49 protein-coding genes and 3 tRNA genes (1 of these 52 cut by a window edge) are annotated in these 57,671 nt (G+C 62.9%); 35 read left to right on the top strand and 17 right to left on the bottom strand.

Annotation, left to right across the window (positions count from 1 at the left end):
* From HNQ60_RS05185 to HNQ60_RS05165, 5 genes are all read left to right on the top strand, one after another.
* Positions 1 to 172, top strand: the 3' end of a protein-coding gene (locus HNQ60_RS05185; protein ID WP_184329917.1) for a uracil-DNA glycosylase. 566 nt of this gene lie to the left of the window's left edge; the window shows 172 of its 738 coding nt (coding positions 567–738); its start codon lies beyond the left edge, outside the window; the stop codon is at positions 170 to 172.
* 37 nt (positions 173 to 209) lie between these two features.
* Entirely contained in the window at positions 210 to 2,030 is a 1,821-nt protein-coding gene (uvrC, locus tag HNQ60_RS05180; RefSeq protein WP_184329916.1) for an excinuclease ABC subunit UvrC, read from the top strand.
* Positions 2,031 to 2,042: 12 nt separating this feature from the next.
* On the top strand, positions 2,043 to 2,639 hold the full coding sequence (gene pgsA, locus HNQ60_RS05175) for a CDP-diacylglycerol--glycerol-3-phosphate 3-phosphatidyltransferase (protein WP_184329915.1): 597 nt from the start codon (positions 2,043 to 2,045) through the stop codon (positions 2,637 to 2,639).
* A 101-nt stretch (positions 2,640 to 2,740) separates the two neighbouring features.
* A tRNA-Gly gene (locus tag HNQ60_RS05170) sits at positions 2,741 to 2,816 on the top strand.
* 66 nt (positions 2,817 to 2,882) lie between these two features.
* Positions 2,883 to 2,956, top strand: a tRNA-Cys gene (locus tag HNQ60_RS05165).
* 98 nt (positions 2,957 to 3,054) lie between these two features.
* On the opposite strand, the gene HNQ60_RS05160 is transcribed toward HNQ60_RS05165, so the two are convergent.
* Positions 3,055 to 3,140 (bottom strand) — tRNA-Leu (locus tag HNQ60_RS05160).
* A 127-nt stretch (positions 3,141 to 3,267) separates the two neighbouring features.
* Between HNQ60_RS05160 and ccmA the strand changes: the two genes are divergently transcribed.
* The 15 genes from ccmA (at position 3,268) to HNQ60_RS05085 (ending at position 16,711) form a co-directional block, all read left to right on the top strand.
* Complete coding sequence (ccmA, locus tag HNQ60_RS05155; RefSeq protein WP_184329914.1) at positions 3,268 to 3,906, top strand: cytochrome c biogenesis heme-transporting ATPase CcmA; 639 nt, start codon at positions 3,268 to 3,270, stop codon at positions 3,904 to 3,906.
* Entirely contained in the window at positions 3,906 to 4,589 is a 684-nt protein-coding gene (ccmB, locus tag HNQ60_RS05150; RefSeq protein WP_184329913.1) for a heme exporter protein CcmB, read from the top strand. The genes ccmA and ccmB overlap by 1 nt, the downstream gene beginning before the upstream one ends.
* A gap of 114 nt (positions 4,590 to 4,703) precedes the next feature.
* The gene (locus HNQ60_RS05145; RefSeq protein WP_184329912.1) at positions 4,704 to 5,441 is read left to right on the top strand and encodes a heme ABC transporter permease; all 738 of its coding nucleotides are present in this window, start codon (positions 4,704 to 4,706) and stop codon (positions 5,439 to 5,441) included.
* 20 nt (positions 5,442 to 5,461) lie between these two features.
* Positions 5,462 to 5,626: a heme exporter protein CcmD gene (ccmD, locus tag HNQ60_RS05140; protein WP_221304022.1), complete on the top strand. Its 165-nt coding sequence runs from the start codon at positions 5,462 to 5,464 to the stop codon at positions 5,624 to 5,626.
* Positions 5,620 to 6,066 carry a cytochrome c maturation protein CcmE gene (gene ccmE, locus HNQ60_RS05135; RefSeq protein WP_184330199.1) on the top strand — a complete coding sequence of 149 codons (447 nt, stop codon included), beginning with the start codon at positions 5,620 to 5,622 and terminating at the stop codon, positions 6,064 to 6,066. Before ccmD ends, ccmE begins: the two co-directional genes overlap by 7 nt.
* An 81-nt stretch (positions 6,067 to 6,147) precedes the next feature.
* Positions 6,148 to 8,100 (top strand): heme lyase CcmF/NrfE family subunit, encoded by a 1,953-nt coding sequence (locus HNQ60_RS05130; RefSeq protein WP_184329910.1) that lies wholly within the window; start codon positions 6,148 to 6,150, stop codon positions 8,098 to 8,100.
* Positions 8,101 to 8,103: 3 nt separating this feature from the next.
* Entirely contained in the window at positions 8,104 to 8,634 is a 531-nt protein-coding gene (locus tag HNQ60_RS05125) for a DsbE family thiol:disulfide interchange protein (RefSeq protein ID WP_184329909.1), read from the top strand.
* On the top strand, positions 8,631 to 9,074 hold the full coding sequence (locus HNQ60_RS05120; RefSeq protein WP_184329908.1) for a cytochrome c-type biogenesis protein: 444 nt from the start codon (positions 8,631 to 8,633) through the stop codon (positions 9,072 to 9,074). The genes HNQ60_RS05125 and HNQ60_RS05120 overlap by 4 nt, the downstream gene beginning before the upstream one ends.
* Complete coding sequence (locus HNQ60_RS05115; protein WP_184329907.1) at positions 9,071 to 10,132, top strand: tetratricopeptide repeat protein; 1,062 nt, start codon at positions 9,071 to 9,073, stop codon at positions 10,130 to 10,132. Before HNQ60_RS05120 ends, HNQ60_RS05115 begins: the two co-directional genes overlap by 4 nt.
* Before the next feature lie 15 nt (positions 10,133 to 10,147).
* A complete protein-coding gene (locus HNQ60_RS05110) occupies positions 10,148 to 11,038 on the top strand; it encodes a MaoC family dehydratase (protein ID WP_184329906.1) in 891 nt (296 codons plus the stop codon).
* 11 nt (positions 11,039 to 11,049) lie between these two features.
* Positions 11,050 to 11,598, top strand: coding sequence for a nitroreductase family protein (locus tag HNQ60_RS05105; RefSeq protein WP_184329905.1), 549 nt, complete (start codon positions 11,050 to 11,052; stop codon positions 11,596 to 11,598).
* A gap of 191 nt (positions 11,599 to 11,789) precedes the next feature.
* Entirely contained in the window at positions 11,790 to 12,269 is a 480-nt protein-coding gene (locus tag HNQ60_RS05100; protein ID WP_184329904.1) for a hypothetical protein, read from the top strand.
* Positions 12,266 to 12,853, top strand: coding sequence for a DUF4136 domain-containing protein (locus tag HNQ60_RS05095; protein ID WP_184329903.1), 588 nt, complete (start codon positions 12,266 to 12,268; stop codon positions 12,851 to 12,853). The genes HNQ60_RS05100 and HNQ60_RS05095 overlap by 4 nt, the downstream gene beginning before the upstream one ends.
* Before the next feature lie 163 nt (positions 12,854 to 13,016).
* Positions 13,017 to 14,771 carry a redoxin domain-containing protein gene (locus HNQ60_RS05090; protein ID WP_184329902.1) on the top strand — a complete coding sequence of 585 codons (1,755 nt, stop codon included), beginning with the start codon at positions 13,017 to 13,019 and terminating at the stop codon, positions 14,769 to 14,771.
* A gap of 173 nt (positions 14,772 to 14,944) precedes the next feature.
* Complete coding sequence (locus HNQ60_RS05085) at positions 14,945 to 16,711, top strand: DUF885 domain-containing protein (RefSeq protein ID WP_184329901.1); 1,767 nt, start codon at positions 14,945 to 14,947, stop codon at positions 16,709 to 16,711.
* Positions 16,712 to 16,797: 86 nt separating this feature from the next.
* On the opposite strand, the gene HNQ60_RS05080 is transcribed toward HNQ60_RS05085, so the two are convergent.
* The 3 genes from HNQ60_RS05080 to HNQ60_RS05070 form a co-directional block, all read right to left on the bottom strand.
* Entirely contained in the window at positions 16,798 to 18,252 is a 1,455-nt protein-coding gene (locus HNQ60_RS05080) for a CHRD domain-containing protein (protein ID WP_184329900.1), read from the bottom strand.
* 126 nt (positions 18,253 to 18,378) lie between these two features.
* A complete protein-coding gene (locus HNQ60_RS05075) occupies positions 18,379 to 18,993 on the bottom strand; it encodes a hypothetical protein (protein ID WP_184329899.1) in 615 nt (204 codons plus the stop codon).
* A gap of 102 nt (positions 18,994 to 19,095) precedes the next feature.
* Positions 19,096 to 19,581: a GNAT family N-acetyltransferase gene (locus tag HNQ60_RS05070; protein WP_221304021.1), complete on the bottom strand. Its 486-nt coding sequence runs from the start codon at positions 19,579 to 19,581 to the stop codon at positions 19,096 to 19,098.
* Positions 19,582 to 19,889: 308 nt separating this feature from the next.
* Here HNQ60_RS05070 and HNQ60_RS05065 point away from each other — a divergent pair, with 308 nt between their 5' ends.
* The 6 genes from HNQ60_RS05065 (at position 19,890) to HNQ60_RS05040 (ending at position 30,026) form a co-directional block, all read left to right on the top strand.
* Positions 19,890 to 21,905: a tetratricopeptide repeat-containing sulfotransferase family protein gene (locus HNQ60_RS05065; protein ID WP_184329898.1), complete on the top strand. Its 2,016-nt coding sequence runs from the start codon at positions 19,890 to 19,892 to the stop codon at positions 21,903 to 21,905.
* Positions 21,906 to 21,951: 46 nt separating this feature from the next.
* Complete coding sequence (locus HNQ60_RS05060; protein ID WP_221304020.1) at positions 21,952 to 24,330, top strand: TonB-dependent receptor; 2,379 nt, start codon at positions 21,952 to 21,954, stop codon at positions 24,328 to 24,330.
* 128 nt (positions 24,331 to 24,458) lie between these two features.
* Positions 24,459 to 25,688: a sterol desaturase family protein gene (locus HNQ60_RS05055; protein ID WP_184329897.1), complete on the top strand. Its 1,230-nt coding sequence runs from the start codon at positions 24,459 to 24,461 to the stop codon at positions 25,686 to 25,688.
* 114 nt (positions 25,689 to 25,802) lie between these two features.
* Positions 25,803 to 26,336 carry a CHRD domain-containing protein gene (locus tag HNQ60_RS05050; RefSeq protein ID WP_184329896.1) on the top strand — a complete coding sequence of 178 codons (534 nt, stop codon included), beginning with the start codon at positions 25,803 to 25,805 and terminating at the stop codon, positions 26,334 to 26,336.
* Between the two features lie 202 nt (positions 26,337 to 26,538).
* Complete coding sequence (locus HNQ60_RS05045) at positions 26,539 to 27,831, top strand: sugar MFS transporter (RefSeq protein WP_184329895.1); 1,293 nt, start codon at positions 26,539 to 26,541, stop codon at positions 27,829 to 27,831.
* Between the two features lie 161 nt (positions 27,832 to 27,992).
* Entirely contained in the window at positions 27,993 to 30,026 is a 2,034-nt protein-coding gene (locus HNQ60_RS05040) for a TonB-dependent receptor plug domain-containing protein (RefSeq protein ID WP_221304019.1), read from the top strand.
* 54 nt (positions 30,027 to 30,080) lie between these two features.
* Here HNQ60_RS05040 and HNQ60_RS05035 read toward each other — a convergent pair whose 3' ends face one another.
* Positions 30,081 to 30,494 (bottom strand): winged helix-turn-helix domain-containing protein, encoded by a 414-nt coding sequence (locus HNQ60_RS05035; protein WP_184329894.1) that lies wholly within the window; start codon positions 30,492 to 30,494, stop codon positions 30,081 to 30,083.
* Positions 30,495 to 30,582: 88 nt separating this feature from the next.
* Between HNQ60_RS05035 and modA the strand changes: the two genes are divergently transcribed.
* The 5 genes from modA (at position 30,583) to HNQ60_RS05010 (ending at position 40,707) form a co-directional block, all read left to right on the top strand.
* Positions 30,583 to 31,830 carry a molybdate ABC transporter substrate-binding protein gene (modA, locus tag HNQ60_RS05030; RefSeq protein WP_184329893.1) on the top strand — a complete coding sequence of 416 codons (1,248 nt, stop codon included), beginning with the start codon at positions 30,583 to 30,585 and terminating at the stop codon, positions 31,828 to 31,830.
* 190 nt (positions 31,831 to 32,020) lie between these two features.
* Positions 32,021 to 32,587 (top strand): alkyl hydroperoxide reductase subunit C, encoded by a 567-nt coding sequence (gene ahpC / locus HNQ60_RS05025; protein WP_184329892.1) that lies wholly within the window; start codon positions 32,021 to 32,023, stop codon positions 32,585 to 32,587.
* Between the two features lie 154 nt (positions 32,588 to 32,741).
* Positions 32,742 to 34,322, top strand: coding sequence for an alkyl hydroperoxide reductase subunit F (gene ahpF, locus HNQ60_RS05020; RefSeq protein ID WP_184329891.1), 1,581 nt, complete (start codon positions 32,742 to 32,744; stop codon positions 34,320 to 34,322).
* A gap of 439 nt (positions 34,323 to 34,761) precedes the next feature.
* On the top strand, positions 34,762 to 37,530 hold the full coding sequence (locus HNQ60_RS28035; protein ID WP_184329890.1) for a LuxR C-terminal-related transcriptional regulator: 2,769 nt from the start codon (positions 34,762 to 34,764) through the stop codon (positions 37,528 to 37,530).
* A 333-nt stretch (positions 37,531 to 37,863) separates the two neighbouring features.
* On the top strand, positions 37,864 to 40,707 hold the full coding sequence (locus HNQ60_RS05010; protein WP_221304018.1) for a YncE family protein: 2,844 nt from the start codon (positions 37,864 to 37,866) through the stop codon (positions 40,705 to 40,707).
* Positions 40,708 to 40,850: 143 nt separating this feature from the next.
* Here the strand turns inward: HNQ60_RS05010 and HNQ60_RS05005 are convergent, their stop codons facing one another.
* The 10 genes from HNQ60_RS05005 to hemN form a co-directional block, all read right to left on the bottom strand.
* The gene (locus HNQ60_RS05005) at positions 40,851 to 41,570 is read right to left on the bottom strand and encodes a sulfite exporter TauE/SafE family protein (RefSeq protein WP_184329888.1); all 720 of its coding nucleotides are present in this window, start codon (positions 41,568 to 41,570) and stop codon (positions 40,851 to 40,853) included.
* Positions 41,567 to 41,728, bottom strand: coding sequence for a cbb3-type cytochrome oxidase assembly protein CcoS (ccoS, locus tag HNQ60_RS05000; protein WP_184329887.1), 162 nt, complete (start codon positions 41,726 to 41,728; stop codon positions 41,567 to 41,569). The genes HNQ60_RS05005 and ccoS overlap by 4 nt, the downstream gene beginning before the upstream one ends.
* Entirely contained in the window at positions 41,725 to 44,193 is a 2,469-nt protein-coding gene (locus tag HNQ60_RS04995; protein ID WP_184329886.1) for a heavy metal translocating P-type ATPase, read from the bottom strand. The genes ccoS and HNQ60_RS04995 overlap by 4 nt, the downstream gene beginning before the upstream one ends.
* A complete protein-coding gene (ccoG, locus tag HNQ60_RS04990; protein WP_184329885.1) occupies positions 44,190 to 45,569 on the bottom strand; it encodes a cytochrome c oxidase accessory protein CcoG in 1,380 nt (459 codons plus the stop codon). Before ccoG ends, HNQ60_RS04995 begins: the two co-directional genes overlap by 4 nt.
* A gap of 2 nt (positions 45,570 to 45,571) precedes the next feature.
* Positions 45,572 to 45,868, bottom strand: coding sequence for a hypothetical protein (locus HNQ60_RS04985; RefSeq protein WP_184329884.1), 297 nt, complete (start codon positions 45,866 to 45,868; stop codon positions 45,572 to 45,574).
* Positions 45,852 to 46,814 (bottom strand): cytochrome-c oxidase, cbb3-type subunit III, encoded by a 963-nt coding sequence (gene ccoP, locus HNQ60_RS04980; protein WP_221304017.1) that lies wholly within the window; start codon positions 46,812 to 46,814, stop codon positions 45,852 to 45,854. The genes HNQ60_RS04985 and ccoP overlap by 17 nt, the downstream gene beginning before the upstream one ends.
* A complete protein-coding gene (locus HNQ60_RS04975; RefSeq protein WP_184329883.1) occupies positions 46,811 to 46,978 on the bottom strand; it encodes a cbb3-type cytochrome oxidase subunit 3 in 168 nt (55 codons plus the stop codon). Before HNQ60_RS04975 ends, ccoP begins: the two co-directional genes overlap by 4 nt.
* Positions 46,975 to 47,595 carry a cytochrome-c oxidase, cbb3-type subunit II gene (gene ccoO, locus HNQ60_RS04970; RefSeq protein WP_184329882.1) on the bottom strand — a complete coding sequence of 207 codons (621 nt, stop codon included), beginning with the start codon at positions 47,593 to 47,595 and terminating at the stop codon, positions 46,975 to 46,977. Before ccoO ends, HNQ60_RS04975 begins: the two co-directional genes overlap by 4 nt.
* A 19-nt stretch (positions 47,596 to 47,614) precedes the next feature.
* Complete coding sequence (gene ccoN, locus HNQ60_RS04965) at positions 47,615 to 49,045, bottom strand: cytochrome-c oxidase, cbb3-type subunit I (RefSeq protein WP_184329881.1); 1,431 nt, start codon at positions 49,043 to 49,045, stop codon at positions 47,615 to 47,617.
* A gap of 324 nt (positions 49,046 to 49,369) precedes the next feature.
* Entirely contained in the window at positions 49,370 to 50,743 is a 1,374-nt protein-coding gene (hemN, locus tag HNQ60_RS04960) for an oxygen-independent coproporphyrinogen III oxidase (protein ID WP_184329880.1), read from the bottom strand.
* Positions 50,744 to 50,951: 208 nt separating this feature from the next.
* Between hemN and HNQ60_RS04955 the strand changes: the two genes are divergently transcribed.
* On the top strand, positions 50,952 to 52,469 hold the full coding sequence (locus tag HNQ60_RS04955) for an ATP-binding protein (RefSeq protein ID WP_184329879.1): 1,518 nt from the start codon (positions 50,952 to 50,954) through the stop codon (positions 52,467 to 52,469).
* Positions 52,470 to 52,560: 91 nt separating this feature from the next.
* On the opposite strand, the gene HNQ60_RS04950 is transcribed toward HNQ60_RS04955, so the two are convergent.
* The gene (locus HNQ60_RS04950; protein WP_184329878.1) at positions 52,561 to 53,205 is read right to left on the bottom strand and encodes a response regulator transcription factor; all 645 of its coding nucleotides are present in this window, start codon (positions 53,203 to 53,205) and stop codon (positions 52,561 to 52,563) included.
* Positions 53,205 to 53,969, bottom strand: a complete 765-nt coding sequence (locus tag HNQ60_RS04945) for a sensor histidine kinase (RefSeq protein WP_184329877.1) — start codon at positions 53,967 to 53,969, stop codon at positions 53,205 to 53,207. Before HNQ60_RS04945 ends, HNQ60_RS04950 begins: the two co-directional genes overlap by 1 nt.
* 218 nt (positions 53,970 to 54,187) lie before the next feature.
* Here HNQ60_RS04945 and HNQ60_RS04940 point away from each other — a divergent pair, with 218 nt between their 5' ends.
* Genes HNQ60_RS04940 through HNQ60_RS04930 form a run of 3 tightly spaced genes read left to right on the top strand, consistent with a single transcriptional unit; the run spans position 54,188 to position 57,515 of the window.
* Positions 54,188 to 54,904 (top strand): c-type cytochrome, encoded by a 717-nt coding sequence (locus tag HNQ60_RS04940; protein ID WP_184329876.1) that lies wholly within the window; start codon positions 54,188 to 54,190, stop codon positions 54,902 to 54,904.
* Positions 54,905 to 54,914: 10 nt separating this feature from the next.
* Complete coding sequence (locus tag HNQ60_RS04935; RefSeq protein ID WP_184329875.1) at positions 54,915 to 55,847, top strand: universal stress protein; 933 nt, start codon at positions 54,915 to 54,917, stop codon at positions 55,845 to 55,847.
* A gap of 42 nt (positions 55,848 to 55,889) precedes the next feature.
* On the top strand, positions 55,890 to 57,515 hold the full coding sequence (locus tag HNQ60_RS04930) for a family 43 glycosylhydrolase (RefSeq protein ID WP_221304016.1): 1,626 nt from the start codon (positions 55,890 to 55,892) through the stop codon (positions 57,513 to 57,515).
* The last annotated feature ends 156 nt before the right edge of the window (positions 57,516 to 57,671 follow it).

Raw genomic sequence — 57,671 nt, 5'->3', positions numbered from 1 at the left:
GCCATCGGCGTTCAAGTTTGCGCACGCCGCGGAGCACGCCCTGCCGCGCGGCATGACGCTGGTCGACTCTTACCATTGCAGTCGATACAACACCCAGACGCGCCGGCTGACCGAGGAAATGTTCGACGCCGTGTTCGCGCGTGTCGCCGAGCTGATTGCCCGGAAACACTGACAGGGGCCGGCGAGGGCGGTGGGCTAGAATTCCCGCCATGCCCGATTTCGATTCCAAGCCGTTCCTTGCGAATGTCAGCCAGCGTCCCGGCGTGTACCGGATGATCGCGGCCGACGGCGAGGTGCTGTACGTCGGCAAGGCCAGGAACCTGAAGAACCGGCTGACCACGTACTTCGTGGGCAAGGCGCAGACGGCGAAGACCATGGCGATGGTCGCGCAGATCTCCAATGTCGAGGTCACTGTCACGGCGTCCGAGACCGAGGCGCTGCTGCTCGAATACAACCTGATCAAGCGGCACAAGCCCCGGTACAACGTCGCGCTGCGCGACGACAAGAGCTTTCCGTATCTCTACATCTCGACCGATCACGATTATCCGCGAATCAGTTTCTACCGCGGCAGTCGCAGCCGGATGCCGGGCAAGTTCTTCGGTCCGTATCCCAATGCGAAGGCGACGCGCGAGACGCTGTTGCTGCTGCAGAAGCTGTTCCTGCTGCGTCCCTGCAGCGACTCCTTTTTTGCGAATCGCTCGCGCCCGTGCCTGCAGCACCAGATCAAGCGCTGTTCCGGGCCGTGCGTCGAGCTGATCGCCAAGGACGCCTACGCGCAGGATGTCAGCGACGCCATGAAGGTGCTCGAAGGAAGAGGGGCGGAGTTGCTCGACGATCTCGCGCAGCGCATGGAGCAGGCGGCGCAGCAGCTCGAGTTCGAGCGGGCGGCGCGGCTGCGCGACCAGATCCATGGCATCAAGGCCATTCATTCAGTGCAGGCGGTCACCCGCAACACGAGCAACGACATCGATGCGGTCGCGCTCGTGTCGAACGCTGGCGAACATTGCGTCTCGATCGTGTTCGTCCGCGGCGGACGCAATCTCGGCAGCAACAACTTCTTCCCGCGCGCTGGTCTCGCGGAAGCGGGAGAGCTGCTGTCCGGCTTCCTGGTCCAGTACTACATGGGCCGCGAAGCGCCCGATGAGATCGTGATCAGCGAGCCGATCGAAGATGCCGATCTTCTGGAAGCCACGCTGACCGAGCGCATGGGGAAGACGGTGAAGATCCGCAGCAGCGTGCGGGGAGTGCGGGCGCGCTGGCTGGAGATGGCTCACACGAACGCCGACATCGGTCTGCGGATGCGGCAGGCGACGGAGGCGACGACGGCTGAACAGTTGCAGGGCGTTGCGACGGCGCTGTCGCTTCCTTCGATACCGGCACGTATCGAGTGTTTCGACATCAGCCACACGATGGGCGAGCGCGCAGTCGCGTCCTGCGTGGTGTTCGGGCCGGAGGGGCCGATCAAGGCGGACTACCGGCGCTTCAATATCGATGGGATCGAGCCCGGCGATGACTACGGAGCGATGCGACAGGCGCTGACGCGACGATACGCGCGCATCAAGAAAGGTGAAGTGCCGATGCCCGATCTGCTGCTGATCGACGGCGGACCGGGCCAGCTCGCTCAGGCGATCGATGTGCTGCAGGAGCTCGAGATCACCGGTGTCACGATCGCTGGCGTCGCGAAAGGCGCGGATCGCAAGCCGGGCCAGGAGCGGCTGTTCTTGGCGCATCAGGACCTGCCCACTATACTGCCGCCGGATTCCTCCGCTTTGCATCTCATCCAGAGAATTCGTGACGAAGCGCATCGCTTTGCCATCGCCGGTCATCGTCATCGACGCGCCAAAGCGCGCACGCAATCCGTTCTCGAAACCGTGCCGGGTCTCGGGCCGCGCAAGCGTCGCGAGCTGCTGCGGCAGTTCGGTGGCCTGCAGGGCGTTACCCGGGCGGGCATCGAGGACCTCGAGAAGGTGCATGGCATCAGCCGCAAACTCGCAGAGAGCATCTATGAAACGCTGCATGCGGGCGGCTAGAGTGGGCGTGCAGTGAGTTTTCCCATCGCCAACACGCTGACGTTTGCGCGGATCGTCATGATTCCGCTTGTCGTGGTGCTCTTCTATCTGCCCTACGAGTGGTCGAACCCAGCGGCGGCCAGCGTCTTCATCCTGGCTGCGATCACCGATTCGCTCGATGGCTACCTGGCGCGCAAGCTCGGGCAGACGTCCGCGCTGGGAGCATTCCTGGATCCGGTCGCCGACAAGTTGATGGTGGCCGTGGCCCTCATCCTGCTCGTCAGCCACGATCCGCCCGCGCTGAAGTTCATCCATTTCGATCCGCATGTACTGATCACACTGACGGCGGCGGTGATCGTCGGCAGGGAAATCACCATCTCGGCACTGCGTGAATGGATGGCGGAGCTGGGCAAGCGCGGGAAGGTCGCCGTATCGTCATTGGGCAAGTGGAAGACGATCTTCCAGATGACCGGCCTGTCGATGATGCTCTTTCGCAGCGACGTCTGGTTCATTCCGGCGTTCGAGCTGGGGCTGGCCTGCCTCGTCGCGGCCGCAGCACTGACCTTGTGGTCGATGGTCGTCTACCTGCGCGCGGCGTGGCCGGCGCTGAGCGACACGCCCCTTCAGTGAATCATTCCAAGGAAGCGGCGGAACGTATCGCGTGAAGGGCGGTCTTTTACCTTGACAGTGCGGGTTCCGGCTCTAGAATAGCGGCCGCTTTCAAGCGACCTGCGGGAATAGCTCAGTTGGTAGAGCGCAACCTTGCCAAGGTTGAGGTCGAGGGTTCGAGCCCCTTTTCCCGCTCCAGATTTCCAGGCAAACCCCGGGTTCTTCCAGCCCGGGGTTTTGCGCTTCTGGTACCCTGCAATCGTGGGCGCCGTGGCGGAGTGGTTACGCAGCGGTCTGCAAAACCGCGTACGCCGGTTCAATTCCGGCCGGCGCCTCCAAAATCCGCTCCTCATCCTGAATTTTTCTGCTCCCTGCGGTTCGGCACCTGTCGAACCGAATAGGTAGCGCGCTGCGCGCACAAGGCACGTGGCAAGATTGGTGGCGGTGACCGGAATCGAACCGGTACGACTATTCGTCGGCAAATTTTAAGTCTGCTGCGTCTACCAATTCCGCCACACCGCCGTGCCGTCATCGACGCGCACGGAATTCTAACTCGCGGCCTCGGCGTGCTGCATCGCCGGACGAATACGACGCATCTGTTAGACTGAACACCGTTCTTGCGCCGATTCCAACGACGAATCCATCCGGCATGCCTAACGCTTCCGCAAGCGGAGCAAAACTAGAGGTTCGCGGACTGCACCTGTGGCGAGGTGAGCGGCATCTGCTTCGCAACGTTTCCTTCGCCGTGGAGCCGGGCGAATTGCTGCAGGTCGCGGGACCGAACGGAGTGGGCAAGACCAGCCTGTTGCGCTGTGCGGCCGGCCTGCTCCCGGTGGAGTCCGGCGAGATCTTCTGGCGCCACCAGCCGATCGCTGCCCAACGCGACACTTATCACTCAGAGCTTGCGTACCTCGCGCATGTGAATGCGCTCAAGGTCGACCTGACCGCGCGCGAGAACCTGCTGTTCGGTGTCGGGATACGCCGCTCGGTCACCTCCGAGGAAATCGATCAGGCGCTCGCGCGCGTGGAGATCCCGCATTGTCGCGACCTTCCGGTGCGATCGCTGTCAGCTGGGCAGAAGCGCCGCGTCGCGATCGCGCGAATCCTGCTCACTCGCCCGGCACTGTGGATTCTCGATGAGCCGATCACGAACCTGGACGTAGGCGGCATCGCGCTGTTCGAGCGCTGCATGGCGACGCACCTGGAGGAGGGTGGAATGATCCTCACCGCTGCTCATCAATCGTTGCTGGCAGGTCGAAGCGGCGTGCGCACGCTGGAGCTTCATTGATGCAGCCCGGCGTCGGATCGCTCATGGGATTGGTGCTCGCACGCGACCTCAGGCTCGCATTCCGGCATTGGGATCAGGTGATCCAGCCGCTCGTCTTCTTCGTGATCGTCACGACATTGTTCCCGCTCGCCATCAGCCCGTCGCTCGATGAGTTGCGCGGGATCGCACCCGGCATCGTCTGGGTAGCGGCGATGCTTGCCTCGCTGCTCGCGCTGGAATCTTTGTTCCGCCCCGATGTCGACGACGGAACGATGGAGCAGTGGACGTTGTCTGGACAGCCGTTGTCGCTGATGTTGCTGGCGAAGACCCTCGCGCACTGGCTGCTGGCAGGCTTGCCGCTGGTGATCATGGCGCCGCTGGTCGGCTATGCCTTGGGCATGCCCGAGTCGGCGTGGCCTGTTCTGGTGGGTTCGCTGGCGCTCGGCACAGGGTGCCTGAGTGTCCTTGGCGGGATCGGCGCCGCGCTCACCGTGAGCGTGCGCCGGGGCAGCGTATTGCTGGCCCTGCTGGTCCTCCCGCTCGAGATGCCCATCCTCATTTTCGGCGCCCGGGCCGTCGATCTCGCCATGCACGGCGAGTCGGCGACGGGTCCGCTAAACTTGCTGGCAGCAATGCTGCTGCTCTTCATCAGCCTCGGCCCCGTAGCCATGGCCGCGGCAATGCGCATCAGCGTCGAATCATGAGAACAGGATGGCGGTTGGTTCAAAAGGAGATCGCATGAAGATGTGTCACCTCTCGACTGGTTCGTTTCCGGCCTCCCGCCAACCGCTAACCGCTAACCGCTAACCGCTCCTCCTATGTGGCTCTGGTTCTACCAACTCGCCTCCCCACCCCACGCCTACCGTCTGCTCGGACTCTGGCGTCCGTGGTTGCTATGGCCCGCCATCGCGCTGATGGTGATCGGCGTCTACGGTGGCCTGGTCATGGCGCCCGCGGATTACCAGCAGAAGGACGCATTCCGCATCATCTATGTGCACGTGCCAAGCGCATCGCTGTCGTTGATGGTCTACGTGATGATGGCAGTCGCCGCCGCGATCGGGCTCATCTGGCGGATGAAGCTCGCGCATGCGGTTGCAGCGAGCTGCGCGCCGCTCGGTGCCTGGTTCACCGTGCTGGCGCTCGTGACCGGATCGATCTGGGGCAAGCCCATGTGGGGCACCTGGTGGGAGTGGGATCCGCGACTGACTTCCGAGCTGATCCTTCTCTTTCTCTATCTCGGCTACATGGCACTGCGAGCGTCGTTCGACGATATCCAGCGGGCGGATCGGGCCAGCGCGATCCTCGCGATCGTGGGCGTGGTGAACGTGCCGATCGTGAAGTACTCAGTCGAATGGTGGAACAGCCTTCATCAGGGTCCCAGCATTTCCGTGACCAGCAAATCCGCCATCGCAGGGTCGATGGTGTGGCCGCTGTTGGTCCTGCTCCTCGCGTTTGTGCTCTACTTCGGCGCAATCCTGTGCAACCGGGTTCGAGGAGAGATCCTGCTGCGGGAGCGCAATACTGCATGGCTTGCTGAAAGCAGTCTTAAATCATGAACTTGAGCGAGTTTCTTCATATGGGGGGTTATGCTCCCTACGTCTGGTCCTGCTACGGCCTGACAGCCATTGTGCTCGTCGGGATGGAGTGGGCCGGTCGTCGTCAGTTGCAGCTCGCGCAGGAGAAGGCGCGCCGCCGGGCCCAGATGGGCGCACAAATGGCCGTCGCGGAGAACCCATCGTGACGGCTCGTCAGCGTCGCATGCTTCTCGTCGGACTGATGGTGATCGGCGTCGGCACCGCGGCCGCGTTCGCGCTCAACGCATTCCAGGAAAACCTTCTCTATTTCTATTCGCCGTCGGATGTATCGGCGGGCAAGGCACCTGCCGATCGGACTTTCCGGGTCGGCGGCATGGTCACGGAAGGAAGCTTTCAGCGGCCTGCCGGCAGCATGGAAGCCACTTTCATCCTCACGGACTTCGCTCACAACGTCAAAGTGAGATACAGCGGCGTGCTTCCCGATCTGTTCCGCGAGGGGCAGGGCATCGTCGCCCGAGGCAAGCTCGCGCCAGGCGGAGATTTCGTCGCCGAGGAAGTTCTCGCGAAACACGACGAGAACTACATGCCGCCGGACGTCGCGGACACGCTCAAGAAACAGCATCAGAAGGAGGCGGGTGGGCAATGAGCACGCGCGGTCGCCGATCTATCTCCTCACGTCCGGCTTCTTGCCAACCGCCAACCGCTAACCGCTAACCGTTTCTTCTTTATGAGTGTTGAGCTAGGCCATTTCGCACTGATCCTCGCGTTCTGCCTGACGCTGCCGCAGGCGTTCTTCGGGCTCGCGGGCGCCGTCTATCGCAAGCCGCACTGGATTGCGCTGACGCGCAATGCAGTCGTCGGGCACTTCGTTCTCACTGCCGTTTCGTTCGCGTGTCTCATGCACGCGTTCTACGTCAACGATTTCTCCGTGTTGTATGTCGCGCAAAACTCGAACTCCGAGTTGCCGACGATATATCGACTGGCTGCGACCTGGGGTGCGCATGAAGGCTCGCTGCTCCTGTGGCTGCTGGCGCAAGCGACGTGGACACTTGCCGTCTCCATATTCAGCCGCTCGATTCCCGATGTGGTCACGAGCCGCGTCCTCGGTGTGCTTGGCCTGATCAGCGCGGGCTTCGCACTCTTCATTCTCACGACGTCGAGTCCGTTCGAGCGACTCTGGCCAGCCGCGGTGGACGGCCGCGATCTGAATCCGCTGCTGCAGGATCCTGGTCTCATCATTCATCCGCCGATGCAGTACATCGGCTATATCGGCATGTCAGTGCCGTTTGCGTTCGCTGTCGCGGCCATGCTCGAGGGCAAGCTCGATTCAGTATGGGCGCGCTGGGTCAGGCCGTGGACCAACGTGGCGTGGGTCTTCCTCACTTGCGGCATCACCCTGGGCAGTTGGTGGGCGTATTACGAGCTTGGCTGGGGCGGCTGGTGGTTCTGGGACGCTGTCGAGAATGCATCGTTCATGCCCTGGCTGGTCGGCACGGCGCTGATTCACTCGCTTGCGGTCACGGAAAAGCGCGGACTCTTCAAGAGCTGGACGCTGCTGCTGTCGATCACCGCGTTCTCGCTATCGGTGCTCGGAACGTTCCTCGTTCGTTCCGGTGTCGTCGAGTCCGTCCATGCGTTCGCGAGCGATCCGGGTCGAGGCTTGTTCATCCTCACGTTCCTGGGCTTGTGCGCGGGATCGGCACTCGGCTTGTACGCGTGGCGCGCGCCGCTGTTCCGGACGAACACCGGTTTCGCGCCCGTATCGCGCGAGTCGTTCCTGCTCATCAACAACGTCCTGCTCGTCGGAGCGACTCTGCTGATCCTGCTCGGCACGCTGTATCCGATGTTTCTCGATGCGTTGAATCTCGGGAAGATCTCCGTTGGTCCGCCGTACTTCGACATTGCTTTCCTCATTCCGATGCTGCCGATGGTCGTGCTGCTTGCACCCGGCATGCACGCCGGGTGGAAGAAAGCCGATTTCGGGCGCACGAAGGGGCTTCTTCTCGTGCTGCTCGCAGTCTCAGTGGTCGCGGGAATCGCACTCGCGCTCGTTGCGTATGGCTGGCATTCCGTCATGACCGTGATCGGATTCAGCCTCGCATTCTGGGTCGGCCTCTCGGCGCTCGTTGATCCGGTGTCGCGCCTGCGCAAAGGCCATTCGCTGTCGGCAGGCGTCATCGGCATGAGCGTTGCGCACTTCGGTCTGGCTGTCTTCGTGCTCGGCGTCGCGACGACCCAGTCGTATCGCCAGGAGATGGACCTGAGCTTGCGCCCCGGGCAGACGGCAGAGCTTTCCGGATTCCAGTTCACGATGACAAAGCTCAGCGACGTAAAAGGCCCGAACTACGAGGCGACCGAAGCGGAGATCCGGATCACGCGCGATGGCAAGGAGATCGCAGTGCTGCACCCGCAGAAGCGCATCTATCGCGTGCAGAAGAACCCGATGACCGAAGCGGGCATCGATTCCGGTCTGACGCGACACCTGCTCGTGTCCATGGGTGAGCCGCTGGGCGATGGTTCATGGAGCCTGCGCCTGCAGTACAAGCCGATGGTGAGGTTCATCTGGATGGGCGCCTTCACCATGGCACTGGGTGGCCTCATTGCCGCATTCGACCGGCGCTATCGCAAGCGGGTGACGGCCGACGATGCCGTCGCCGCCGCTGACGTAAAGACTGTTTAAACGATGCTTCGATACCTGATTCCAGTCGGACTGCTGGCCGCGCTCGTTGCGTTCTTCTTCGTCGGGCTCGGCCGTGACAAGCAGACGTTGCCGTCGCCGCTACTCGGCAAACCCGCGCCGGCATTCTCGCTGCCGCGTGTCGACGATCCCACGCAAACCGTGTCGAACAAGGATTTCGCCGGCCAGCCCTACGTGCTGAACGTGTGGGCGACCTGGTGCGTCGGCTGCCGTCAGGAGCACGACGCGTTGCTTGCGATTGCCGCCCGCGGTGAAGTCCCGATCGTGGGCCTGAACTGGAAGGACGAGAGGGACCTTGCGCAGCAATGGCTGCGCGAGCTCGGCAACCCCTACGTCGTCACCGCCTTCGACCAGGAAGGGCGCGTCGCCATCGACTGGGGCGTTTACGGCGCTCCGGAGACATTCCTGGTCGATTCAGCAGGCAACGTCATTCACAAGCACGTGGCGCCGCTGACCGTCGAAATCTGGGAGCGTGAGTTCCTTCCTTTGCTGAAGCAGCAGGCGGTGTCGCGATGAGAATCTGTGCGGCCGTGCTCGCGTGCATGCTGCTGGCGTCGTTTGCGCACGCCATCGATACGGCGCCTGCGTTCGCGGATCCAGCGCAGCAAGCACGCTATGAGCGCATTGCCCGCGAGCTGCGCTGCCTGCAATGCCGCAGCGAGACGATTGCCGATTCCAATGCTTCGCTTGCGGAAGATCTGCGCCGGCAGTTGCGCGAACTCATCGCCGCAGGCAAGACCGACGCCGAAATCATGACGTACATGACGGATCGCTACGGCGACTACGTCCTCTATCGGCCACCGGTGAAGTCGAATACATGGCTGCTGTGGGCAGCACCCGCGCTGCTTGTGCTTGGCGGCGGCGTGATCGCGGTCGTCGTGATCCTCCGCAAGTCGAAGCTCCCCGACGACGATCTGCCTGAAGACGATCGCGCTCGCGGCTCGGGTGCTCCATGACGGCGTTCTATATCGTTTGTGGAATCCTGTTGCTGGCGGTGCTCGTGTGGGTGACGTTGCCGCTGTGGCGTCCGCAGCCCGCGGTGGACAAGGTCGCCACGCAGAGGGAGCGCCGCGTTTCCAGTGCAATCGTCGTGCTCGCCGTGGCCGGCCTCGCGACGGCGATGTATGGGCATCTGAGCAACTGGGATTGGAACGCCGTCGAAACCGCGGCACAGGAAAGCGCGAACGTCGATGAAATGCTCGGACGCCTCGAGGCCAAGCTCGCGGCCAATCCGGAGGATGTGCAGGGCTGGCTTCTGCTCGGCCGTTCCTACACGACATTGCAGCGTTTCGGTCGCGCGGTGGATGCCTACCAGCAGGCTTACACGTTGACGAACGGCGAGAACATCGAAGCGGTGATCGGGTTGGGAGAGGCGCTCGCCCTGATGGACCAGGGCTCGCTGTCAGGTCGCGCCGGCGAGTTGATCGACGCGGCACTGCGCAAAGCACCCAACAATCCGAAGGCGCTCTGGTACGGAAGTATTGCGGCGCTGCAAGCCGGCGATCTGAAGCTTGGCCGCGATCGGCTGCAAGCCCTGCTGGCCCAGACCCCCCCTCCGGAGTTGCGCACGGTCCTCGAACGGCAGATTCAGGCATTGAATGAGCAGATGGGCGCACCGGCCGAAGGCGGCTCGTCCGCGTCAGCAGCTGCGCCGGTTGCCGACCATGCGCGAGTGATTCGCGTCGCAGTCAGCATCGCACCCTCGGTTCAGCAGCAGCTGAAGGGGTCCACGCCGTTGTTCATCGTCGCAAGGGATCCAGAAGCCGGCGGACCGCCGCTGGCCGTGGAACGTCACAGCTCCACAGCCGTTCCTCTGACCGTGGAATTGAGCGAAGCGGATGCCATGATGCCTACCCGAACGATTGCAACGGTGCCTCGCGTGCGTGTCGTCGCGCGGCTATCCCTGAGCGGTGCCCCGCAGGAACGCAGCGGCGATTTCTACGGGGAAGCCGACTATGATTTCAGCAAGGACACAGGCACATTGCAGATCGTCATCGATCGCACCGTTCCTTAAGCTCACCCGTTCCTGATGCCAGCCACCGCCAAGATTTCATTCGCCGGTCTGCCCTCGATGGTGCCGGCATACGTCCGGGTTTTGCTCGGCAAGAAGCCGTACATCGCACCCGCGGGCACGACGGTTACGCCGATCGAGCTCGAGGCGCGTACGGTGAAGCTCTCGGAACGCCATCTGCAACAGTATCGCGATGTCTGCGGCGTGCCGGCTGCAGCCCATCTGCCGCCTGCGTATCTGCATGCAGTGGCGATGCCGATGCACATGCAGCTGTTCATCGCACAGGGATTCCCCGTGAAAGTCCTCGGGTTGATTCATCTGAGGAACACGATCCGGGTATTCCGCGCCATCGATGCAAAAGCACCGCTGCGGCTGACGGTCCATTTCGACACCCTGCGGCTCACGGACGCAGGGCAGGAGTACGACTTCACGACGCGCTACGAACGCGACGGGCAAGTCGTATGGGAGGAAATCAGCACGATGTTCGCGCGCGGCAATACGCCGACGAAGACCGAAGGCGGCAAGCGCCCGTCGATCGAGCGCTCGGCGCATCCGCAGGAAGGCACCGATACCCAGACGCTCGAGATCCGGGAGAACACCGGCTGGCGGTATGCGCGCGTCTCGGGTGACTTCAATCCAATTCATCTGACGGCGCGCACCGCGGCGATGTTCGGCTTCAAACAGGCCGTCGCGCACGGGATGTGGTCGTTGGGCCGCTGTCTCGGCGCCGCTGCAGTCCATCTGCCGCCGGACGGCATTCAGATCGACACTCAGTTCAAGCTACCGGTCTATCTGCCTTCGCAAGCGCTGTCGCGCACCTGGGCGGTCGACAATGGCGTCGACATTGCCATGTGCACGATGCGTGGCGACCGCCTGCATCTGGCGATGCAGGTTCGAAAGCTCAAATAGATGGACTCCCAATGGATCTGCTGACCGGCATCGAATCGCGGACCTCCGCATCCAAGCTGACCGCGCCTGGCCCCAAGAGAGAGGATCTGGAGCGCATCATCGCCGCGGGAGTGCGGGCGCCGGATCACGGTCGTTTGCGCCCTTGGCGCTTCGTCGTCCTCGAAGGCGACTCGCGGAAGGTGTTGGCCGATGCCATGGCGAACCTGTTGTTGGCCAAGATGCCGGGCGCGACGCCGGATCAGCTGGAAGCCGAGCGCAACAAGCCGATGCGTGCACCGACGATCGTCGTCGTCGCGGCGCATCCCACGAAGGGCAAGATTCCCGAAATCGAGCAGATCCTGGCCGTCGGTGCGGCGGCCCAGAACATGATGCTTGCTGCCCACGGACTGGGCTACGGCTCGATGTGGAAGACGGGCGGCGCCGCCTATGACCCGTCAGTGAAACAGGCGCTCGGGTTGGCCGCCGAGGATCACATTGTCGCGCTGCTCTATCTCGGGACGCTCGCTGCAGCAGGTCCTCTGATTCCCGCGCCGACGGACGGCGTGGTTCGCTGGCTGTAAGGCAGGCGCCCGGTCCGCGCGGATTCGACCGGCCGATCCGCTGTTCCCAAAGTACTCATTGCTCCGATAGGTCGCTCGCGCGCCTACTAGCGAGCAGGCGGAAATCTGTCATCCCCGCTTTCGCGGGGATGGCGCTGGGCTCCAGGGAACCGGAACGCTGAATGGTCGATTCATGGCCACAGAGGTGTGTCATGACGCGCAAGTTGATCGGTTGGTCGATGGGACTCGTTGTTGCGGCGGGAATCGGTGCGGCTGGCGTACTGAGTGTCGCCGGAGCCCAGGAGAAGGTCGCGTTCGTCCAGGAGAAAGCCAAGGCCGAAGTCAGGATCGCGGAGCTGGCTTTCGATGATGCGAAGCGCGCGCGGGTCCAGGGGCGGCTGGTCGGCCCTGGCAAGCACGAGTACACGTTCGATGCCCGCAAGGGCCAGAAGGTGAAGCTCTCGCTGTCGTCGGAGCTGTCGCCCTGGATCGGGATCGATCTGCTGGCGCCCGTGTTTGCGCCGACAGTGAAGACCGGGCCCGCCGTGTACAGCAATTTCATCGACGGCACCACGAGCTGGGAAGGCGTCGCGCCCGGGAACGGAACCTACACGGTGCGCCTCGTACTGCTGCGCTCGCAGGCGAAACAGGTAGGCAAGGTCGACTACGAACTGGATGTGGATCTCAAGTGACAACGAAAAAAATACTGACCCCGATCGCAACGATCTCACTGCTGCTGGGCGCTTGCGCAAGCGATCCCATAGAAATGGCCGGCGACCCCGGTGCGCTGCCGGCATTCCAGACCTTCAAGGTGCAGGAAGAGCGCTACGTCTTCCCGGAACAGATCACCGATGATCAGCGCGCCAAAGTCAGCAGCGAATTGCGGGCAGCCGCCGTCGGCGCGCTGCAGAGTCGCGGCTATCGCGAAGTGACGGGATCCGAGCCCGCCGATGTGCTGGTCGTTCTGGGCGCCGTGAGTCGCACCACGATGACAGCAGCCGTCGAACAGGACCTGAGCAAACACATCAACCCGGTCGACACGACGGTGTTCGATGGGAGCTCCGGCAACACGCCGGCGCCTGTCGGCGAACAGCGCCCGCCCGGCGTCGGCCGCGAGGGCGATCTGATTCTTTACCTGATCGATCCGGCGACGCAGCGGTCGCTGTGGCGCGCGAGCTCGAGCGGTGCGGCAACGACGCCGGGTGAAGCGCTGCGGAAGGCTCGCTCGACGTATCGCTCGATGGTGCGCAAGCTCCCCGAAGCCAAGCCGGCCTGAGTTCACACAGGCAAAACCCCACTGATCGTGTCGTCCCGATACGCAAGTTGCGCCATGCGGTTTGGCGTGGACGAATCTTTGCGCTCCCTTTCAGTCGGTCGATAGACACCCCTCGAAGCCGGCACGCACACTCCCGCGGTTCGAGATTCGACAGGGGGTATCAATGAACATTCTTTCGCGTGCGCGAACTTTCGCTGGGTTGCTGGGAGCGATGCTCTGCGCCGGTCAGGCATTCGCTTTGAATGCCGGCGACACGGCGGACAACTTCCGGCTGAACGATCAGACGGGCAAGTCGCACGAGCTCTACTATCTTTCCGACATGAAAGCCGTCGTGCTCATGGTGCAGTCCAACGACTGCGCGGCGTCCGATGCGGCGATTCCAAAGCTGAACAAGCTCCGCGATGACTACCAGGCGCGCGGCGTTACGGTATTGATGCTGAACTCGGCGCAGAGCCGTGAAAGCGTGCTCAAGGCAACGCAGGCATCGACGAATGTGCCGATCCTCATCGACGAGCTGCGGCTCATCGGCGAATCGCTCAACGCGACGCAAGCCGGCGAAGCGCTCGTGATCGATCCGCAGGGCTGGAAGGTTGCCTATCGCGGCCCGGTCGAAGCGGAGGGCGCGAGCTATGCCAAAGATGCAGTGGATGCGCTGCTGGCCGGCGCACCGGTCAAGACGAGCAAGGCGGCGATGAAGGGTTGCGCCGTGATGCTGCCTGAGCTCGGCAAACGCAACGCGCACGCGAAGATCTCCTATGTGAAGACCATCGCGCCGATGCTCGAAGAGAAGTGCGTTACCTGTCACCGGGCCGGCGGCATCGGTCCGTGGCAGATGACGAGCTACGAAATGATCCGCGGATTCGCGCCGATGATTCGCGAAGTCGTCCGGACGCAGCGCATGCCGCCCTGGCACGCTGATCCGCATTACGGCGTGTTCAACCACGATCGCTCCCTGAGCGAAGAGCAGGCGAAAGCACTGGTTCACTGGATCGAGGCGGGCGCGCCGCGCGGCGAAGGCGCCGATCCACTCCTCAGCCAGAAGAATGACTGGCCGGAATGGGTGGGTGGCCAGCCGGATCTCATCGTGGAGATTCCTGCGTTCGAAGTCCCCGCGACCGGGACGATCGAATACCAGAATCCGATCGTGAAGAACACGACGGGCCGCGACGTGTGGGTGAGCGCTGTAGCGTTCAATCCCACCGAACGTTCGGTGGTTCATCACATCCTCGCCTATGCGACTCGCGCCACTGGAAACGTGAGCGGGGCAGCCGCGCTGCGTGACACCTACCTCGCCGGCTACGTGCCCGGCGGCGACATCGTGCGATTTCCTCCGCAGACCGGCGTCTTCGTGCCGAAGGACATGAACTTCCGTTTCCAGGTGCACTACACGGCGGCGGGCAAGACGGCGACGGATGCGACGAAGGTCGGCCTGTATTTCATGGACGCTCCGCCGAAGTATCCGCTGCGACAGATGGTGCTGCTCGATCCGTTCCTGAAGATCCCGGCGAATACGAAGGAACACCGGATCGTCGCGCCGCCGCGCACGTTCGATCGGGATGTGCTGATCTATACGCTGACCGCGCATTCGCACTATCGCGGCATCGCGTCGAAATACGTCGCGCGCTATCCGGATGGTCGCGAGGAAATCCTGCTCAATGTGCCGAAGTACGACTTCAACTGGCAGACCGCCTACGAGCTGAAGGAACCGAAGCTGCTGCCCAAGGGCACGACCCTGATCTATGACACGGTCTACGACAACTCGTCGCAGAACAAGGCGAACCCCGATCCGAACATCGAAGTCCGGTGGGGCGAGCAGAGCTGGCAGGAAATGATCTACGGCAACGTTCGCTATCGCTTCGTCGACGAAGAGGTCGGAGCACTGAAGACGGCACCCTCGCAGGAAGCGCCGCCGTTCTGAAGGCAGATGGCCGCAAGCAGCGAGCGATGAGTGGCGAGCCAGACGCCGGAACGTAGCTGGCTCATAGCTCATGGCTCGCCGCTCGCGGCCTTCTGTATACACCGAGCCATCGCATCGCAGTTCGTATTCACGGCTCCCGGTGGCAATATGCGCGGAGTTTCTCGGAGAACAACATGAACCGAACGCTTCGCATCCTTTCCCTGGCTGTCGTGCTGATGCCCGCTGTCGTGCTGGGGCAGGCGCAACAGAACGCTGCAGAGATCGAGCTCGCGCGCGCACTTGCCGACTACGAGCGTATCGATCGCACGATCGATCCGATCACGTCCGGTTCGGAGGGCGATCGCGAGGCGCTGCGTCGTTGGCCGGATGTCAGTCCGCAGTTCGAGAAGCGCATGAGCGATGAGCTCGCCGCGGTCGGCAAGCGCCTCGATGCGATCGACGCCGGGCAGCTGTCGCAGGAGTCAGGGCTCAATCGCACGCTGGCCTCCCATGCCATCGCCACGTCGATCGAAGAAACCGGTTTCGATTTCTCGCGCATCGCCTTCCAGAATGACGATGGCTTCCATACGCTGGCGGACTATGTGGCGCGCACTTCGGTGATCGCTTCACGTGAGGATGCCGATGCATGGCTCGCGCGACTCGATGCGCTGCCGGCGTTCTACGATCAGAACGTCGCGAACCTGCGCCGCGGCATCAAGACGAAATTCACCCAGCCACGCATCGTCGTCGATCGCGTCCTCGATGTGGCACGACAGCAAGCTGCGACGAAGCCCGCGGACAGCGCGTTGCTGCTCCCGTTCCAGAAGATGCCGGCGAGCATCCCGAAGAGTGCGCAGGATGAGTATCGCGCGAAGGCGCTCAAGCTTGTAACTGAGCGGATCGGTCCCGCCCAGAAGGCGTTCGCGGACTTCCTCGCGAAGGAATACGTGCCTGCCGCTCGTCCGGCGATCGCATGGCGCTCAGTGGCGGGAGGAGAGGAGAGCTATCGCTTTCTCGCGCGGCGCGAAACCACGACCGCCATGACGCCGGATGAAATCCACAAGCTCGGCCAGTCCGAAGTGGCGCGAATCCGTGGTCTCATGGAAAAGACGATTGCCCAGACAGGATTCAAAGGCAGCTTCGCCGAGTTCCTGCGGATGCTGCGGACCGATCCGAAGTTCTATCCACGCACCGCGCAGGAGCTGCTCGAGAAGGCCAGCGAGATCGCGAAGCGCGCGGATGGCGGACTGCCGCCACTCTTCAACACGCTGCCGAGGCTGACCTACGACGTGCGTCCCGTTCCGCCTGAAATGGCGGAAGGCTATACGACGGGCCGCTACTGGGGCGGCAGCATGAAGCTCGGCCAACCAGGCGGCTATATCGTCAACACTTCGAAGCTCGATCAACGGGCGCTCTATGAGCTGCCGGCACTGACGGTGCACGAGGCGGTACCCGGTCATCACTTGCAGATCGCGCTGGCCCAGGAACTCGATGGCCTGCCGTACTTCCGTCGCAACTCCGGCCCGACCGCCTTCGTAGAGGGCTGGGGTCTCTATTCGGAGTTCCTGGGCGAAGAGATGGGCATCTATCGCGACTCGTACGAAATGTTCGGTCGCTATTCTTACGAAATGTGGCGCGCGTGCCGCCTGGTTGCCGACACGGGCATTCACTGGCTGGGATGGGACATCGAGCAGGCGCGGCGCTGCTTCACCGAGAACTCAGCGCTCTCGACCCACAATATCCAGACCGAGCTCGAGCGCTATATCTCGTGGCCCGGCCAGGCACTCGCCTACAAGATCGGCGAGTTGAAGATCCGCGCCCTGCGACGCGAAGCAGAAGCGGCACTGGGTGAGAAGTTCAACGTCCGCGAGTTCCACGATGTTGTGCTCCTCGGCGGAGCCATTCCGCTGGAGGTGCTCGAGGGCAGAGTGAAGGAGTGGGTGGGGAAGAGGAAGCAGTGAGCGACGAGCGGTGAGCGACGAGCCAGAGGAAGCACTCTCTGTCTTTCCTCTGGCTCGCCGCTCACCGCTCACCGCTCACCGCCTCTTCAATTATTCAACGCCCCCGCCTCAATCCACGATTTCACTTCATCGATGGTGTCCTGATCGAGGAACGGTCCGCCCAACGGCATGCGGCTGCCGCTGATGCCTGCGGTACCTTCGAGTTTGCGGATGATGTAACTGTTCCCCACGCTATTGGGCTGCACGCGCTGCAGCGATGGTTGCTGCACACTCGCGACGCCGACCAGTGCCGCGAATGTCGCGCCTGTCGACGAAAGATTCATCGACGACGGGAGTGAGCCGCCACCGCCCGTATGACATCCAGAGCAGCGCGGCGTAAAGATCGTGTTCTGAAGTTCAGTGAGTGTCGTCGCGGGCGGCGGCGGGGGGGCTGGATTCGGAGTGATCTGACCGCGCAGTTCGCCGCCGGCGTTCGCAGGTGTGTGAATGTCGGCATACCAGCCGTTGCCATCGAAGTCTGTGCGATCAGCCGCAGTGACCGGTGCAAGTTCGACGAACCAGTGCCCCGGTGCAGCCCCATCCTTGGCGAGCGTGAGCAGCGCTGTGGCGTTGTTGGCGCCAGCAGCGGCCTTGTGGACGTGAGCATCGGTCGCATCGTCGACGCCGCTGGCGACGATGTGCACAGTCGCGGTGCTGGCTTTCGCGTCGACAGTGGTCGCCGCTGTCGCGCTCGCTGATGTAGTCACGGCTGGAACGACAGCACCCCCGGTCAGGTCAGTGAGCACGAGCGTGATGTTCTCCGGCTGAATCTGTCCCCGGATCTCGCCAGCCGGGTAGGCGGCGGAGTGCACGTTCACGTAGAGGCGGCCGGCGAACAGCCCGTTGATCTGTTCCTCCGTGAGCACCGCTCCCGCCTGCGCATCCCATCGATTGGGATTCGATCCGCTCTGGACGAAGTTGACGATCACGGGTCCCGCACTGCCCGCGAATGCGTCGTGAATATGGGCGAGCGTGGCCGTGATGCCCGAGACCGTCACGCCGCCCGTCACCGTGCGATCGATGAGGTTGAAGGTAAGTTCTCCCGTACCGCTGGCAGTGGAGTTCGGGCGGGGCAATGTCTCGTTCGGCGACAGTGTTACCTCGATGACGGGATGATTGTTGACAGCGACCGTAACTGCTGGCGTTGTCGCGGTGGCCCCTGCCGCGTCAGTGACACGCGCGGTGAGCGTGTGATTGCCGTCGCTCACGCCTGATGTGTCCCATGTGGTCGTGTAGGGAGACGTCGTCACCGTGGCGATCGTCGAACTGTCGACGAGGAATTCCACGCGTGTGACGCCTGCTGCTGCTGTGACAGAGGCTGTGAGCGTGGCGGATCGATTCAGTGAGCCCGACGGAAGTGCTGCGAGCGTGATCGTCGGTGCAGCCGGAGGTGGCGGAGGCGGCGGGTCGCCCCCGCCTCCGTAGCCGCCTCCACTGCCGCCGCAGGCAGCGAGCGTCGCGAACAAGAAAGTCATGACGATGCGATGAGCGTGAACGCGCATTGTGTTCCCCTGCGTCCGGCGAATGGACACGAACGAGCCTCGAGCGGCGTTGCGTTCGTGTAACGGTGCTTACGGACGTAAGTGATCGCGCGTGTGGTGCTGGTTCAACTCAGTGCGCCAGCGATCTCATCGCGAAGGCGAGGGCACGAGTGCGGCGACGATGAGTCGCGGTCGATGCATGTTGCCGAACGAAGAGCAGTGCAGTCGATCCTCGACGACTTGCACGGTGAGGTAGGGAAGGATCGAGCGAGTCAGCTGACGAACCAGTTCGCAATCGCCCGGCTCGATTCGCATGCGCCTGTCGCGCGCGAATGAAATGGTTTCCCAGTGGGCGGGGAAGCGCTGGATGTCTTCTGCGCTGGGCAGGCTTTGGCCCCGGGTGCGCGCGATGAGTTCCTGCTCCGACGTGTAGGTGGTGAGGGCTCGCACGTTCTCTTCAGTGGCCAGAACAGGAGAGGCGAGCGTGATCTGAAAGACCACGTTCCCGACCTGCTCGTTGCAGGCAAAGCCGTTGAGCCTGAGGCTTTCGTGCGCACCGAGGCGGGTCAGGATGACTTCCAGTTTCTGGCGCAGGCCGCCGCATGTATAGAAGGTGCTGTCGCCGCGGTACTGGAAAGTCAGTCGCTGAACCTTCCAGACGGCCTCGACCGGCTCATTCGATGCGCGGGCGTCGAACGCCAGCAGGCCAGCGAGGAACACGATCCCCGCAGCCAGTCGCAACAATCCTGATCGCGCTGCCATACATCTCCCTCGGCGGGCCGATGGAGGTTCCCTGCATTGCCGGCCGCTTGAGGTCAGAACACGGCAATAAGCAGTTTGATGCAGCGATGTGAGAAAAAGTTTCTAGAGCGCGTCGCGGGGAGGGCGCAGCATTTCGATGTGCGGGATGCCGTCTTCGAGATATTCGTCCGAGTCAGTGACGAAGCCGAACGTTCCGTAGAATCGCTGGAGGTGCGACTGGGCGCTGATGCGGAAGCTCGCGGTCGAATGCCGCGCATCCACCTCGCGCAAGGCCACTTCCATGAGCTCCTTGCCGATCCCGGTTCCCCGGAAGGACTGGGTGGTCAGGACTCGCCCAAGCGATGGCTCCGTGAACCGGGTGTTGGGACCGAGCAGCCGAAGATAGGCGGCGATCTTGTCGCCCGACCAGCCGATCAGGTGTCTCGCTTCCAGGTCGAGGCCGTCCAGGTCCTGGTACGGGCAGTTCTGCTCGACGACGAAAACCTCCACGCGAACGGCCATCAGCGCGTAGAGCCGTCGCGGCGACAGGTCGCTGAGGTGGCACCATTGCCAGTGAACCATCGTCATGCCTCGGTCATAAGAAGCCATCGGGGAGACGCATGTTGCCGCTGTACCACGCAAGGCCGCAATGCATACAAGCGATTCTGTCCAGCGTTGCCAGATGCGCCTTGCCTCTGTTGATGCCGATGGTTAGCCTTCATACCGGCCTCCGGCGAGCGTCGCCGGAACGGTCCATCTGGCACCGCGCTGCGCATCCGAAGAAGCGGGCGTGGGGAAAAGAAGACGGGGAGTGTCCTGAGCGAGTCATCGACGATGATCCCGAGTCGGCGGCAGCGGCGAAGCGCGCAAGCGTTCGGACGCCGGCTGGGTCGACGCTCTCTCCCCGGGCGGTTGTCATGAGCTCCCCTGATCCGATCGGCACGCTGCAAGAAGCGCTGACCCATACCGCGCGGCTGCTCGACCGCGAACCGGTGCTCGCTGCCGAACAGGCGCGTGAGATTCTGAAAGCCGTTCCCCGGCATCCGCAAGCCATGCTCCTGCTCGGGATTGCATCGCGCCTGAACGGCGAGGGCACCGCGGCCGTGGCGACGCTGCGTTCTCTTGCGGAGCAGCAACCCCGTTCGGCGCAAACGCACTATGAGCTGGGTCTGGCGCTGGGGGCAGTCGGCGAGGCCGAGGCTGCCGTCGCAGCTTTGCGGACCGCCGTCGGTCTCAAACCGGATCTGCCCGATGCCTGGCGCGCCCTGGCCGATCACCTGTCGGCGGCCGGGGACTCGGCGGCGTCGGAGCACGCTCATGGTCAGAGCATCCGGTACGCATCGCGTAATCCGCGCTTGCTTCAGGCTGGTGCTGCGCTGGTCGAGAATCGCATCGCTCACGCGGAAGCCATTCTGCGGGAGTACCTGCATCAGCATCCGACCGACGTTGCCGCTATCCGGATGTTCGCGGAGGTGGCCTCGCGTCTGGGTCGCTACGGCGACGCCGAGAATCTCCTTGCCCGGTGCCTTGAACTGGCACCCGATTTCCTGTCCGCACGACACAACTACGCTGTCGTGCTGCACCGGCAGAATCGGTCGCCTGAAGCGCTGAAGCAGATCGACCTGGCGCTGGCGCGTGACCCCAGCAATCCCGGCTATCGCAATCTGAAGGCGGCAATCCTTGCGCGACTGGGCGACTACGAGTCGGCCATCGCGATCTATGCCGACGTCCTTGCACGCTACCCTCGTCAGGCAAAGGGGTGGATGAGCTATGGGCACGCTCTGAAAACGGCGGGACGGATCGACGACTGCATAGGGGCCTATCGAAAGAGCATCGAGATCACGCCGCATCTCGGCGAGGCCTACTGGAGCCTCGCAAACCTGAAGACATTCAGGTTCACGCCGGCCGAGCTCGATTCGATGCGGCGGCAGGTGTCGCGCTCCGATATTTCGGACGAGGACCGCTTCCATTTTCATTTCGCCATGGGCAAGGCGCTCGAAGACGCCAAGGAGTACGCCCAGTCCTTCGAGCACTACGCCCGGGGCAACGAGCTGCGCAAGGCCGCGATCGACTACGATCCGGACGAGAACTCTGCGAATGCCGCGCGCTCGCGGCGGCTCTTCACCCGGGAATTCTTCGCCGAGCGCGCGGGATCGGGCAGCCAGGCGCGCGATCCAATCTTCATCGTCGGACTGCCGCGTTCCGGCTCGACACTGCTCGAGCAGATCCTGTCCAGTCATCCGCTGGTCGAAGGCACGATGGAGTTGCCGGACATCACCGGCATTGCGCGCGTACTCGGCGGACGCAAGACGAAGCAGGAAGTGTCCAGGTATCCGGAAGTGCTGGCCGCACTCAGCGGCGATGAGCTGAAAGCACTCGGCGAGCAGTACCTGTCGCAGACACGGATTCAACGCAAGACCGATGCGCCGTTCTTCATCGACAAGATGCCGAACAACTTCGCGCATACCGGACTGATTCACCTGATCCTGCCGAATGCGCGGATCATCGATGCGCGCCGGCATCCGCTGGGCTGCTGTTTTTCAGGCTTCAAACAGCACTTTGCCCGCGGTCAGCATTTCAGCTACGGACTCGTGGACATAGGGCGCTACTACCACGACTACGTCCAACTGATGGCGCACTTCGACGAAGTGCTGCCGGGCCGAGTGCATCGCGTGATCTACGAGCAGCTCGTATCCGATACGGAATCCGAGGTGCGGCGGCTGCTCGACTATTGCGGCCTGCCTTTCGACGAGCGCTGCCTTCGTTTCTACGAGAACGACCGCGCGGTGCGAACCGCCAGCGCCGAGCAGGTTCGCCAACCGATTTTTCGCGACGCGGTCGATCACTGGCGTCACTACGAGTCCTGGCTCGATCCGCTGAAGAAGGCGCTCGGTCCGGTGCTCGATACGTATCCTTCGGTGCCGCAGCTCTGACGACCGCAAGCCTTTTTCATTCGAACGACATGGGGAGACCAAGAAGATGACACGCAGCAGATCTCGCAAACTGAAGCGCCTGCAGGCGCTCAAGGGGCGGGCAGTCGCCACGAGCATGCCGCTGGCCGCGGCACTGCTGGCAACCAGTCCCGGTGCACTGTCACAGGAACAGAGCAACGTGGTTCTCGAGAACGTGATCGTGACCGCGCAGAAACGCCAGGAAGATCTCCAGGAGGTGCCGCTCAGCATCCAGGCGCTGGGCACCGCCAAGATCGAGGAACTGGGCATCTCCGACTTCAACGACTACGTGAAGTATCTGCCCAGCGTGTCGTATCAGACGATCGCGCCTGGCTTCGCGGCCGTCTACATGCGCGGCGTCGCAAGCGGCGGTGACGGCAATCACTCGGGTTCACTGCCGAGCGTCGGCATCTACCTCGACGAACAGCCCATCACCACGATCCAGGGCGCACTCGATGTACATCTGTACGACATCGCTCGCGTCGAAGCGCTCGCAGGTCCGCAAGGCACGCTGTACGGCGCGAGCTCGCAGGCCGGCACGCTGCGTATCATCACGAACAAGCCGGATCCGGGTAAGTTCGCCGCGGGCTACGACATCGAGGGCAATACGGTTGCCGAAGGCGGCAACGGCTACACAGTCGAAGGCTTCGCCAATCTGCCGATCTCCGACACCGCGGCGATCCGCCTCGTTGGCTGGGCGCGCAAGGATGCCGGCTATATCGACAATGTCGCAGGCACGCGAACCTTCCCAAGCTCGGGTGTCACGGCCGACAACTTCGATCGCGCCAAGGACGACTACAACGACGTGGAGACCTACGGCGCACGCGTGGCGCTGCGCGTCGATCTCGGTGACAACTGGACGATCACGCCGACCGTCATGGCCCAGAACCAGAAGGCCGAGGGCAGCTTCGGCTACGATTCCACGGTCGGTGAGCTCGACCTGACTCACATGTTCCCGGAGGATTCGGACGACACCTGGGTCCAGGCGGCTCTGACGGTCGAAGGCCGGATCAGCAACCTGGATCTCGTGTATTCGGGTTCCTACCTGAAGCGCGACGTCGACACGAACTCGGACTACTCCGACTACTCGTATTTCTATGACGTGCTCTACGGGTACGGCGCGTACATCATGGACGACGACGGCAATCTCATCGATCCGTCGCAGTACATCCAGGGCAAGGACCGCTACAACCGGCAGAGCCATGAGTTGCGCATTTCGACGGATTCCGAGAAGCGCGTCCGTTTCGTCGGCGGCCTGTTCATGCAGCGCCAGGAACATGACATCGAACAGCGCTACCTGATCCAAGACCTCGGCGCGGACATCTCCGTGTCAGGCTGGGAAGACACGCTGTGGCTGACGAAGCAGGATCGCGTCGATCGCGACTATGCGGCGTTCGGCGAACTGAGCTTCGACATCACGGACAAGCTGACGGCGACCGGCGGTCTGCGGTACTTCAAGTACGAGAACTCGCTCGAAGGCTTCTTCGGCTTCGGCGCGGGATTCAGCGGATCGACGGGCGAGGCGGCGTGCTTCGATCCGAATCCCTTCAATGGCGCGCCCTGCAAGAACCTCGACAAGACCACCAAGGACGACGGCACGATCGGCAAGGTCAACCTTTCCTACCGTATCGATGATGACCGCATGATCTACGCGACCTGGTCGCGCGGGTTCCGGCCGGGCGGCATCAATCGCCGCGGTACGCTGCCGCCCTACAAGGCGGATTACCTGACCAACTACGAGATCGGCTGGAAAACGACGTGGGCGGACAACCGCGTCCGCTTCAACGGCGCGATCTTCCAGCAGGAGTGGGAGGACTTCCAGTTCTCGCTGCTCGGTGCCAACGGCCTGACGGAAATCAAGAACGCGAACCAGGCGGAGATCCGCGGTATCGAGGCTGATCTGAGCTTTGCCGTGACGTCTGGACTCACGCTGTCGGGCGGTGTCGCGTTCCTCGAGTCGGAGCTCACCGAGAGCTACTGCGGATTCGTCGACGCGAACAACAACCCCGAGACGGACTGCCCTGATCCTGAGGCGCCGAAAGGCACCGAATTGCCTGTCACGCCTGAATTCAAGGGCAATCTGACGGCCCGTTACGGGTTCCCGATCGGCTCGCTGGAGGGCCACGTGCAGGGTTCGGTGGTCTATTCGGGTGAGCGCAAATCCGATCTGCGCGTCTACGAGCAATCCATCATCGGCAGTCTGCCGAGCTACACCATCGCGGACTTCACCGCCGGAGTGGCGACGGAGAACGGCATGACGTTCGAGCTCTTCATCAGCAATGCGTTCGACGAGCGTGCGGAGCTTTATCGCTTTGCACAATGCGCCGAGGCGGTTTGCGGCGAGGAGGTCTACATCGTGACGAACGAGCCGCGGACCGTCGGCCTGCGGTTCGGCCAGAGATTCTGACGACAAGCGAGACCCCGGGGCAGTGCGTGAGCATTGCCCCGGGCGCTGCGTAAGAAAAATCCGCGCTCGCCTCGTGCGGGCGAGAAGCGGAAACTAGGGCATCGATCTTCGGGGGAAGCTCGCGTGTCATGAACTACGTCGAGGTCGCCATTCCGTTCTTCATTCTGGCGATGGCGCTGGAATACCTGTACGGCCTGCTCGCTAAGAAGCAGACGTATCGGCTGAACGACACCGTCAACAGCCTGCAGCTCGGCGTGCTCAGCCGGCTCGTCGACATTCTCAAGCTCGGCTTTGCGGGCGTCGTCTTCGGCGCGCTCGTGAAATGGATGGGCTTGCCGCAGTGGTCGATGGAATCCGCGTGGCAGTGGGTTGCGGCTTTCGTCGCCTATGATTTCTGCTACTACTGGAAGCATCGCTTCGGTCACGAGTGGCGCATCATGTGGGCGTCGCACGTGGCGCATCATCAGAGCGAGGAGTTCAATCTCAGCACGGCGCTGCGGCAGACCGGCACCGACTACATCGGATTCGTTTTCTACATCCCGCTGTTTCTTGCAGGCGTCCCGGCGGCCGTTGTCGTGACGGTCGGCAGCCTGAACCTCATCTACCAGTTCTGGGTGCACACCGAACACATCCGGCGCCTCGGTCCGCTCGAATGGATTCTCGTCACGCCTTCCAATCACCGGGTCCATCACGCACGGAACCCGGAGTATCTCGACAAGAACTACGGCGGCGTTTTCATTCTCTGGGATCGCATGTTCGGCACCTTCAAGGACGAGATGCCCGAGGTGCCGTGCGAGTACGGCATCACGTCCGGGCTCAAGAGCTGGAATCCGCTCTGGGCGAATCTGCATTTCTGGCACGACACGGCGCGCCTCGCCTGGCGCACGCGCAGCTGGGTCGACAAGCTGAGGATCTGGTTCATGCCGCCGGCCTGGGTGCCGGCGGACCTGGCGGGCGACGCACAGCCCTATGCCTGGAAGAGCCCGGGCAAGTTCGATCCTCCCGCCACGACCTTCGGCAAGACGTATGTCTTCATCCAGTTCTGGCTGCTGACAGTAGGGTCCTTGTGGCTGCTCGGCGTTGTCGACCGGTTCCCTTACTCCTTCGCGATCGCGGCGTTCCTCTGGTTCTGCATCTCGTTCTATGCCCAGGGCGCATGGCTCGAGGGGCAGCGTCATGGTCGCTGGCTGGAGTGGATCAGGCTTGCCGCCACCCTGGTGCTTGCCCTGGGCAGCCATCAACTATGGCCGGAAGTCCCGCAGACGCTCGGCCTGGTCGTCGCTACGTATAGCGGCGTCAGCGCAATCGCGCTCCTCATCGAACAATTCACTTCTTCCCCCGCACTCACCTCGGCGTAATCGCTGGCGGCGGCTGACCCCCCAAGTCCAAGGGTCGGGGTCGTGCCAGCGGCGTCGCAGGTTGCGGACCCGACCGGGTCCGCGTCGTCATGACATTGCGAGGAGGGAAGTCTCATGAAGGTTCGATTGACCTCGTCCCTGGCAGGGATCCTGGCCGGAATGGCTGTCGTCGTCATCGGCGCCGGATCGGCGGTTGCCCACGACAAACACAAACGCGAAGAAGTGGTTCGGGCGCGGCTGACCAGCATTCAGGAAGTGCCGGCCGTCACGACGCCCGCGAGTGGATTCTTCAAGGCCGTCATCGACGACGAGGCGGGCACGATCGAGTACACGATCAGCTACGAGAATCTGCAGGGAGCGGTAACACAGAGCCACATCCACGTCGGTCAATTCGGCGTGAACGGCGGCATCAGCGTTTTCCTTTGCAGCAACCTGGGCAACGGACCCGCTGGAACGCAGGCTTGTCCGCCGGCACCGGCGGAAGTCTCCGGGACGATCGCGATGACTGACGTGATCGGGCCGGCGGGTCAGGGCGTGACGGCCGGCGATTTCGCGGATCTGTTACGGGCTATCCGTTCCGGCGTTGCTTACGCAAACGTCCATACGGATCAGTTCCCTGGCGGCGAAACGCGCGGCCAGATTCGCTGATCACATCGGTCGCGGCAGAGGCGGGGCGCGGGTTCATCCGCGCCTCGTTCATTTCTGGTGCAGAAAAAAAGCCGGCGCATTGCTGCCTGACGGAATGATTGCGTTGTCAGCTGGGGTAAGATCCCGGGCGCCGCACCGCACCCGCTTCAGGCGGGCTGGTGTGCGCGTTCGTGGGGGATAGCAATGCACTCGAGAGACCAATATGGCCTACCAGTCAACGAGCACAACAACATCCGCAGTCAGTGAGAGCCGAACAGAAACCAGTTACCTTGCCGCCCTGATCGTTCTGACGTCCCTGTTCTTCATGTGGGGACTGATCACTTCACTCAACGACATCCTGATTCCGCACCTGAAAGCGGCGTTCTCGCTGACTTACTTCAAGGTGATGCTGATCCAGTTCTGTTTCTTTGGCGCGTACTTCGTCATGTCGATCCCGTCCGGACTGCTCGTGGAAAGGGCGGGGTACAAGCGCGGAATCATCATCGGCCTCTCGACGGCCGGCATCGGCTGCCTGCTGTTTTACCCGGCAGCGGGATCGCAGTCGTATCCGTTCTTCCTCGGTGCGCTGTTCGTGCTCGCCTCGGGCATTACGCTGCTGCAGGTCGCCGCCAATCCGTACGTCGCGATTCTCGGTCCGCCGCGGACCGCGTCGAGCCGACTCACGCTGACGCAGGCGTTCAATTCGCTCGGTACGACGATCGGACCGTTCCTCGGCTCCGTGCTGATCCTGTCGACGATCACGCCTTCAGGCGATCCGGTGGCTGACAAGGCTGCGGAAGCCGCGACGGTGCAGGGTCCGTACCTTGTGCTCGCCGCGACGTTGTTCGTGATCGCAGTGCTGATTGCGATCGTGAAGTTGCCGCAGATCGAAGCGCAGGAACCCTCCGCGGAAGCGTCCGCCGCCGGCGGTGCGCATCAGCATCACGACAGCGTGTGGGGCTATCGGCACCTGGTTCTGGGTGCGGTCGGCATCTTCGTCTACGTCGGCGCGGAAGTGTCGATCGGCAGCTTCGCGGTCAATTTCATGGCGAATCCGGACATCGCCGGCCTGAGCGAGCAGACGGCAGGCAAATACCTTTCGTACTACTGGGGCGGCGCGATGGTCGGCCGGTTCATCGGTGCGTGGGTGATGCGATACGTGAAGCCGGGCAAGGTGCTCGCGTTCAACGCTGTTGCCGCGATCGTTCTGCTGGTGATCGTGATGCTCTTTGCCGGCAAGACGGCGATGTGGGCATTGCTCGCCATCGGCCTGTTCAATTCGATCATGTTCCCGACGATCTTCACGCTCGCCATCGAAGGTCTGGGCAAGCACACGGGCGCTGCTTCCGGCGTTCTGTGCATGGCGATCGTGGGCGGCGCGATCGTGCCGCTGATCCAGGGCTACTTCGCCGATATGAACCTGCTGTACTCCTTCATCATCCCCGCGGTGTGCTACCTCTTCATCGCACACTACGGATTGAAGGGGCATCGGGCCGATATCGCGCCGACACGCTGATTCCAGCGCAGGGGCGGACGGACTTTCTCCGTCCGCTCCTATCTTCCACGAGCCTTCTTCACGAACGCTGACGATATCCGGTGCGTCCTTGCGCAAGCATCGCTATAGCCATACGGATATAGCGCAAGGTATCCTCCCGCGCGCATCCAACGGGAGGACAGGTGAAGAAAGTCGCTGCATTGCTGGCGTTGCCGGCGCTCGCTCATGGGTCGATGGCAGGCGCCGAGGATGGGACGTTCACGCTCGGGGAGATCACGGTCACCGCGACAAGGGTCGCCGAGGATGTTCTGACCGATGCCATCGTCGACCGCAAAGAGATCTGGAGCTTCAATCGCAGCACGCTCGATGAAGCCGTCAAGCTCGTAGCCGGCGTGACGAGCACCTTCGACAGCAACGGTCGTCGCAACGAACACGACATCCTCGTGCGAGGGTACGGTCGCTGGCAGGTTCCGCTGTCGATCGACGGCATCCGCGTCTATCTTCCCGCTGACAACCGGCTCGATTTCAGCCGCTTCCTGACCGACGATCTTGCGCAGATCCAGATTCAGAAAGGCTATGCGTCCGTGATCGACGGCCCCGGTGGTCTCGGCGGTGCGATCAACCTGGTTACCCGGAAACCGACCGAGAAGTTCGAGGGGGAAGTGCAGGCCGGCCTGTTCGGTGCGGACAGCGATGATCAAGGCTGGCTCGCGGCAGCGCGGGTCGGTACGCGGCAGCACAAGTTCTACGCGCAGGCCAGCGGCAGCTATCTCGACCGTGATCACTGGAGCGTATCCGACGACTTCCAGCCCACGGCGATCGAAGACGGCGGCGAACGAAACGGCTCCGACAATCGCGACTGGCGCGTGAATGCGAAGGTCGGTTTCACTCCGAACGAGACTGACGAGTACAGCCTGAGCTACACATCGCAGTCGGGCAGCAAGGGTGCTCCGCTCAACGTCTTCAACAATCCACCCAATCCTCCGAACAGCTATTGGCGCTGGCCGTGGTGGGACATCGAGAATCTCTACTGGCTGTCGAATACGCAGCTTGGATCGAATGCGTATCTCAAGACGCGCCTGTTTTACAACACGTTCGACAATGCGCTGTACGCGTACGACAACGCCACTTACGCGACACAGTCCGCGAACGGCCGCTTTCGCAGCATCTACGACGATACGGGATACGGCGGAAGTATCGAGGCCGGCATGTCGCTCACCGATCGCGACACGCTGCGCGCAGTCGTTCACTACCGCCGCGACAAGCATACGGAGCGCAACTACAACCGCCCGACGCATCCGACATTGAGTTCAGTGGAACCCTTGCAGGAAACGCTCGAAGACACCTGGTCCGTCGCGCTCGAGAACACATTCAAGGCCACTGCGGCGATCGATGTCGTGCTTGGGATCAGCTACGACAAGAACGATCTCAAGCGGGCGCAGGAGTACAACACCACGCAGGCATTGTTCGGCTATCCGACCGGTGGCAGCGATGCAGTGAACGCGCAGGGCGCCGTTCACTGGCGCTACGCGGATGGAGCGCGGCTGTATGGAAGCATCTCGTCGCGCACTCGATTCCCGACGATCTTCGAGCGATACAGCACGCGATTCGGTACCGCTGTGCCCAATCCTGATCTCGAGTCCGAACGAGGCACGAACTACGAGATCGGATGGGAGGCGGCCCTCGGTGAGCGAAGCAGTCTGTCAGCCGCCATCTTCTACAACGATGTGGCTGACATGATTCAGACCGTCGTCGTCAGCGCAGGACCGCCGCAACTGACCCAGGCGCAGAATGTCGGCGATGGCGAGTATTACGGCATCGAGCTGTCCGGCGATGCCCATGTGTTGCCGCAACTGCGTGTCGGAGGCAACTACACTTACCTCGAACGCAGGATCGTCGATCCGTTGCAGCCGAATTTCCGGCCGACGGGCACGCCGTCGAACCAGGCTTTCCTGTTCCTGGCCTATCAGCCCTGGGAGTCGTTCACGATCACGCCGAGCGTGGAAATCGCCGACGATCGATGGAGCGACGTAACAGGCGGCGGCTATATTGAGGTCGGCAGCTACACGCTGGCGAACTTGCAGTTCCAGTACGCTGCGGAACACTGGGAAGTCGCGGTCGGCGGACGCAATCTGGCGGACGAAAACTACCAGCTGGCGTATGGGTACCCGGAGCAGGGACGGACGTGGTTCGCGAAGTTCAAGGCGTTCTTTTAGAAGCGGTTGGCGGCTGGTTCAGAGCGCGCTTTCGCGCTCCAGAAGGCGAGACGTTCAATGTCGACGAGACTTGCGCGCTGTTCCCTGTTGAGATCTGGAAACCGGACGGCGTGCGTTCGCGGCCCCTCCGCTGACGTTCTTCAGAAACGGGCCGAACTGCTTGTCCGCCCGTGCATTCATCGCTTCCTCGAAATCGCGGTAAGTGGCGATCATCGATTCGCCCAGCGCGGTGAGTGTGGAGCCGCCGCCGCCGCTGCCGCCGATGGCGGTCACCACGAGCGGTTCGCGGAAGGATTGGTTAAGGCTGTTGAGGAGCTGCCACGCGCGCCGATAGCTCATGTCGAGTGCCTTGGCGGCCTGGGAGAGGGAGCCGTATTCGCGCATCTTTTCGAGCAGCGCGATTTTCCCGGGTCCGATGGCGTTGTTGCGGTCGAAGTCGACCCGCAGCGTGACTCGAAGCTTGCTCATTCGAAGGCTCTCCCGAAGCGAAGCAACGAACGTAACGCAGTAGCGTCACGGCGCCAAGCCGGCGCCGATCGAACCGTCGAGGTGTGACATGACTTTTCGCTCCCGATTGATGTGGCTGGCCGTCCTGATCCTTGGACTGACGCTGAGGCCCACCTTTGCGGCCGAACAGGCCAGGGAACCGCTGCTGGTCTTCGCCGCGGCGTCCCTGACGGACAGTCTCCAGAAAATCAGCGATGCCTATACGCAATCAACCGGTGTTCCGGTGAAGCTGTCCTTCGCGGCCAGCTCCGCGCTGGCGAAGCAGATCGAATCCGGCGCGCGTGTCGATGTGTTCGTATCCGCCGACCAGGAATGGATGGACTATCTCGACAGCCGGGGCTTCATCAAAGCGGGGTCGAGGTCGGATCTGTTGGGCAATCGCCTCGTACTGATCGCTCCGGGCGACAGCTCAGCAGCGATCAAGCTGGTGCCTGGGGCGCCCATAATCGCAGTCCTTGGTGAAAGAGGCCGTCTGGCGGTCGGTGATCCCGATTCCGTCCCCGCTGGAAAGTATGCGAAGGCCGCACTGAGCTCCCTGGGGGTCTGGGGCGCGCTGGAGCCGCGATTGGCCCGGGCAGAGAACGTTCGCGTTGCTCTGAGCTATGTCGCTCGCGGCGAAGCACCGCTCGGCATCGTTTATGCGACCGATGCGGCAGCCGAATCGAAAGTGCGACTGGTCGACGTATTCCCGGAAAACACACACGCTCCCATCACCTATCCGATCGGTTTGACGAAGTCGGCGGGCGCGTCGGCCGGCGACTACGTGAAGTTCCTGCGTAGCGACGCGGCGAGCCAGGTATTCAGGAAGGCTGGATTCGCCGTGCTGGCGTCGCGCGAGGCGATGACGAGCGGTTGTACCGGCTTCGCCTTCGATGTTGCGAAGGAACTCGCCGTCCTCAAGGGTCAGCCGATTCCGCTGGCGGCTGCAGCGTCGACTGACAAGATGCCGACAGCGGGATCCGGAAAGGCTTACAGCTTGCTGCTGGTCGATCAGTCCGCGGCAAAATTCGTCGTCGCCCCGGAAAAGATCACGGTGGCCGATGGGTCCTATGGCGGCCTGCTCAATCTTTCGCCGACGACCGGCACGCTCCGGGTGACGCTCAGCGAGGCCGCCTGGGTCGACGTGTTGAGTGGCTCCAACGCAGTGAAATCCGTACGCCACACCGGCAGCCACAACTGCGCGCCGCTGCGAAAGAGCGTGGAATTCAACGTGGCTCCCGGTGCGCCTCTCACGCTTCAGATCAGCGGCAGCACATCCAGAACCCTTCTGCTGGCAATTACCGAGCAGCGGGAGTGATCAGGCAGGCGCAGTGACTGGTCAGATGTCCGGCTAGTCACCATCCGTCATCGCCTTCTTCTGATAGGAGTTGCCTATCGACCTGTACGAAACCATCGACTGGCCCTTTGGCGCCGCAGCAATTATCTTATGCACCGTCGCCTGGGGGTTCCTCTCCAGGTACTGCCATTAACCCAAGGAGACGTTGTCGATGAGTTCTTTGATCAATACGACCCTCAAGCCTTTCAAGACCACGGCCTACCACAACGGCAAGTTCGTGCCGGTGTCGGATGCGGACCTCAAGGGCAAGTGGTCGGTGTTCTTCTTCTATCCCGCCGACTTCACCTTCGTCTGCCCGACCGAGCTGGGTGACGTGGCCGACCTGTACTCCGAGTTCAAGAAGCTCGGCGTCGAGGTTTACAGCGTGTCGACGGATACGCACTTCACCCACAAGGCGTGGCACGACGCTTCGGAAACGATCAAGAAGATCCAGTATCCGATGCTCGGTGATCCGACCCACGCCATCAGCCGCAACTTCGGCGTGCTGATCGAGGAAGAAGGCCTCGCGCTGCGCGGCACGTTCCTCGTGAATCCGGAAGGCCAGATCAAGGTCGCTGAGATCAACGATCTCGGTATCGGCCGCGACGCCAAGGAACTGCTCCGCAAGGTGCAGGCTGCCCAGTACGTTGCTGCTCACCCGGGTGAAGTCTGCCCGGCCAAGTGGACGCCTGGTCAGAAGACGCTGGCTCCCTCGCTGGACCTGGTCGGCAAGATCTGAGCCGGCTGTCATTCCCGCGCACGCGGGAATCCATCAAGTTCCTCTAGATGGACCCCCGCGTTCGCGGGGGTGACGAGCACAGACTGGTCGCTGAGTCCTCCCCCTCAACGGGGAGGACTCAGCCCCGACCGCAAGATTTCAATTCGGAGAAACCATGCTCGATGCAACGCTTCGCCAACAGCTCCAGACCTATCTCGAAAGGCTCACGCGGCCTGTCGAACTCGTGGCGTCACTGGGCGAGGGCGATGCTTCAATCGAGATGCGCGACCTGTTGCGCGACATCGCCACGCTGTCGCCGTTGATTTCACTCAGTGAGATCGGCGATGACGAGCGCAAGCCGTCGTTCTCAGTCGGCAGCCCGGGCCATGACATCAAGATCCGCTTCGCAGGCGTGCCGATGGGGCATGAATTCACGTCGCTCGTGCTCGCACTGTTGCAGGCGGGCGGCTACCCGCCGAAAGTCGATGCGGCAGTGATCGAGCAGATCAAGTCGCTGCGCGGCGAGCTCAAGTTCGAAATATTCATCTCTCTGAGCTGTCACAACTGCCCGGACGTCGTCCAGGCGCTGAATCTGATGGCCGTGCTCAACCCGAACGTCACGAGCACCATGATCGATGGTGCTGTGTTCCAGAAGGAAGTGGAGACCCGCCAGGTACTGGCGGTGCCGATGGTGTTCCTGAACGGCAAGGAGCTCGGACAGGGACGCATGTCCATCGAGGAAATCCTGGCGAAGGTCGACACGAACGCCGATGCGCGACAGGCCGAGCAGATCAATGCGAAGGGCACGTTCGATGTGCTCATCGTCGGCGGTGGTCCTGCTGGTGCTGCGGCAGCTGTGTATGCCGCCCGCAAGGGCGTCAAGACCGGCGTGGTTGCGGAGCGCTTCGGTGGCCAGGTGCTCGACACGCTCGGCATAGAGAATTTCATTTCAGTGAAGCAGACCGAGGGCCCGAAAATGGCGGCGGCTCTGGAGGAGCACGTCAAGGCCTACGAGGTCGACATCATGAATCTGCAGCGTGCCGAGCAACTCGTGCCGGCTGACGCTGATGGTCTGATTACTGTGAAGCTCGCGAGCGGCGCGGCCCTGCGCAGTCGCAGCGTTGTGGTTGCCACTGGCGCTCGCTGGCGTGAGATGAACGTGCCCGGCGAGCGGGAATACCGCGGTCGTGGAGTGGCGTACTGCCCGCATTGTGATGGCCCGCTGTTCAAGGGCAAGCGCGTCGCGGTCATCGGTGGTGGCAACTCGGGCGTTGAAGCAGCGATCGATCTGGCGGGTATCGTTGCTCACGTCACGCTGATCGAGTTCGACGGCAAGTTGCGCGCTGACGAAGTCCTTCAGCGCAAGCTCCGCAGCCTGCCGAACGTTCGTGTCATTCTATCGGCACAGACGACAGAAGTGCACGGCGAGAGCGGCAAGGTGAATGCGCTCAGCTACAAGGACCGCAGCAGCGGCGACCAGCATCGGATCGAGCTCGAAGGCGTGTTCGTACAGATCGGGCTGCTCCCGAACACGGATTGGTTGAGAGGTTCGGTGGCGCTGAGCGGACGCGGCGAGATCGAAGTCGACGCACGGGGTGCGACTTCGCTACCGGGCGTGTTCGCGGCTGGCGATGCGACGACGACGCCGTACAAGCAGATCGTGATCGCGATGGGCGAGGGGTCGAAGGCAGCGCTCAGCGCGTTCGATCACCTGATTCGCAGCTCGGCGCCGGTTTCGCAGGCGAACGCTGCCTGATCCGAGGCTGTCGGCCTGACGCCCCACTAAAGTGGGACCCACACGCAGAGGCGCGATGCGGCCTCTTGCTGTGGGTCCGGCTTTAGCCGGACGTCATCGCGACAGCGACACGGCCGAATCGGCTCCTTCCTGTCCTCCAGTTCCGGATTGCAGTCTCCGCGGCGATCTCCCCGCCGAAGTTTTCCCCGTTTCCGGGGTCACCCCTTATGACTCCGTTCGCGCACAGCGGCATAATCGACGGCGCCCGGCGTTCATCGCGCCGATGCGGTTGACGAGTCAATCTCGAGTCGCAGTCAGTCTCGAGTCAAAGGGGGTGCGCGACGTGCGCGAGTGGACATAAGTCCACACCGCATGGCGCGTGAGTACGCACAAGCGCGTAGGAGGAAAGTGACGCCCTTTCTTCGCGCCTGGAGCATCTGCACGTCCGGCGTAGAAAACGGTGCGAAACCAGCTCAGGGGGCAGAGCGCAGCCGCGTATGCGGAGCCAGCGCATACACCATCTTCGTCGCGGATCGGCAGCGACCTCGGTTCGCCGCATCTGATCAACTCGAAGCTCAAGCCACCGTTGCAAACGATGCTTCTGGTGGAGCGCGCTTCGTTGATCGCGTCACTCGACACATTGTCGCAGCGCCGACTCACGCTCCTGTGTGCGCCGATCGGTTCAGGCAAGACGACGCTGCTGTCGCAATGGCATGCGCACCGAGCATCCACAGATGCGATCGCCTGGCTCTCGCTGGACGAGCAGGACGCTGATCCCGCGCGGCTGTTCAGCTATCTCATCGGCACGGTGCGTAGTGCGGCTCCGGCGTTCGATGCGTGGATCGTCGGCCGGCGCGAGGAGCTTGCCGAGCCTGCCCTGATCGATTCCGCAACGCTCAGTTTCATCGAGCGGCTGAACCAACTCGATGCGCCGCTGACGATCGTGATCGACGATTTCCAGTGCCTGAAGGCGCCTTTGCTCGTACGCGCGTTCGATCTGATGCTGCGCCGTTCCCCCGGCTATGTGCGCTGGGTCATTGCCGGCCGATGCATGCCCGAGCTCAGTCTTGGCAGTCTCAGACTCGAGGGCCAGCTCGGATTTCTGAGCGCTGAGGACCTGAAGTTCGACTCACCCCAGATAGTGGAGCTGGCGCGTGGTCTCTGTGGCCGCTCGCTGTCGATGCATGAGGCCGATTGCATTCGCGACCGGACCGAGGGCTGGATCGCGGGAGCAAAGCTCGCGCTACTCGCCTGCGAACAGCCTTGCGCAGATGGGCTGGAGAGCTTTGCGGGCTCACACGTCGAGGTCGCACGCTACCTGGGCGAATCGGTTCTCCAGGAACAGTCACCGGCGGTGCGTGAGTTCCTGCTGGTGAGCAGCGTCGTGGACCGGATGACCGGCGAACTTTGCGATGCGCTGCTTGAAACGTGCGAGAGCCAGGCAATGCTGGAGCACCTGGAACGAGCGCAGTTGTTCATCCAGCCGCTCGACAGTCATCGCCATTGGTACAGGTATCACACGCTGTTCCTCGATTTCTTGCGCGGCAGCGCTCGAAGCGACGGAGCAGGGCGGCTCGCGGCGCTGCATGAGCGCGCGAGTCGCTGGTTCGCCGAACATCATCTCTACGAAGAGGCGCTCCAGCATGCCTTCGCCTCTCGCAACGATGCATGGCGAGGGGAGTTGCTGGCGCATTGCACCGCCCAGTGGCTTCAAAGCGGCGAGATCCCGGAGGTTCTGCGCTGGAGCGAGAGGCTGTCGCGCTCCGAGATGCTGAAAGAGGTGGCCGTGTGCCGCTCCTACATCGCGGCACTCATCCTGTGCCGCCGATTCGACGAAGCAGCGGCAACGCTCAGGGAACTACAAGAGGTTCGCGGCGATCAGTTGGATCCTTCGGAAGCGGGAAGCATGCGCCTGCTCCAGACCATGTACGCGGTGCTGTCCGATACTGAAGGCACACTGGACGTGGAGGATTCGGGCGGACTTCCAGCAAGCGCAGATGCGTTCCTTACGGGCACGCTGCTTACGCTTCAAGCCTACATGCGATTGCGACACAACCAGTTCGATGCCGCGCGCAGGGTAGCCATCCGTGCGCGAGAGATCCTGCGGCACGCGGGTAACTACGGCGCCGGCTACGCGGATGTCGTGGCATCGCTGGCCGATCGCGCTCAAGGGGACATGCGTGCGGCGACGAATCGTTGTGAGGAGATGTATGCGGCCGTGGGAAGCGGCCGGCGCAATCCTGCGTGGATGAACGCGGCGACCGCACTGGCCTACATCCGCTACGAGGAGAATCGGCTGGCCGAGGCGGAAGCCTTGTGCGTGGAGGTCTTACCGCTTCTTTCCGTGGCGTCGACCATCGAGAACTGTACGGCAGCGTACGTCACGCTGGCGCGAACGAAAGCCATCGCAGGTCAAACGGAAGAGGCACGCCGCCTGCTCGACTACCTGCACAGTGTTCTCGAAGGAGGCACGCATCATCGCTTTCTGGCGCAGGTGATCGGCGAGGAGATCCTGCTCGCGCTACGATCGGGGCAGTTGGAGCGCGCTCGATCGGTTGCAACTGAAGCTGGACTGATAGCGATGGCGGGGCGGCAGGAGTGGAACCAGCCGCGGCCGTATGACGAGGCATGGGAACGCTATGGAGCGGCGTATGCGACGTGGCTGATCGCCACCGGTCGTCAGGCGGAGGCGACAACAATACTGCGGGTGTTGCGCGATGCCGCTCGAAGCGTGCAGTACGTCTATCGAGAAACGCGACTGGAAGCGCTGCTCGCGTGTTGTTTGTGGCAGGACGGACAGCCGGCCGCAGCCTTTGACGCCTTGGACCGCGCACTTTCGCTGACACGGGGGCATGGATTCACGCGCGGTGTGTTCGATGAGACGCCGGCGCTGACGCAGCTCGTCCGGATGAGCATCGAACAGAGGCGGTTGCGGTGCGTGCTTCCGGCGCACTACTTGCGCAAGTTCGACAACGTCTTCGTGGACAAGCCTGCATCGCGTGCGGAGATCTCCGTACGATCGCCGCTGCCACTCGAGCCGCTGACCGATCGCGAGGTCGACATCCTCAAGCTGCTCGCCCAGGGCCTGAGCAATCAGCAGATCAGTGACCATTCCCGGATCACGCTGTCCACGGCCAAGTGGCATCTGAAGAATGTTTTCACGAAGCTCGATGTGAATACGCGAACCGGAGCGCTGGTGAGAGCCAGGGAGTTGCGGCTGATCGACTGAGAGGCGATCGGTCGGCGTTCCTGCTGTGGGTCCGACTGAAGTCGGACCCACGGATGAACCATGTCATTCCCGCGAAAACGGGAATCCATTTGGGCGTACGAGATGGACTCCCGCTTTCGCGGGAGTGACAGAGGCTGCAGTTCAGATGGACTGCCGCTTTCGCGGGTGACGCAGGCCGTCAAGTCCGTACTCACCGTCCCATTGCCAATTCGCGCCTCGCCCCTCCGATCGGAGGGTGTGTGCCTGAAAGCGCCCTCCTAGTATCCCGTGGCACCCATGCGGGCGTGCCCGCTTGGCCATTCAAGACCAACACCCATCGGAATGGAGAGGCATATGAGCAGGGGGACTTCCATCGCATCGACGCTGCTGGGCGCGATCGCGGCGCTAGGGATATCGGCGCCCGCATTCGCCCAATCACCGGACTTCATCACCTTCGAGAGCGGTCATGTACGGCCGCTGGCACGATCCGCGGACGGCACGCGGCTGTTCGCAGTCAACACGCCCAACAACTCACTCGAGATCTTCTCCATCACCGCGACCGGACTGACGCACACAGCTCGTGTGCCTGTCGGCCTGGAGCCTGTGGCGGTAGCGGTCCGCAGTGCCACTGAGGTCTGGGTGGTCAACCATCTCTCCGACAGCATCAGCGTCGTGTCCTTGAGCGGCACGCCGCGTGTCACACGGACGCTGCTTGTTGGCGATGAGCCTCGCGACATCGTGTTCGCCGGCACGAACAATTACGCGTTCGTGACGACGGCGCATCGAGGCCAGCACCGGACTCACTCATCGATCGCAGGTGTTCCGGGTGCGGGAGATCCGCAGCTCACGACGCCGGGCATTCCTCGCGCGGACGTCTGGGTCTTCAATCCCGCCAGCCTCGGGACGACAGTCGGCGGCACGCCGATGCGAATCGTTTCCTTGTTTGGGGATACGCCTCGCGCGCTCACCGTGAGCCCGGATCGACAGACGGTCTATGCCGCGGTCCTGAGCTCGGGCAACCAGACGGCTCCTGTGAATCTCGAATCCGTCTGCGACGGCTTCGTGACGTTCCTGCCGTGCCTCGTGCTCGAGGACAATCCGCCGCTGCTCAACACTGGCATGCCTGGCGGCATGGCAGGCCCGAGGACGAACGCGGAGGGTAAGCTCGCGCCCGAAGTCGGCCTGATCGTGAAGTTCAACAAGTCGCGCAGCCGCTGGGAGGACACCCTTGGACGCAGCTGGAACAACGCCATCCGCTTCAAGCTGCCGGACAAAGACGTGTTCGCGATCAATGCGAATACGCTGGCGCAAACGGCGTTCTACACCGGCGTCGGCACCACGCTGTTCAACATGGCCACCAATCCGGTGAGCGGCAAGGTCTATGTCAGCAACAGCGATGCGCAGAACATGACGCGCTTCGAAGGTCCGGGCATCAAGGGCGGCAGCACGGTCCAGGGCAACCTGGCTCAGATGCGCATCACGGTGCTCTCGGGATCGACGATCGCGCCGCGCCATCTGAACAAGCACATCAACTACAGCCTGCTGGCCAACGAATCGGGTTTCGATCCGACCACGAAGAATCATAGTCTCTCGACGCCGCTCGATATGGTCGTCAGCAGCAATGGTCAGAAGCTGTACGTCGCAGCGTTCGGTTCGAGCAAGATCGGTGTGTTCGACACGGCCGCGCTCGAGAACAACACGTTCGACCCGAAGACCACCAGCGCGAACTACATCAGCGTGGGCGGCGGCGGTCCGAGCGGCCTGATTCTCGATGAGGCCCGCAATCGCCTCTACGTGATGACGCGTTTCGACAACTCCGTGAAGGCGATCAATCTCGCGAACAAGGCGCAGGTCTCCAACATCGCGTTGCCGAATCCGGAGCCCGCGAGCGTGGTGCAGGGACGCAGGTTCCTCTACGACGCCTCGTTCTCCTCGGCCAACGGCGAAGCCTCGTGCGCGAGCTGCCACATCTTCGGCGACAAGGACGAGCTCGGGTGGGATCTGGGTAATCCGGACGACGTCGTGACCTCCAACCCGATCCCGAAGCGTCTGGCGACGTCGATCGAACTGCTGCTGTTCCAGACGGTGACGACGTTCCCTGGCTCGCTGATCAACGGCACCGGCAACCCGGATGAATTCCATCCGATGAAGGGCCCGATGACCACGCAAACCCTTCGCGGCATGGTGAACGCCGGCGCGATGCACTGGCGCGGGGATCGCGCGAACGGCTTCTTTGGCGTCGATACGCGGACGCAGCCGCCGTTCGATTCCGAACTGTCGTTCATGAACTTCATCGTGGCTTTCGAAGGGCTGCTGGGCAGGGCGACGATGCCCACCCGCGATGAGATGCAGAAGTTCACGGATTTCCAGCTGCAGGTGCAACTGCCGCCGAATCCGGTCCGCAATCTCGATAACTCGCTGACCGCGGCGCAAGCGGCCGGTGCGGCCTTCTACTTCGGGAGCCGCCGCTCCGACGGTATCGCGATCGGCGAGGACAACGGCTTCACCTGCAACGGCTGCCATGTCGTCGACGCGTCGAAGGGCTTCTTCGGCACCGATGGCCGGGCGAGCTTCGAGGGGATCACACAGATCTTCAAGATCCCGCACCTGCGCAACATCTACACGAAGGTCGGTATGTTCGGCTTCCCGGATTCGCGCTTCTTCGATCTGCCGGAGAGCGGCAACCTGGGCGACCAGGTCCGTGGCTTCGGCCTGACGAACGACGGTGTCGTCGACACGGTCGAGCGATTCCTGAGCGCGGTGGTGTTCCGGAACAACCTGCTCGGACCGAACGTGGGTATCCCGGACAGGGCGACGCTCAAGAATCTGGAGGCGTATACGCTGGCGTTCGATACGGACCTCGCACCGATCGTCGGTCAGCAGATCACGCTGACCAACACGAACGGTCCGGCCGTGAATCCGCGCATCGATCTGTTGATCGCAAGGGCTCGTGCTCCGTTCGTGTCGCAAGTCCTCGGCGGCAGCGTCAGGGAGTGCGATCTCGTCGCGAAGGTTGCAGTGGGCGGATTGACGCGCGGCTACCTGTACGAAGTCTCGAGCGGCACGTGGTCGCCCGATGATGGCGGCGCGAACATCAGCGACTCGCAACTGCGTGCACTGTCGGCGACGGCGGGACAGGAAGTGACGTTCACGGCGGTACCGCCGGGATCGGGAGCCCGCATCTCGGCGAGCAACTGATCGGTCGATCAGTGAAGCTGGATACGCCGGCGCTGTGACAAGCGCCGGCGTATCTCTTCTTGTGGGTCCCACAAAAGACTGCTGCTTCCCGTCACTCCCGCGAACGCGGGAGTCCATCCGCTCTGGCGCTCGACCCGAGCGCCTCAGTTCAGGCAGTAGAGGCCAGCGATGCTGTGACCCGGCAGCGCAGCCGCAACGATCATCCACAGACCGAAGCCGGTGAGGAGCGCAGCACTCGCGGCACGCGCGAAGGGACGAGCAAGGGCATTCTGCAACTGACCCGCGAACAAGGACGTGCCGAGCATCGAAGGCATCGTGCCGAGCCCATACGCGATCATGATCGCCGCGCCGGCGAGGGCGTCGTGGCTCATCGCCGCGAAGAGCAGCATCGAGTACACGAGGCCGCAAGGCAGCCAACCCCAGAGCAGTCCCAGGGTCAGCGAATCCAGCTTGGTGACACGGCCCGCGCTGCGCGCAGCGACAGGCCGTATGACGGTCCACAAACGGGCCCCGAGCCGCTCGAGCCACCCCAGCAGATTCCATCGCAACGCGAGGCGGGCGGCCACCAGAAGGATCAGAATGCCGCTGCCGACGCGAAGCGCGGTGAACAGGGGCGTTCCCGCCGAGATCAGTTGCAGCGATGAACCCAGCCCGCCGCACAGGGCTCCGGCTATCGCGTAGCCACTCAATCTTCCCGTCTGATAGAGCAGCGTATGAGCCATTCGTGCCGATCCCGTCTCGGCCTTCGCAGCTCGCATGCCAAGCGCGCCGGCCATCCCTCCGCACATGGCGAAGCAATGGCCGCTGCCTGCAAGGCCCGCAAGCACTGCCGCGACGAGGCTGATGGAGGCCACCTCGGTCATTCTTCCGGCTCTTTGTCCGTGGCGTTGTCGGACAGGATCTCCCACGCCGGCGAATCGAGATCGTCGAACTGGCCGCGATCGACCGCCCAGAAGAAGGCCCAGCCGGCGAACACGACGAGGAGGAGGCTGAGCGGGATGAGAGTGAAAAGAATGCTCATGATCCGTACGCCTGTGCAGGAAGGGAACTGCCGCGGCTCGAGGAGAACCTCGAACGCTCGGCGGCCGACCGTTTCGGCAACAGCCGTGTCGCGTTTGCGATCACCAGAATCGAGCTCAGGGACATGCCGAGCGCGGCCACCCACGGCGGAACGAGGCCGAACGCAGCCAGCGGCAACGATCCGAAGTTGTAGGCTGCCGCCCAGAACAGATTCTGACGAACGATTCGACGGACGCGCCGTGTGAAATCAATCGCGGCCGGCAGGGCGCGCAGATCCTCGTTCATGAGGATCATGTCCGCGCTCGAATGAGCCAGGGCCGTCCCGCGTCCCATCGCGACGGAAACGTCTGCAGCGCCAAGCAGGGGCGCGTCATTGACGCCGTCTCCGACGGCGAGCACCCGGTGACCCTGGGACTGAAGTGCTCGCAAGCGCTCGAGCTTCTCTTCCGGTGAACAGGCGGCGTGTCGCTCGGAAATGCCGCAAGAGTCGCCGACGGCTTCAACGGCGCTGAGCCGGTCCCCACTCAGGATCGCCGTGGCGATGCCGTGGTTGCCCAGAGAGTTCACGCAGGCCGGAGCAGTGGAACGCAGCTCATCCTGGAGTTCGAACTGCGCGAGGATCCGATGCTCGTCGGCGAGCAGGACTACCGTGCTCGCTGGCTGGGGATCGGGAAGAACATCGATCGGCAACGATATGAACTTGCGGGTGCCGAGTCGGTACTGCGTGCCGTGGACAATGCCCTCGATACCCAGTCCGGCGTGGACGCGCACGTTGTTCGTCGCCGGCAGGTCACTGGATTCGAGCCGGAACGCCTTCGCGATCGGATGCTCGGACGAGCTCTCCAGTGCAGCGGCCATAGTCTGGCACCAGATCCTGTCGACACCTGGAGCGACGTGTGTCCGAGCAATGCGCAACCGTCCGTGCGTCAGCGTTCCCGTCTTGTCGACTACAGCCCGGTCGACGGCTGCAAGTGCTTCCAGCGCGGCGGGATTGCTCACAAGCACGCCCTTGCGCGCGAGGGCGGCGATCCCGGCGGACGTCGCTGCAGGCATCGCGATAGCGAACGCGCACGGGCATGCAACGACCAGCACCGCCAGCGTCGCGCCGAAGGCCTGGGAAGAGTCGACGATCATCCAGCCCGCCGCCGTGGCAACCGCCGAGACGATGACCGCGATCAGGAAGCGTCGCGAGGCGCGATCCGCCGCCGCAGAAATCACAGGCCGTTGGCCCTGTGCGCGTTCGAGCAGCGCTACGATGTGTGCGACGACTGATTGGCTCGGTGCCGCCGTCAGTCGCATCGAGAACGGATGACCGACATTGAGACTCCCGCCGGTGATGACGGCGCCTCGCATACGCCGGACCGCCAGCGATTCGCCCGTCAGCAACGACTCGTCCACACTGGCCTCGTCGTCGATCAGGGCGCCGTCGGCCGGCACGATTTCGCCGCGTTTCACCAGCACGATGTCACCGAGCGCGAGGGACGCCGCTGGAATGCTTTCGGCAACCCCATCGCGAATCCGATGGGCGACCGACGGCATCTGTCGTGCGAGTGCATCGGTAATGCCCGTCGTGCGATGTCGAACGCTCATCTGCACAAAGCGTCCTAGCGTGACGAAGAAGATGAACATCGTGACCGAGTCGAAGTACAGGTCGCCGAGTCGTCCGGTCAACGTGCTGTAGACGCTCGCGCCGTAGGCCAGTACGAGGGCCGATGCGACCGGCACATCCATGCTGATCGTTCGCAATCGCACGCTTCGCACGGCGCCACTGAGAATCGGCATGCCCGTATAGAACATGACCGGCGTTGCGACCAGCATGCTGACGAGTGAGAAAAAGGAGAGCAGTTCCGGATCGATGATCTCGCCATTGAGCTCGGCGCTGTAGCTGGCGACGGCGAACATCATCACCTGCATCATGCCGAACGCTGCGACGGCCAGGTGGCGAAGTGACGAACGCCGTTCGCTCTGCTGGTGCTCGGCAATACTGAGGTCGCCCGGTGGGAAGGGTCGGTAGCCAGCCCGTGCGATCGCACGCATCACCTCGGCGAGGCTCAGACGCGAATTCCGCCATCGAACGTGCACGCGACCCGTCGCCAGGTTCGTGGACACTTCCTGCACGCCGTCGAGGGCACCGACCACCTTGTCGATCAACCAGGCACATGCGGCGCAACGCAATCCATCGATTCCGAGGGTAACCGCGTCCGTGTCGCCGGTACGTTGCGTGATCGTCGCTGCAACCGCCGGGTTCTCGAAGGCACTCCAGGTGTCTGCCTGCAGCAACGCGGCTTCCGGTCGCGAAGGAGCTTGAGAACGGACGGCGTAGTACTGGGAGAACCCCGCGCCAGCGATGAGCTCGGCAACAGCACGACAGCCCGCGCAGCACACTGGCTCGTCGCGATCGCCGACGATCGCCGTCAGCTTCGATGTCCCAAGCGGCTCATTGCAATGGAAGCAGGTGGCACTCACTTCTTCACCGGCGCCATGAAGCGCGCGGATGCGCTGACTTCGATACCCGACTGATCGGTCGCCGAGGCCACGACCTCGATGTCATGGCCGCCGCTGACCTGTCCGGCGGGAACGCGCACGCGAACGGGAACGCTGAGGATCTGGCCGGCACCTACAGCGAGCGCCGGAGCGTCGGTGTCGACCTCGGCGCCCTCCAGCCCCCGGACGTCGAGCTTCAACGAGTGAGCGTTCTCGTCCTTGTTGACGAAGCGCAGCGTGTAGACGTTCTCGATGTGGCCATCCGCGCTCTGCCGATAAAGCGCATTGCGATCACGCAGGACGTCGACCTCGATGAGACGTCGCTGGCCGACGGCAATGCCGAAGCCGATTATCAGCAGCAGTAGGACCGATCCGTAGATCAGTGTCCGCGGACGAGCCACCTTGGTCTTGCCGCCGGCCATCGAGGTGTGCGTCGCATAGCGAATCAGCCCACGCGGCGCCTGCATGCGGTCCATGACGTCGTCACAGGCATCGATGCAGGCCGCGCACGCGATGCATTCGAGCTGCAATCCTTTGCGGATGTCGATGCCAGTGGGGCAGACCTGAACGCAAAGGGTGCAGTCGATGCAATCACCCAGTCCCTGGTCGCGGGCATCAGAACCGCGCCGTCGCGATCCGCGCGGTTCGCCACGGACTGTATCGTAGGAGATGAGCAGCGTGTTCCGGTCGAACATTGCGCCCTGGAATCTCGCGTAAGGACACATGTACTTGCAGACCTGCTCGCGCATGTAGCCCGCGTTGCCGTATGTGGCAAAGCCGTAGAACAACACCCAGAACGTTTCCCATCCGCCGAGCGACGCGGAGAACGTCGCGGGGATCAGTTCGCGAACAGGAGTGAAGTAGCCGACGAAAGTGATGCCCGTGACGAAGGCGAATGTCAGCCATGCCGCCTGCTTGCCGCCCTTGCGAAGAATCTTCCGAGCGGACCACGGCGCGTCATCGAGCTTCATCCGCTGCAGCCGGTTGCCCTCGAAGAGGCGCTCCATCCACACGAAGATCTCTGTCCATACCGTTTGCGGACATGCGTAGCCGCACCACAGGCGGCCCGCGAGTGCGGTGAAGAAGAACAGGGACAGTGCTGCGATGACGAGCAGCCATGTCAGGAGGTAGAAGTCCTGCGGGAAGAAGGTCAGGCCGAGGATATGGAATTTGCGGTGCGGCAGATCGAACAGAATCGCCTGGTGGCCATCCCATTGCAGCCAAGGAAGAGCATAGAACAGGCCGAGCAGCACACACACAGCGATCACGCGCAGCGTGTTGAAGCGTCCCGAAACCTCGCGCGGATAGATCTTCTGTTGCGCCTCGTAGAGACGGACATCCTGGGGACCGGCCGCCATGATCAAACCTCGTCGCGGCCGTCAGCACGCGCGTCGATCAGGAAGGCCGTCAGGAAGCTCGCAGTGGCGCCGATGAACCAGAAAAAGAAGAAACCGCAGGTGTAGCCCGTCATGCGATCGCTCAGCCAGCGCGGGGGCGCGTCGTCGTGAGCAAGGAGCAGCGGATCGAACATCGCGAAGAAGAACATCGTCGCAACGCAGGCCGCGAGGAATGATGCCCACAACAGGATCGCGACGTCGCGGCGCATCATGGGCCAGCGACGTGCGCGCGGATTCGGACGCTCAAGGTGAAGCGTCACCGCCCGTACCTCCATGGACTGTCGTCTCGTCTGCTACCCGTTCCTGCGCCGAGAGGCTGTAGACATAGGCAGCGAGCAGCTTCACTCGCGTATCGCCGAGCAGGCTCGCGTGCGCGGGCATCGTGCTGTTACGGCCATTCTCGATGGTTGTGCGCACGGTCGCGAAGTCGCCGCCGAACAGCCAGATGCTGTCTGTCAGATTCGGTGCACCTAGGACAGCGTTGCCCTTGGCATCTGCACCATGGCAGGCGGCGCACAGTGTGGCGAACCGCTCTTTGCCGGCAGCGATCCAGTCGGCGGGGGCCTGCACTCCGCTCAGGCTGACGACGTACGAGGCGACTTCGTTCAGTCCTTCGCGTCCGAGCACTGTTCCGAGTGCCGGCATTGCCGAGCGACGACCGTTGGCGATCGACTCATAAATCGTGCTTTCCGCGCCGCCCCACAGCCAATCGTTGTCGGCGAGATTCGGGAAGCCCTGGGCGCCACGAGCATCCGATCCATGGCAGGTCGAGCAGTTCGCTCCGAACAGGTTACGGGCGGTGCTCATTGCCGCGGGATCTTTCGACAACTCTGCCAGGGAGACGGAGTGAATGCCGGCGAACTGCTGCTCGAGCCGAGCTTCACGCTCCCGGGCCTGCGCTTCGTACGCACCGACTGAGGACCACTGTTTGGACCCAGCGAAGTTGCCGAGACCGGGGAAGACATACAGATACGCGGCGCCGAAGATCACGGTGATGACGAAGAGCCACAGCCACCAGCGAGGCAGCGGGTTGTTGTACTCCTCGAGATCACCGTCCCAGACATGGCCCACGCGCGCCGGCTCGGCACTGCCCTCGGGCGCCTGGGGTCCCCGCGACTTCGCTGTCCACCACAGCAACCAGACGCACGCAAGTACGTTGATGACCGTGAAGGCGATGATGAAGAGACTGACGCGTTCGCTCATCATGATGCGTCGCTCCGGGTATTCACCGGCTCGTCGTTGGTGAGCGCGAGCATCGCCGCGGCCTTGAACTCGGGTTCGCGCCGCTTGCTCCACGCCCAAATCCACAATGTGATGAAGGCGAGGAACAGCGTTGCCGTCAGCAGTCCACGAAAGAGTCCGAGAGTCATTGCTGCCCCTCCGCGGCGGGCGGGTTGATGAATCGCAGTCCCTGCAGATACGCGATGAGTGCATCCATCTCGGTCTTGCCAGTGACAGCCTCAGGCGCCGCCGCGATCTCGTCGGCGCTGTAGGGAACGCCGATCGCCTGCAGCGACCGCATCTTCGTCTGTGTCAGCGCCGCATCGAGCTGGCGTTCCGCGAGCCAGGGAAATCCAGGCATGTTCGATTCGGGAACGACGTCGCGCGGATTGATCAGATGAAGGCGCTGCCATTCGTCGGAGTAGCGTCCGCCGACACGCGCGAGATCGGGACCGGTTCGCTTCGAGCCGAACTGGAACGGATGGTCGTAAACCGCTTCGCCCGCCAGTGAGTAGTGGCCATAGCGTTCGGTTTCGGCGGGCAATGGCCGCACCATCTGCGAGTGGCAGTTGTAGCAGCCTTCACGCACGTAGACGTCGCGGCCTTCGAGTGCGAGCGGTGGGTAGGGTTTCACACCGGGCGCCGGCTCGACGACCGATCGCTGCGCGTACAGCGGTGCAATTTCGACCAGGCCGCCGATGCTGATGACGATCGCGATCAGGGCGCCCATCAGGCCGATGCGTTTCTCGATGATCTCGTGACTCATGGAAGACCTTCGCTGGGAATCAGGCGGGCGCGAGCACGGCGACATCGACCGGCTTGGTCTCGCGGACTGTGCGCATCACGTTGTAGGCCATGATCACCATGCCAGCGAGGAACAGGACGCCGCCTGCGAGTCGCACCGCGTAGTAGGGATAGGTGGCCTTCAGGGATTCGACGAACGTGTAGGTCAGCGTGCCGTCGTCGTTCATTGCGCGCCACATGAGGCCCTGCATGACACCGGCGATCCACATCGAGGTGACGTACAGCACGATGCCGATGGTCGCGATCCAGAAATGCGCGTCCATCAATCGCACGCTCCACATCTGCGTCTTGCCGAAGAGCTTCGGGATCAGGGCGTAGAGCGAAGCGATGCTGATGAAGGCAACCCAGCCGAGCGCGCCGGAGTGCACGTGGCCGATCGTCCAGTCGGTGTAGTGCGAGAGGGCATTCACGGTCTTGATCGACATCATCGGTCCCTCGAAGGTCGACATGCCGTAGAAAGACAGCGAGACGACGAGGAACTTGAGAATCGGATCCGTGCGCAGCTTGTGCCACGAGCCCGACATCGTCATGAAGCCGTTGAGCATCCCGCCCCACGACGGCGCAAGCAGGATCAGCGAGAACACCATGCCGAGCGACTGCGCCCAGTCAGGCAGCGACGTGTAGTGCAGGTGATGCGGGCCGGCCCACATGTAGATCGAGATGAGCGCCCAGAAGTGCACGATCGAAAGGCGGTACGAGTAGACCGGCCGGCCGACCTGCTTCGGCACGAAGTAGTACATCATTCCGAGGAAGCCGGCGGTCAGGAAGAAGCCCACCGCGTTGTGGCCGTACCACCATTGCACCATCGCATCGACCACGCCGGCGTAGACGACATACGACTTGGTCGGCGAGACGGGAATGGCGATGTTGTTGACGATGTGCAGAACGGCGATCGTGATGATGTACGCCGCGAAGAACCAGTTGGCGACGTAGATGTGCTTGACCTGGCGCTTGACGATCGTGCCGAAGAACACGACGGCATATGCGACCCACACGACGGCGATCAACAGGTCGATCGGCCACTCGAGCTCCGCGTATTCCTTGCTCTGCGTGATACCGAGCGGCAGGGTGATGGCCGCGGCTACGATGACGACCTGCCATCCCCAGAACGTGAACGCCGCCAGGCGGTCACTGAAGAGTCGCGCATGGCAGGTCCGCTGCACGATGTAGTACGAGGTCGCGAAGAGAGCGGAGCCGCCGAACGCGAAGATGACCGCGTTGGTATGCAGCGGCCTGAGGCGGCTGTAGGTGAGAAACGGCAGGTCGAAATTCAGCGCCGGCCATAGAAGCTGTGCGGCGATCAGGACGCCGACGGCCATGCCGACGATGCCCCAGACCACTGTCATGATTGCAAACTGACGTACGACACGATCGTTGTACGTGGCGCGGCCCGTTGTCGTCGTATCGCTCATCGAAAGCCCCATGCCATCCCATGTTGAACAGCGATGCATCGCTGCGGGTGCACAGTAGCGGTTGGCCTTCGCGAAGAAATTACGGGGAGCCCGATAGAGACTGCGCGGTACCCCTCAGTGATCGGGGGTCGCGCGGGAAAGATGAGAACGGGTTCTCGTTCGCGACATCGGGCGATACCTGAATTCGAGGCAGATCCTCTTCCTGTGGGTCCGGCTTCAGCCGGGCACCACAGCAGGAGTCCAGCTGTCCGGAAGCATTCCTTCCGCCCCGCTGATCCCCGTGACCCCCGTGGAGAATCCGATTCTTCGCCTTTCAGTTCTGGGTCAGATCGCCGCCGAGTAGCCCGCCGGTCGGGGCCGCATATACGCGTCGAACGCCATGGCGATGTTGCGAACGAGCAGGCGGCCCTTGTCGCTGACCTCAATCGAATCGTCCGTAGCCCTGAGCAGTCCGTCCGTCTGCATCGGCGCGAGGTTGGTGAGCTCGCTGGCGAAGTACGCGGGAAAGTCGATGCAATGATTCGCCTGGATTCGCGAGTACTCGACGCGACCATTGCACATCAGCTGCTGGATGACGTCGCGGCGAACGCGGTCGTCGGCATTCAGCTTGAGTCCCTTGCAGATCGCGAACTGCCGGTGTTCGACCGCGGTGTAGTACGCCCCGAGATCCTTCAGGTTCTGGGAATACGTGTCGCCTACATTGCCGATCGCGCTCACGCCCATGCCTATCAGGTCGCACTGCGCGTGCGACGAGTAGCCCTGGAAATTGCGGTGCAGGGTGCCGGCGGCAAGTGCGTGAACGAGCTTGTCGTCCGGCAGGGCAAAGTGATCCATGCCGATGTAGACATAGCCCGCTTGGGTGAGCTGATCGACGGTGAGCCGCAGCAGTGCCAGCCGCTCGGCCGACGTGGGCAATTCGGAGCGACGGATCTGACGCTGCGCTTTGAAGACTTCCGGGAGATGCGCGTAGCCGTACACCGCGATTCGCGTCGGACGGATGTCGATGACTTCGCGCACGGTGTTTCCGAACCGCTCCGGTGTCTGGCGCGGCAGGCCGTAGATCAGGTCGAAGCCGATCTGCTGAATCCCGGACCGGCGCGCATGCTCGACGACTTCACGGGTCTGCTCGATGCTCTGGATCCGGTTCACAGCCTCCTGGACGTGCGGATCGAAATCCTGGACGCCGAGGCTGATGCGATTGAATCCCAGCTGGGCAAGCCCTTCGATCGTTTCCCGATCGACGGTGCGCGGATCAATCTCCATCCCGTACTCGCGCTCGGGTGTGTCGATCAGCATGAAGTCCGTGCGGAGACGTCTCATGATCTCGGTGATCTGGTCGAGCGTGAGGAACGTAGGCGTGCCGCCGCCGAAATGGAGCTGCTCCACGGGACGATGGTGATGAAAGAGCCGGCCATGCATGCCGATCTCGGCTGACAATGCCTTGACGTACCGGGCGGCCTGATCGCGGTTGCGCGTAATGACCCGATTGCAGCCGCAGTAGAAGCAGGGATTAGCGCAGAACGGCACATGAACGTAGATCGAGAGCGGCACAGCGGAGCTGTTGCTCAGGAGCGCAGCGGTCCGGTACGCCTGCGTGTCGAAGCCCGCATGAAACTGCGGCGCCGTCGGGTAGGACGTATAACGCGGACCGTTGCGGTCGTAGCGTCGGATCAGTTCCGGATCAAAGATGGGAAGCACGGCAGGAATGCGCTGGAAAGTGTGCGTCCAGCGTGCCTGCGGCCCGATGCGGGCTGAATAAGGTCTACCCGTGGCTATTAAGGGGTAGCCGCAAATGGTCGGAGGGATGCGGCAGACTCAGCCGCAACCCGATTTGCTTGTGCAGCATTCGGATGCATACTTTTGACGCAAAGCCGGCGAGCACCGGCTTCGGGACATCGCTTCCAGCATGGAAGAACTGAACGAAATCACCCAGCACCTGCTGCGCTTCTCGCCCGACGCCCTGATCGTGATCGACGATCGAGGGCTGATCCGCTTTGCGAACGAGACTGTTGCCCAGCTGTTTGGGCATCGCCCCGAGGCGCTCGTCGGAAAATCCGTGGATTCGCTGGTTCCTGAACGCTTCCGCGGCCGTCATGGCCAGCACGTCGGCGGCTTTCTGAACCATCCGAACAATCGGGAGATGGGCGCGCGCATCGCGGATCTCTTCGCCCTGCGGGCCGATGGTTCGGAGTTCTCGGCGGGGATCCGTCTCGCGCCGTTCCGCATCGGCGATCGACTGTTCGTGGCCGCCGCCATCCGCGACATGACGGAACGACGGCGCATCAATGAAGAACTGGTCGCCGCGCGCGTGGAAGCGGATCGGGCGAATCGCGCCAAGAGCCGCTTCCTCGCCACGGCGAGTCACGACCTGCGCCAGCCCATGCAGACCATCCGCCTGCTCAACGCTGCGCTGCTGAAGACGGTCCCGGAGGAGTCGTCGAAGTACTTGCTCGAGCAGCAGGGCCAGGCCATCGAGAGCATGACCCGCCTGCTCAACGCGTTGCTCGATATCAGCCGGCTGGAGTCGGGCTCCATCGAGCCCGTGAAGGGCGACGTGAGACTGACGGAAGTCTTCGAGGAGCTGCGATCCAGCTTCGCATCCGTCGCGCAAACGCGAGGCATACAGCTGCATATCGATGTCAGCGACATCGTGTTGACCACCGACCGTACCCTGTTCCAGCAGTTGCTCGAGAATCTTCTCGGCAACGCGCTGAAGTACACGGATGCTGGCCGGGTCGGATTGACTGCCGGCCGCGATGGAGAAGGCGTGACGATCGTCGTCGAAGACACGGGCATCGGCATTCCCGCCGATAAGCTCGAACGCATCTTCGATGAGTATTACCAGGTCGATACGCACGGGACCAAGCGCATGGGTGTTGGGCTTGGGCTCGCGATCGTGAAGGAAGTTGCCCGGCTGCTCGGCTTCCAGGTCAGGGTGTCATCGAAGGTGGGCGAGGGGACTCAGGCCCGGATCCACATTCCGTCGCACAGCGTGAGCAGAGGTTACGCGGCCAGCACCGAAGCACGCGCTGCGGGAACGGTGTCCGGCGGTGCCCACAAGCCTCGCTTGATGCTCGTCGAGGACAACGACGGCGTTCGCACTGCAACCGCCCTGTTCCTGAGGCTTGAAGGACACGAGACGCTGTGTGCTGCGTCGGCAGCCGAAGCAGAGAAGCTGTTCGAGGGCATCGAGCCAGGCGATGTCGTGATCGCGGACTATCACCTCGATGTGAACCACACGGGACTGGAGCTGCTCCTGCGTCTTCGCGAGCGGCTCGGCCGCGATGTACCGGGTGTCGTACTGAGCGGCGACCTGCCGTCGCTGCTGCGGTCGATCCGCGCGCCGATCCCGAACTGCAGGTTTCTGGGGAAGCCCGTTGATACGAACGCGCTGATGGCGGCGATCGAGGAGCTGACGGGGTAACTCCGTCATTCCCGCGAAAGCGGGAATCCATGCCGACGAAGATGGACTCCCGCGTTCGCGGGAGTGACGGGTTACACGCGGGAGTGACGGATCAGTTTGCTTCCCCACTCAGGATCAGCTGCATCTTCACCAGATGCGCCACGGATCGCGCGCCCATCTTCTCCATCACGTTGGCGCGATGGATCTCGACCGTCCGCTCACTGAGGCCCAGGTCGATTGCTATCACCTTGTTGGCGCGTCCATCCACGACGAGCGCCATGACTTCACGTTCCCGCGCAGTGAGCGATTCCTCGCGGCGCCGCAGATCGGCGTGCTTTTCCACGATCTGACGGTTCTCCCCGTCGAGCTTGATCGCGGCGTTGATGCGGTCGAGCAGGTCCTGATCGCGGAAGGGCTTCTGCAGGAAGTCGAAAGCGCCGTCCTTCATGGCCTGGACCGCCATCGGAATGTCGCCATGGCCGGTGATCAGGATGACCGGAATCATCGCTCCCGAGCGATTCAACTGTTGCTGAACTTCGAGCCCGCTCATTTCCGGCATCCGCACGTCGAGCACGAGGCAGCCGGCAGCAGAGGCATCGAAACGAGACAGGAACTCGGAAGGGCGTGCGAATGCGGAGGCGTTGTAGCCAACCGTCGTCATCAGCAGGGAAAGTGCGCGGCGCATGCCCTCGTCATCGTCGACGATGAAGACCGTCGGCTTGCGCTTGTCGTCACGCTGCTGCGTCTGTCCGGGCATCAAGAAGCTCCTGCGGTAGCGGGCAGGCGAAACCAGAATCGCGTGCCGCCGCCGGCTATATTGTCGAATCCAATGGTGCCGTCGTGCTCTTCGACGATGGCGCGGCTCGAAGCAAGCCCGAGGCCGGTGCCATTGGGCTTGGTCGTGAAGAACGGGCGGAACAGGTGATTGCGGACATCGTCCGGAATGCCGCTGCCCCGATCGATGACGCTCACCGTGGCGGAGTAGCGATCGCCGCAGAGTTCGATGCGGACCTGCCTGTCCGCGGTATCGCCCTGCGCCTCGAGCGCATTCTGCACCAGCGTGTACAGCACGTGCTGAATCCGTCGGGGATCGATCGTCACGACCGGAATGCTCTGCGCGACTTCGACCGACACGATCGTTGCGTAGCGTTTTGCGAGCAATTGCAGGACGGGCAGCAGTTCGTTCACGACATCGGCCACCACTGATTCCGCCCGCGCCGTGTGGGTCGGCCCGAACAGTTTGCGTATCCGGTGAATGCCTTCGCCCGCCTTGAGCGCTTCGTTGCTGACGTGACGGAGCACTTCGAGCGCGGGCTGGACCATCGGCTGCGGGCGGTCGAGCATACGCTGGCCCGCCTGGGCGAACGTCGTGATCGCGCCGATGGGCTGATTCAGCTCGTGCGCGAATCCACTCGCCATTTCTTCGAGTGCCGAGAGCCGCGCGATCTGCAGCAGTTCCTCCACGAGCCGGGCTGAAGGGTCGTCCGGAGAAGGCGGTGCGGGCGTTTGCCGGGTGGTCACGTCGTTGGACCCTGCGTCCTGTTGGTTTCCGTAGCCGAAGATTGCATCGGGCGGCGGGCGTGCCGCAACAAGCCCGGGCACCGACCAGCTTGGGCATGCAGGATGGTTGGCCGGGCCGATCAGGGGTACCGGGGAATCTGCGGTTTCGTTACGAGGTTCTCCCGATACAGGCCTTGCCCGGCTCGGCGGACCATGACATTCCGCCTCAAGGATCCGCCATGGCCAAGCTCTCCGGTCCGACGATCACACTGCTGGTGCTCGCTGCGTCGGGTGCGCAGATGCTGCCGCAGCCTGCGAGGGCATCGCCGGCGCAGGTCGATCGTCTCGTCCAGACAGCACTGCAGCTCGACCGCAACCCGGCTCGCGGCGGACGCCTGTATGCGAAGAATTGCAGCAGCTGCCACGGGCCCGACGCTCTCGGCGATTCCGTCCGCGTCATTCCGTCGCTGGCGGGTCAACGACGCGCTTATCTCATCAAGCAGCTCGCCGACTTCACGGAGCTCGAACGTGAAAGCGAACCGATGCATGCCGCCCTGGCGCGAAGCGGGCTGACCCAGCCACAGGATTGGGTCGATGTTGCCGCTCATCTGAATTCCCTGCCGGTAGCGGCGTTCCAGGAGACGGGCGACGGTGAGGGCGTCGAGCTCGGCGAGGCGATCTTTCAGGAACAGTGTGCGAGCTGCCACGAGGAAGACGGTCGTGGCGACGATGACGGCTTCGTGCCGTCACTGCGCAATCAGCACTATTCGTATCTCCTGCGCCAGTCGCGCAGCCTGGCAACGTGGCATCGCCACAATGTCGAACCGGACCTGGTTCGATTCCTCGACAGTCTGGACATCGATGAGCTGACTGCTGTTGCCGACTACCTTTCCCGCATGCGCGGGCCGACTCGCGATCGCACGCGACTCGACCAGGACGGCACAGCCGGCGACTAAGAGAGGCGTCATGAACGCGATCACCAGCATTCTCGTCATCGTCGATCCCACGACGCAGCAGCATGCCGCCGTCGAGAAGGCGGCTGCGCTGGCCTCGAAGGCCAGGGCCCGCATCGAGCTCTACGTCTGCGAGACGCGTGCGGTCCGCGAGGCGAGGCTTTCGCGCGGCAGCGGGCACGGATCGCTGGATCTCAAACTGTTCCTCGAAAAGCTCGCCCGGCCCCTGCGTGAAGAAGGGATCGACGTTGTCACCGAAATAGACCTCGGCGATCCGCTGTGGGAAAAGCTGGTGGAGAAGATCCGCCGCGCGACCGTGTCGCTGGTGGTGAAAGACACGCACCACCATTCGCTGGCGCAGCGAACCTTCCTGAACAATACGGACTGGCAGCTGATTCGGGCGTGTCCCGTGCCGTTGCTGCTGACGAAGCCCGCGGCATGGCGACAGCCGCCGCGGATCTTTGCGGCGGTCGATCCAGGTCACACGAACGACAAGCCATCGACGCTCGATGACCAGATTCTCGATCAGGCGAACTGCTTCGCGAAGCATCTGGGCGGCGAACTGCATGCGCTGCATGCGTACGTGCCGGTGAGCATCATTGCCGCTGCGGTCAGCAGCGAACCGCCGACCGCGCTGGCAGTGTCAGAGGAAGACCTGAAGGCGGAGCAGAGCGCGAAGGTCAGACAAGTGACCGAGGTCACCCGGCGGTTCGAGATCAGCCCTGACCGCATTCACGTGCAGCTCGGCGGCCCTGCCCAGTTGCTTCCCCAGGCTACGCGTCAACTCGGTGCGGACATTCTGACGATGGGCGCACTGTCGCGACGCGGATTGAAGCGGATCTTCATCGGCAGCACCGCGGAAGATGTGCTCGAGCATCTGCCTTGCGACGTGCTGATCGTGAAGCCGACGGACTTCGCCGAGGCGTTGCAGGGACTCTGTCCCTGACCCGCCGCGTCTTGCTACCCTCCAGCTGGGAGGCGCAAGCGCATGTACTCACGAAGACAGACCCTCAAGACGATGCTGTTCGGTGCCGCAGCCGGCGCCACGAGTGCGAGTCTTCCGACCGAAGGCGTTGCCGCTGAAGCAGGTGCGAAGGATTGCGCATCGTCATGGTCATCGCTGCAATGGACGCGGGGCATCGAGAACCAGCGCAAGGCGGACCGGGGCGATCAGACGTTCCTGAATCCGGTGATGTCGGGCGATCACGCCGACCCGTCGATCCTCAGGGACGGTGACGATTACTACATGACGTTCTCGTCGTTCGATGCCTATCCGGGCATCGTGATCTGGCACTCGCGCGACCTCATCAACTGGCGGCCCGTCACCGCGGCACTGCGTACGCCGATCGGCTCCGTCTGGGCGCCGGAGCTGATCAAGCATGGCAGCCGCTTCTACGTCTACATCCCCGCGCGAACACCGACGTACAGATCGACTTACGTCATCCATGCCGATGACATCGCAGGCCCGTGGAGCGAGCCTATCGACCTCAAGCTTCCCGATCACATCGATCCCGGCCATGCGGTCGGCGAAGACGGGAAGCGGTACCTGTTCCTGAGCAGCGGCGATCGGGTGCGCCTCACCGACGATGGCCTTGCGACCGTGGGAGCCGTCGAGCACGTCTACGACCCGTGGCGCTATCCCGACGATTGGGACGTCGAGTCGTTCTCACCGGAAGGACCGAAGATCACGCGGCGCGGGGAGTGGTTCTATCTCATTACCGCTGTCGGCGGGACGGCTGGGCCGCCTACAGGCCACATGGTGATCGCTGCGCGATCGAAGTCGATCCAGGGTCCCTGGGAAGATGCTCCGGGCAACCCGCTCGTACGCACGCAGAGCGCGAATGAGAAGTGGTGGTCGCGAGGTCATGCGACGCTCGTCGAAGGACCGGATGGCAGCTGGTGGATGATGTACCACGGGTACGAGAACGGATTCTGGACACTGGGGCGCCAGACGCTCCTCGATCCTATCGAATGGACGGCGGACGGCTGGTTCAAAGCCACGGGCGGAGATCTCTCGCGCCCGATCCGCAAGCCCGGTCGCAGTCGTCCACAAACGCATGGGCTCGCGCTTTCCGACGACTTCACGAAGAACAAGTTCGGCATCCAGTGGGGCTTCTACGATCCCGGCGCGCAAGAGATGGATCGCGTTTCCATCGCGGACGGCATGTTGAAGCTGCGGGCCAAGGGCACGGAGCCGCACGATTGCTCCCCGATATGCTTCATCGCTGGCGATCAGTCGTATCGCGTGCAGGTGGACCTGGAAGTGGACGATACGGCGCGCGCTGGTCTGCTGCTGTTCTACAACCGACGGCTGTACGTCGGGCTCGGCTTCGACGACGAGCGCTTCGTGATGCATCGCTATGGACTTGAACGCCGCGGTGCCAAGCCTGCTGGTATCGGCCGTCGACTGCACATGCGTATTACGAATGACAGACACATCGTCACGATCCATCACAGCGTCGACGGCAAGGCCTGGACGAAGTACGGCGTGCAGATGGAAGTCTCCGGCTACCACCACAACGTCGCGGGGGATTTCCTGAGTTTGAGGCCGGCGATTTATGCGGCGGGGAAGGGGGAGGTGGCGGTGAGGAATGTGAGATACGAAGCTCTGTGAGAAGCGCTGTATCACCCTGTGGGTCCGGCTTCAGCCGGACGTAAGGCCGACAGGCCATCTGTCATTCCGCGAACGCGGGAATCCATCCGGTCAGCAAGGCGGTGTGACAGGCGAAGATGGACTCCCGCGTGCGCGGGAGTGACGGATGCGCTGGCG

Source organism: Povalibacter uvarum, assembly GCF_014202975.1.
Lineage (GTDB): Bacteria > Pseudomonadota > Gammaproteobacteria > Steroidobacterales > Steroidobacteraceae > Steroidobacter > Steroidobacter uvarum.
Note: the sequence above shows the minus strand (reverse complement) of the source record. Positions and strands in the feature narration are given on the sequence as shown.

What these genes read in the sequence shown, in the direction of transcription:
- ccoG (WP_184329885.1), bottom strand. Translation starts at nt 45,569, where the DNA reads ATGGCGGCCGGTCCCCAGGATGTCCGTCTCTACGAGGCGCAACAGAAG.
- HNQ60_RS04935 (WP_184329875.1), top strand. Translation starts at nt 54,915, where the DNA reads ATGAACGCGATCACCAGCATTCTCGTCATCGTCGATCCCACGACGCAG.
- HNQ60_RS04930 (WP_221304016.1), top strand. Translation starts at nt 55,890, where the DNA reads ATGTACTCACGAAGACAGACCCTCAAGACGATGCTGTTCGGTGCCGCA.
- ccmB (WP_184329913.1), top strand. Translation starts at nt 3,906, where the DNA reads ATGCAGCCCGGCGTCGGATCGCTCATGGGATTGGTGCTCGCACGCGAC.
- ahpC (WP_184329892.1), top strand. Translation starts at nt 32,021, where the DNA reads ATGAGTTCTTTGATCAATACGACCCTCAAGCCTTTCAAGACCACGGCC.
- modA (WP_184329893.1), top strand. Translation starts at nt 30,583, where the DNA reads ATGACTTTTCGCTCCCGATTGATGTGGCTGGCCGTCCTGATCCTTGGA.
- ccoN (WP_184329881.1), bottom strand. Translation starts at nt 49,045, where the DNA reads ATGAGCGATACGACGACAACGGGCCGCGCCACGTACAACGATCGTGTC.
- HNQ60_RS05105 (WP_184329905.1), top strand. Translation starts at nt 11,050, where the DNA reads ATGGATCTGCTGACCGGCATCGAATCGCGGACCTCCGCATCCAAGCTG.
- uvrC (WP_184329916.1), top strand. Translation starts at nt 210, where the DNA reads ATGCCCGATTTCGATTCCAAGCCGTTCCTTGCGAATGTCAGCCAGCGT.
- HNQ60_RS04940 (WP_184329876.1), top strand. Translation starts at nt 54,188, where the DNA reads ATGGCCAAGCTCTCCGGTCCGACGATCACACTGCTGGTGCTCGCTGCG.
- HNQ60_RS05115 (WP_184329907.1), top strand. Translation starts at nt 9,071, where the DNA reads ATGACGGCGTTCTATATCGTTTGTGGAATCCTGTTGCTGGCGGTGCTC.
- HNQ60_RS05055 (WP_184329897.1), top strand. Translation starts at nt 24,459, where the DNA reads ATGAACTACGTCGAGGTCGCCATTCCGTTCTTCATTCTGGCGATGGCG.
- HNQ60_RS04950 (WP_184329878.1), bottom strand. Translation starts at nt 53,205, where the DNA reads ATGCCCGGACAGACGCAGCAGCGTGACGACAAGCGCAAGCCGACGGTC.
- ccmA (WP_184329914.1), top strand. Translation starts at nt 3,268, where the DNA reads ATGCCTAACGCTTCCGCAAGCGGAGCAAAACTAGAGGTTCGCGGACTG.
- HNQ60_RS04975 (WP_184329883.1), bottom strand. Translation starts at nt 46,978, where the DNA reads ATGACTCTCGGACTCTTTCGTGGACTGCTGACGGCAACGCTGTTCCTC.
- HNQ60_RS05075 (WP_184329899.1), bottom strand. Translation starts at nt 18,993, where the DNA reads ATGGCAGCGCGATCAGGATTGTTGCGACTGGCTGCGGGGATCGTGTTC.
- ccoS (WP_184329887.1), bottom strand. Translation starts at nt 41,728, where the DNA reads ATGAGCATTCTTTTCACTCTCATCCCGCTCAGCCTCCTCCTCGTCGTG.
- HNQ60_RS05080 (WP_184329900.1), bottom strand. Translation starts at nt 18,252, where the DNA reads ATGCGCGTTCACGCTCATCGCATCGTCATGACTTTCTTGTTCGCGACG.
- HNQ60_RS05085 (WP_184329901.1), top strand. Translation starts at nt 14,945, where the DNA reads ATGAACCGAACGCTTCGCATCCTTTCCCTGGCTGTCGTGCTGATGCCC.
- HNQ60_RS05090 (WP_184329902.1), top strand. Translation starts at nt 13,017, where the DNA reads ATGAACATTCTTTCGCGTGCGCGAACTTTCGCTGGGTTGCTGGGAGCG.
- HNQ60_RS05045 (WP_184329895.1), top strand. Translation starts at nt 26,539, where the DNA reads ATGGCCTACCAGTCAACGAGCACAACAACATCCGCAGTCAGTGAGAGC.
- ccoP (WP_221304017.1), bottom strand. Translation starts at nt 46,814, where the DNA reads ATGATGAGCGAACGCGTCAGTCTCTTCATCATCGCCTTCACGGTCATC.
- HNQ60_RS05065 (WP_184329898.1), top strand. Translation starts at nt 19,890, where the DNA reads ATGAGCTCCCCTGATCCGATCGGCACGCTGCAAGAAGCGCTGACCCAT.
- HNQ60_RS05050 (WP_184329896.1), top strand. Translation starts at nt 25,803, where the DNA reads ATGAAGGTTCGATTGACCTCGTCCCTGGCAGGGATCCTGGCCGGAATG.
- HNQ60_RS05130 (WP_184329910.1), top strand. Translation starts at nt 6,148, where the DNA reads ATGAGTGTTGAGCTAGGCCATTTCGCACTGATCCTCGCGTTCTGCCTG.
- HNQ60_RS05070 (WP_221304021.1), bottom strand. Translation starts at nt 19,581, where the DNA reads ATGGCTTCTTATGACCGAGGCATGACGATGGTTCACTGGCAATGGTGC.
- HNQ60_RS05035 (WP_184329894.1), bottom strand. Translation starts at nt 30,494, where the DNA reads ATGAGCAAGCTTCGAGTCACGCTGCGGGTCGACTTCGACCGCAACAAC.
- ahpF (WP_184329891.1), top strand. Translation starts at nt 32,742, where the DNA reads ATGCTCGATGCAACGCTTCGCCAACAGCTCCAGACCTATCTCGAAAGG.
- HNQ60_RS05100 (WP_184329904.1), top strand. Translation starts at nt 11,790, where the DNA reads ATGACGCGCAAGTTGATCGGTTGGTCGATGGGACTCGTTGTTGCGGCG.
- HNQ60_RS05110 (WP_184329906.1), top strand. Translation starts at nt 10,148, where the DNA reads ATGCCAGCCACCGCCAAGATTTCATTCGCCGGTCTGCCCTCGATGGTG.
- HNQ60_RS05005 (WP_184329888.1), bottom strand. Translation starts at nt 41,570, where the DNA reads ATGACCGAGGTGGCCTCCATCAGCCTCGTCGCGGCAGTGCTTGCGGGC.
- HNQ60_RS04955 (WP_184329879.1), top strand. Translation starts at nt 50,952, where the DNA reads ATGGAAGAACTGAACGAAATCACCCAGCACCTGCTGCGCTTCTCGCCC.
- ccoO (WP_184329882.1), bottom strand. Translation starts at nt 47,595, where the DNA reads ATGAGTCACGAGATCATCGAGAAACGCATCGGCCTGATGGGCGCCCTG.
- HNQ60_RS05125 (WP_184329909.1), top strand. Translation starts at nt 8,104, where the DNA reads ATGCTTCGATACCTGATTCCAGTCGGACTGCTGGCCGCGCTCGTTGCG.
- HNQ60_RS05060 (WP_221304020.1), top strand. Translation starts at nt 21,952, where the DNA reads ATGACACGCAGCAGATCTCGCAAACTGAAGCGCCTGCAGGCGCTCAAG.
- HNQ60_RS05120 (WP_184329908.1), top strand. Translation starts at nt 8,631, where the DNA reads ATGAGAATCTGTGCGGCCGTGCTCGCGTGCATGCTGCTGGCGTCGTTT.
- HNQ60_RS05145 (WP_184329912.1), top strand. Translation starts at nt 4,704, where the DNA reads ATGTGGCTCTGGTTCTACCAACTCGCCTCCCCACCCCACGCCTACCGT.
- ccmD (WP_221304022.1), top strand. Translation starts at nt 5,462, where the DNA reads ATGGGGGGTTATGCTCCCTACGTCTGGTCCTGCTACGGCCTGACAGCC.
- HNQ60_RS05010 (WP_221304018.1), top strand. Translation starts at nt 37,864, where the DNA reads ATGAGCAGGGGGACTTCCATCGCATCGACGCTGCTGGGCGCGATCGCG.